The sequence below is a fragment of the Streptomyces sp. R302 genome (assembly GCF_012927245.1).
Taxonomy (GTDB): Bacteria; Actinomycetota; Actinomycetes; order Streptomycetales; family Streptomycetaceae; genus Streptomyces.
Map to the genome: position 1 here is coordinate 564742 of NZ_JABBGE010000005.1, position 57671 is coordinate 622412.

Consider the following 57671-nt stretch of genomic DNA (forward strand, 5'->3'; position numbering starts at 1 on the left):
GCGGCGAAGCGCTGGCGCGCCAGCTCGATTCCCAGGCCGGCCGCTGGCTTCCCTCGGTGAACACCCCGCGCGGACTGGCGATCAGGCTTCGCTATCTCACCTGGGACAACCGAGGCGACCAGTGATTACACCAAGCCGGGATCACCGCCACAGAGCGGACCATCGCTCGATGGAACACCGGGCAGCAACGCCCCCGGCCGGCCAACCTGAAGAAGATCGACCGGGCGTTCTGGACCTGCCGCCGCGCCCATCTGGCCGAGTACTACAAGCGGCGCCTGTGGGATGACGGCCGCGGCACGCGCATTGAGATCCACCCGGTCAACCAGAAGCAGGTCGAGTCCAACCGGCGCAGGGAACTCCGCATTCGCCGCATCACCGTACGGAGGCCATGGGTGGCCATCGTGGACGCCTGGAACAGCAACGACTACGCCGCACTCGACGACCTGTGGCAGCGGATCGTCAGCGACCTCGGATCAGACCACAGCGCGTACAGCTACGTATCCCACCTTGGATTCGCCGCCTGATCCCGCCCTGACGACCTGCTGACGAACAACGGGGGAAGCTCCGGCCGCCGACAGACAAGGCGCCTTCCCTCAGTCGGCCCGGAGCACAAGCATCCGTGTGCACGGCAGCGCCTGCCCACCTGTGGTCCGCGACTGCTGCCGGCTACAAGGTCAACTGCAGTCGCGAGCTCGGATCGGCTCTCCCTGCGTAGTTCAGAGCCCGGATACGGTGAGCGCCTCCTTGGTTCCGCACGAATCCGTACGGAACCAAGGAGGCGCTCACGCTCCTGCTAGCCGGCGATGATCATGTTGAAGAACAGCACGGCGGCGGCGAACGCACCGCCGCCGGCGAGGAAGCCGCTCGCCAGGGCGCCGCCGGCGAGGACGGTGAGTACCGCCGCGGCGACGGCGCACAGGATGCCGAGCATGAGGATGACCGCGGCGCGCTGGGTGAGCAGCGGGGGCTGCGGGTTGGCCTGAGGCACTGTCAACTCCTTGTGAGGATCGGTGGTGCGCCTGTGGCTGACGGGCGCGTCTGGTGATGGAGGTATAGGCGAGGACCCGTCACCTCACCCCCTGTGACATGGATCACTGGCCGTGACGAGAAAAACTTCAGCGGAGGCCGGGGGGAGAACCGTCGGCGGCGTCTATGACGTAGATCAGGGCCGCCCAACAGGGCCGCCGGAACTGCTGCGGATGCTAGGGAGCGGATGTGCCGGAAGCGCTCGAGGGCGGCGAGAACAGCGCCTGCACCCCTTCGTGCCCCCTCGAAGCTGAGGATGCCGAGCTCACCCCGGAAGGCCTTGCCCTTCTCGACCAGGACCCCGAAGACCAAGAGGGTTCCGCGGAGCGCCGCCGCCGTCGGCAGCTTGACGGCCTGATCGTCGAAAGGCTGCGCACCGAAGGCTTCGTCGGCAAGAACTACGAGAAGATCGTGGACCGCCTGACGGGGTACGGCTACCACACCATGATCAAGTGGGCTGCGAGCGGGGAGATCTTCCGCAAGGCCCGCCAGGTCGGACGCCCCGTACCGGCTGACAAGATCACCCTCATGTGGACGGCGGAGGACCGGCACGGTGTCTCCGTCGACAGCGTCCTCGGCGGCCTGAAGGTCTTCCGCACCTACGGCCTGATCGAGGGCCGTTGGACCCCCCAGGGTGGAGCGAACCTGGACACCTATTTCCTCGGCGCCGTCATCCGCGCATTCCCCCGCGTCTATATTCGCTGGTTCGACAGCCACCAGCGGGGGCAGGCTGAGCTCGACCACCCGACGGGCGAAGGGGTCAGCGACCCCTTCGCCGTTCCCGACCAGCGTGCCACCGATCCCGTCCACGCCGCGGTGACCCACGACTACGTCGACCGCCTCCTGCCCCTGGTGAAAAACCCCCAGGTACGCGAAGCGCTCGGATGGCGAGCCCTGGGATACACCCAGAGGCAGGCCGCGGATCGCGTCGGTCTGACGGAAAAGGCGCTTGAACGGCGCATCAGCCGAGTACGAGACCAGCTCACCAAGCAGGTCCGCCCGTACGAACTGGGAGAGGGCGGAGCGCGATGAGTGCCTGGAGTGAAGGAGCCATGGACAACGTCACCGAGACGGCCTACGACGACTTCGATGCCCTTCTGGAGGCCTCCAGCCTGGGATCCCCACGGGTGACCGCTGCGATCGGCACCACACCTTCCGACGCGCGCCGACGGTTCGACCACGCCGCCCGCCACCCGCAGCCCCCCACCAGCAAGGCCGAGACCACACCTGGTACCGCAGACCCCTCGCCCGGGCACCTCGTGCCGGCGCTGCGTACGATCAAGCCGGATCCGGTGCCGACTGGACCTGCCGTGCTGTCGGAGATGCACGATCTCGGGAAGGCGGCCTCGTGTTTTCAATTCATTCATTCCGCGTGGCTGCCGGTGAGCACGCTACGCGATGAAGCAGTGTCATCCCCCCGACGACCTCGTGTGACTTCCAGCCTTCGGGACCTGCTGCACGCCGCTGTTCGTGCTGACCTGTGCGCCGAGACAGAGTCGGACCCATGGTCCACTCGGGAGCAGGACGACCTGCTCGACCTCCTCGCGCAGCGATCCGCCACACCCGCCGCACCCGGCTGCAGGATGAACGAGCTGCACGTTCGAACCACGCTCAGGCCTAAAACGGAAGGGTTCCTCATGGCGCCCGGACTTCCCGTTTTCATGGAAACCTGCCATGCCGCGATGTATCAACTGGCGGCGATGCGTGGCTCTGGCGAAGCAATCGGGGAATTCGGAAGAGGAATTCACAGCACTGCGAAGACGCAGAAGTTCACCATCGTGGTACGCGAATCCAATGCCGCGATCCTTCCTCTTCTTGTGACGGACGATGCCGCTGCCGCAAGACGATGGGCCGACGATGCGTGCACACTGCAGGATGAGCGATGGCTGCAGAGCAGGCGCCCTCCTGCCCTTGCCATGTTCCGGTGGCTGAACGAGGATCCGTATGCGCAGCTCGACGGGCACGTGCAGCCTTCCCGGCTGACCAGCCGCATGGAGCGGGTGAGGTGCGCGTTGGCGACATGGGCGGCAACGCTCAGCGGAAACTCACAGCCCAATAACCCCTTCCCCGGCGGGTTGCTCTCCACCCATCACCGCATCGCGCAGCACCACCGACAGGATCCAGAGCACCTGCTGCACGTGTGCCGTCTACGAGCGCCGCTCACCCACGACTTGCGGCGCAGACTGGACGACAACAAGCATGCGCACACACTGGAGTTTCTGTGGGCAGCGACTACCGAGCTTCCGTTCACCGCCGTGGAATTGTCCTGCACCGGAGCATCTGAGGAGCAGTCGGAGACGCTGTGGACACCGCCCCTTGGTCGGCCTACCCCACAGGATGTGAAAGAGAAGCACACAGGCCTTCTGGCCAGCCGGCGAAAGCCGCCCCGTCCCACAAGTGCGTCCACCGGTTCACGAACTGTCGAGACGGAGACGATCGACGGCCTGCTCCACCTCGGTACGTCCCTAGAGACACTGCCTGTACCCACGCGCTTCAGGTACAAGGAGGCGGATCCCTATGCAGTAGAGACGGTGTTCAGGCAGGGGGATACCAACATCACCTGGACGTTCGCCAGAGACCTGCTGAGCGAAGGTTCGCAAGCAGCCGCAGGCGAGGGGGACGTGAAGGTCTGGCCCAACGACAGTGCCCGAGGCGGAGCCCGCATCTTCATCGAGTTGAGCCCCCCTTCAGGAACAGCTCTCGTATCCTTGCCCAGGGCTTTCGTCGAGGATTTCCTGGACCAGATCACCAGCATCGTGCCTCCTGGTACTGAGCACACCTACGTCAGCTCTACCTTGAACGAGCTCGAGCGGAGAATGAATCAGCTCGCCGGGCACCCCGGCAGCGGTGAGTGATCAATCCAGCAGCTGTGAGGGCTCTTGGAGGCTGCCGGCGCAAGATGTCTGTGTTGATCGGACGCGTGCCAGAGACACGAGAACCGCAGAAGGACTGGCGCGGTGTCCGAGACAGGGGCGCATCAAGCGACGGCAGCCCTGCCGGCACGGTCTACACACTCATGCCAGATGGCCGCAGCACGAGTCCGATGACTACCCCATGCTCAGAGACATCCTGCGACGCGGCGCCAGGTCCGGTCTCCAAGCCGTCATTCGCGGCCTGGAGACCGGACCTGGCCGTTCAAGAAAGAAGCGCTGACGCTTCGCCGAAGGTCATGGCGTACCCCATGCGCGCAATGCGCTGAGAACAGCGTCGCTTTCCAGTTCGTGGCCCCGGTCCAGGCGCTTGAGGAGAGCGGTGGAGTTGTTGAGACGGTCGGGTCAGTACAGCTCGGGCGCCAGGCAGGTGGGGCAGTCGCTCACGAAACAGAAAGGAGCGAGAGAGACAGGCTGCTCCTGTGGCGTGACGATGTAAAGACGGTCGTCGGCCAGCGGGTGCGCCGTGTCGAAGGTGACGGGAGCGATGTCGGGGCGGCCTTCCAGGGGGAGGGGCCTGAGGGCGGATCGCCGGGCGCTGTCTTGCCGTTTGGCCCATGGCCGCTTGCAGCCACAGGCCGATGCGTCAACGTTGCTCCGATATCCCCCTGTTCAGGGGAACCGTCACGCTGGGTGTTGCTAGGAGCACACCGGCGTCCTCAAGATGATCTACGAAGCGGGGCCGGGCAGCCCCGGACCTGACCTGTGGTGCTGTGTCGTGCTCGAGTCCCGCATGCGGCGGGTACGCCACGCGTACTGATCTTGGCTTTCCGCGCAGTCCTACATGGGGGAGTACAGCGATGCCCTGGCCGCAGCTTCGTACCTGTCAGCAGGAAGCCTTCGACCAGTACATGGCCGACCGTAAGTACAAGCGTGAATGGCTGGCCATGCTCACGCCCGGGGCCGGGAAGACCATCTTTGCCCTGTACGTGGCTGCGACCCTCAAGCAGATGGGCGTCATCTACCGGGTCGCCGTCTATGTTCCCAGTGACTCCCTGCGCCAGCAGTGGGCCGACGTCGCCTCCGTGTTCGGCCTCGAACTCCTGCCGGTCAGGTTCCCCTCCGACTACAACGACCACGACTCCGACGGCTTCGTCGCCACCTACGCCCAGATGAACCCCGCGGGTGCCGATCGTGCCGCCCGCGCGATCACCTCCGCGCCGACCCTGGCCATCCTCGACGAGGTCCACCACCTCGGCGACGACAAGACCTGGGGCGCCGGAACCCAACGCGCCCTCGCCCACGCCGAGAACATCCTCATGCTCACCGGCACGCCGTGGCGCTCCGATGACGCCCGCATCCCCTGGTGCTCCTACGACGAGGAGACCGGCCGGGTCCAGGTCGACTTCGCCTACGAGTACGGCAACGCCGTCGCCGACAGCGTCTGCCGGGCCGTGGAGATCCACGCCTACGACGGCCAGGCCCGCTACCTCGACAACGCCACCGAGGTCACCAAGTCCCTCAAGGACACCAGCAAGGGCCGCGAGCTCGGCAAGATGTTCAACGCCGTGTTCGACCCCGCCCAGCAGTGGACGCCCATGCTCCTGGAGAAGGCCCACCGGCTGCTCGTCGACCGCCGCCGGGATGTGCCCGATGCCGGCGGCCTGGTGGTCACCGACAACAAGGAGACCGCCAAAGCGATCGCCACGCTTCTGACACGGATCAGCGGCGAGGAACCCACCGTGGTCATCAGCGAGGACGAGGATGCCGTCGCCAAGCTCGACGCGTTCCGCCACGACGGATCGAAACTCTGGCTCGTAGCCATCCGCATGGTCTCCGAAGGCGTCGATGTTCCCCGCCTGATGGTCGGCTGCTACCTCAGCCGCTGGAAGACACCCTTGTTCTTCCGCCAGTACGTCGGACGCTTCGTCCGTACCCGGGCCGAGTGCCCGCCCCACTACGACGCGCACATCATCATCCCGGCCGTGTCCGTTCTGATGGAACTGAGCACCGAGATCGAGCAGGAACTGCGCGACCAGCTCGACCGGTTCGACGACGACGAACTGGACGCCGACGACGACACCGGACCCGCCGGCCGTGAGACCGCCGCATCCATCCCTGAACAGCGCCAGGAAGCCGCCGCACAAGCCGCCGCACAAGCCGTCGCCGAGCAGGCCGAACTCTTCGACATCGACGGCAACCCCACCTGCGAGACTGACCGGGCCTCAAGGGACACCGTCATCCTGGAAGCAGGCGGCGCAGCGTTCTACCGGTCCGACCGCCGGGGCATCGGACAATCAGCCGAGATCTACCTCCCCGGCCACCAAGCCTGCATCGACCACAACATCCCCACCACCTACGCCCGCAACATGGCCGAGCTCCTCGTCAAGCAGCGGCCAGCACCGCCAGACACGAGTGCGCCGGCCACGACTGCGACACCGGTCCTGCCGGCCTACAAGAAGAAGGACATGATCCGGGCGGAAGTCGACCGGCACGTCGACCGCCTGGCCCGCATGCAGAGCCGACGCGTAGGAAACGACAGCAAGCAAGAACGAGGAAGGCGACAGGTAACGATCAATACCGATCTGATGCGACGCTTCGGCGCCAGGCCGGACTGCACAACCTCTACGCTCAAACGCATCCTCGACCACCTGGCCACGGAGATCCGAAAGGAAGCAGCTCGTGACCTCACACGACACGGAAAACCCCGGGTCAGGTGAGCTGAGAGAACGCGGGCAGCTCGTTGCGTCCCTTGGCTCCTCGCTCCGGTCCGGCGCCAGCTCACTCGGCACCGTCCCCAAGCTCCTGGAACAGCTGCTCACCACAGGCGGATGGAAAGACTTCGTCACCAGGCTCGGCGATCACATCACCTACGACGACGACGAGTTCGCCGAGTTCGTCGAGACCCTCCCTCTCCAGGGCCTCGGCGCCGACCTCGGCGTGGTGGAGCGCCTGATCGGCCCCCGCCCCGACCTCCTGGCGATCCTCTACGAGCTGACACCCCCGAACAGCCCGGGCCGCCCCAAAAAAGCGAACAATGTACAGAGTTTCTGTGACGCCGCCGAGCACGCCGACCAGACGCTCCCGCTGCCGCCCGCCCGCAGGAAGGTTCCGACAGGCAACAGCGCCGAGAACATCATGCGCAAGCTCGCCAGGGAACGCCCCGACCTGCTCCAGGAAGTCACAGAAGGCCGCATGAAGCCCTACACGGCAGCCGTCGAGGCCGGATGGCGCAAGCCTCAGACGACCATCGCGCTCAACGACCCGGCCGCCGTCGCACGCACGCTCCTGGACAAGCTCGGCGCCGATCAGGCCCAGCAGGTGTGCAGTGCGCTGACCCAGCTGGTAGCCGAGCAGAGCACCAGCACCTAGCGACACCGCTCCCCAAACGCAGGCGGCCAGGACGCAGCCGGGCTGATGTCAGAGCGCCGGCATCCGCAGCGCCGAGGGGGCGGGGCGGCCGATGGGCAGGACGCCGACCACGATGAGGCGGGGCACCTCGGTAGTGCTGCGGGCATAGCGGGTGATCCACGCCCCGTCGTCGAAGTCAGAGTATCCGGCCGCGTGACTGCTGTGATCACCGACCAAGAGAATGCCGAACGGCGGCCCTGTGACCGTGTAGTTGGCGGCCTGAGCGAGACAGTCCCGCTCCACGGCATTGCGCTCGGCTTTGGTCTTGCGCCGTTTCACCTCGATCACCAGACGCCGCCCGGGCTCCGGGGTGTAGGTGACATCGGTGCGTCCCGAGGCCACATCGATGACCTCCCGCTGGACGGTGCCCGGAGTGAGCAGGCCGCTGAGGTGCTGATGGATGTCGTCCTGCACCGCCTTCTCCGGCCACAGCCCCGCGGAGCCGTCAGGCTTGTTCGGCGCCGGCCCCAGGTAGGCGGTCCGGTCGCCGTACAAGTCGGCCTGCCCGTCGAACCGGTCGTGCAGGAAACGCAGGAAGTACTCCAGCAGCACGATGAAGTAGGTACTGTTCGGCGCCTTCCACGCCGGGCTGGTACGAAGAACGTCGAGGAGAGAGCCCATCTTCTCGTCGACCCGGGCATGAGGTGGGGGTGAACCCGCGGGCCGCCCGCTGCACCAGGCCTTCCAGACGGTCGAGGAGAGCGGGATCAATCCCGTCTGATACCGGTACGGAGCCAAAAGAGTGCTCAGCCCAGGACGTCCTTGCCATGCTTTTCCCGGCACCACACCTTCAGAACCGGCCGCGAGCGCGCGCCCCCGCTGTACTGCTGAGAGAAGCGCCTGGGCGTCGGGATGACCGCAGAACACCGGATCGATCGAGAGAGCCTGCTGGAAGTGGTGGAACAGCCCTTCCCAGCGGATGAAGCCCGCCTCCACCGCAGGCGGGATGAGCAGTGCGAGGCCGCCCCCCCGCCGGGAGCCGGGCAGGCCATGCAGCTGTGAACGGAACGACTGGCCTCACAGACCCCCAAAAGGTCACCCAGCGCGGTGGCGGGGGAGTACCAGCTGGGCTGTCCAGATACCCGGCCGCGGTCCGCAGACCATGCACCAGCCGGGCCCAGGCGCCCCGGGCCAGACCCCATCCCCATGGTGTCGATCTGGGCCGCGCCCGACCCCAAGCAGAACCCCGTGTGAGAGCCGGTTCCACGCGTCCTCCGCGCCCCGGTTTTCCGCACCCGCATGATCAGGCTCGGCCCGCGACGGACCAGACCATCGTCTCGTCCGCTTCCGGGGGCTCGTCGCCGAACCGCCACGGCAGACACGTGATCCGTTCCAGGTGAGTGTCTGATGCGGCGTCCTCGTGAGGCTGCGGCGGGGGCAGCCAGCGCCACTTGCCCTGCACCGGCCGGCTGACGCTCCGGTGCAGCGGGGGCATGCTGTGATGCTGCATCCAGATCTCCACAGGCGCCAGCGCGAGATCTGCGGGCATCTGCCACTCCTCCAGCATGGCGCCCACGGCAGCAAGCCACACCCTGTCGTGTTCGGCGCTCCACGTGCCCCGCATGCGGCGGCGTTCCCGGGCCGCGAGCATCCATGCCAGTCGCATGGTCTCGGGGTAGGACACGAGCGGCGCCAGACGAAGGTCACCACCTGCCTCCTCGCCCAGGAGCTGCCCCCGCGCTTCCCACACCGGCGGGCTCAGCTCGGGGACGTTCCACCACAACGCCGTGATGTGCAGGGCATCGGCGAACAGGGCACGCCCGCCGACACCGAGCCTGCGCTCCAGACCCGCCCGCTCACGGTGCGCCCTCACCACCTCGGGCACGTGTTGCAGCGGCAGCCAGGTCGCACCGTCCTCACGGAGATTGTCCAGCCACCGGTGATGCCGGGCGCACACTCTCCACCGGGTCACCGACACCAGGTACACATCCGACGGATGCCGCCTGGCCGCGGCACACAGATCGCACGCCCGCACGAGAAAGACGTCCTTCGCCTCCCACTGCGGCCATCTCCACACCGGTCCCGGCCCCGCCTCGAGCAGGCGATGGGGCGCGAGGCTGGGCAGCGCCCGCTGCAGGACCTGCGGACGGTGCGCGGTCAGTGCCGCCAGCCGCTCGAGCGCGCCCGGGTTGAGGTACACCTCGGTGTATCGCGGATGCATCGCCTTGCCGCCCTCGCCGACGAGGCCCATCAGGTCGTCCAGCGGCACGTGGTTGAGCTGTGCGAGCCGGCCGAGGAACGACCCCGTCGACTCACCCGCGATCAACCGCGCCTGCCGCGGCAGACGCTCCGGCGTCCTCCACACCTTGCGCCGCGCCGTGCCCTTCCTTGCCGCCACCCGTCTCAGCCTCCTCACCCCGCTCCAGCTCGGCCGGAGACAACCCCAGAATGTCTCAGACTCCATGCGCCACCAGCGATATCCGGCCGGATTCCCAAGATCCCCGACTTGCCGCTGGACCCGCCTCATACGGTGCATCGCCAGCACCACACCGGGTCCCAGCGAGGGTGCCCGGCAGCGATCCCGAGGAACCCACGTGACACCCGCTTTGCCGCGCCTGCGTCCGCACCAGACCGAAGCCGCCGACGCAGCCCTGGCCGCGTTCGCATCCGGCGAGCGCCGCGCCACCGTGGTGTCGGCCTGCGGAACGGGGAAAACGCTCACCGCCGCCCACATCGCCGACCAGACAGCGGGGGACGGCCACGTCCTGGTGGTCGTCCCCACCCTGGAACTCCTCGCCCAGACCATCCAAAGATGGCGCGAGGCGGGCCGGGGCGGCACGGCGATCGGTGTCTCGTCGATGAAGCAGACGACGAGCGGCCTGAGCGGCGAGCAGGCGATCATGACCACCGCCCCGGACGCTGCCGCCCAGTTGATGAAGCGGGCCCGCGCAGCGGTGACCGTCTTCGTCACCTACGGCTCCCTGCACCGCATCCGGCACCTCCACGAGCAGCACCAGATACCGGCATGGGACCTGGTCGTGATCGATGAGGCCCACCGCGCCACGCGACGCTCGGACGAAGGATGGGGCATCATCCACGACGACGCCCAGATCCCGGCGAAGCTCCGCCTCTACATGACCGCCACCCCACGCATCTTCCGCACCCCCGCACCCGCGAGCGGTCTCTCCTCGCTGTTCGAATCCATGCCCGACGCCACCATGGACCGCGTCGACATCTTCGGCCCCACCGTCTACCGCCTCGGCCTGGCCGACGCCATCGAACGCAAAATCCTCGCCGACTACCGCGTCGTCATGCCGGTCATCGAAGACACCGACCTGCGCACCATCCTCACCGCACCGCCCGCCGGCACCAGCCACCACAACGGACTGCGCACCGCGGCCCTCCACGTCGCGGTGCTGCGCGCCATCGCCGACCACGACCTGCGGCGCGTCCTGGTCTTCCACAACCGCATCGCCGCCGCCCACGCCTTCGCCAGAGCCCTTCCCGGCACCGCCTCCCAGGTGACCGGCGACCTGACGATTCCCGACCTGTGGTCCCACGCCGTCGACAGCACACAGCGAACCTGGCAACGCCGAAGCCTCCTCAAGGACTTCGACGCAACCAGCCGACGTGCGGTCCTCAGTAACGTCCGTGTCCTCAACGAAGGCGTCGACATCCCCGCCATCGACGCCGTCGTCTTCGCCGCCGCCCGCAAAAGCGTCATCGACGCTATTCAGTCCATCGGCCGCGCCTTGCGCCAGCAGCCTGGAGAGGGCAAGAAAGCCACCCTCGTCATACCCGTCTACCTGCCCGACGGGGCCAGCGCCCATGACGTCCTGGCCGGCACCAGCTTCGGCGGCCTGTGGAACATCCTGCAGGCCCTGCGCGCCCACGACGACACCTTCCTCGACCGCGTCGCCATGCCGCACTCCAGCGGCTCCACAAGCCGTCCCACCCGTAAAGTCCACTACCACCTGCCCGAACGCGCCCTCGAGATCGCCCACGCTCTCGGCCTGGAGATCACCCTTCCCCCCACAGGCGACTGGGACCAGGCCCACACCAGCGCCACCGCCTACCACGACACCTACGGCCACCTGGACGTGCCCGCCCACTACACAGGCCCGGACGGCTTCGCGCTGGGGGAGTGGATCGGCAACCAGCGCACCCGGCACACCATCGGCCGGCTCAGCCCCGAGCACCGAACCGCCCTCGACGCCCTCGGCATGCTGTGGCTCCCGCCCGAAGGCGACTTTCCCCGCATGCTCGACCACGCCCGGGCCTGGGCCGCCCAGCACGGACACCTCGCACCACCCCACGACGCCACACACGGCGGCCACCGCGTGGGCCGCTGGATCACCGAATGCCGGCGCAAAGCCAAAGCTGGCATTCTCACCCCCGCCCAAGTACAGACCCTCACCGACATCGACCCCTGGTGGAACCCGCCCTTCACCGTCACCTGGCGCCGCTTCTACGCCTACGCCAAAGCACACGTCGAACAGCACGGCAACGGGCACGTCCCCAACGCCTACAAAACCCCCGACGGCGTTCCCCTGGGGCAGTGGATCAGCCGCCAGCGCAACCACTTCCACACCCTGCACCCCGCCCAGGCAGAGCTCCTGCTCGCCATCCATCTCGGCCCCTACGCCGCGAGCATCTACCACGGCCCCCGCGGCACGGAACGAGACCAGGGGTTCCGCGAGCACCTCCAGGCGGCAGTCGCCTACTTCACCCGCGAAGGGCACCTCAGAGTCCCGGCCAGGCACGTCGAGACCCTGTGGAGCGACCACCCCGTCCGCCTCGGCGCCTGGATCCACAAGATCCGCAAGGACCCCGGGAGCCTGACGGAGGAAGAACGCCAGGCCCTGGAGCGTGTGCACATGGTGTGGGACCCGAAGCTGGGCACCCGCCGCACACCCCCAGCGGACCAAACCAGCACAACAACCGGCCGGGCCTAACCTCTCATCCGCGGGCGGCCTGCCCGCCCGCGTGCCGTGCCGGCGGACACCGTCCGGTCCCGCCGACGCTGACAGCGCCGGCGGGACCGGAGCGGGCGGTCAGATGTGGATGACTCGTCCGACCGTGAGGGTGTCGAGCAGCTCTTCGTTGATGCGTTCCTCGCCGGTCAGCATGGCGTGCTGGGCCGCCTGGCAGATGATCTGGGACAGGGCCCGCAGGTAGCCCTTGCTGCGCAGGTGCAGGACGGGGGAGAGGCTGGTCAGGTCGCCGGCTTGGTGATGGTAGAGCCGCAGGTCCTTGTCGAATTCGTTGACGATGCGGCGGAAGCGGTCCTTGCCTTCCTGGTCGTAGCCCAGGCGGCTGGTCATCAGGACGGGGTGGTCGCCCCAGGGTTCTTCGTTCTTGTCCCGGGGTGTTTCGCTGTCGCGCAGGTAGGGGTCGACGATGGCGCGGCTGTTGCGGCCGCAGTAGACGAACGTGGCTCCGGTCTCGTCGCTGATGTGCTCGAGGTAGGCGAAGGTCTGCTTCACATCGGCGCCGTGCTGCAGGCGGTGGATGCCGTCGATGAGGACGAGCTGGGTGTGGCAGTGGCGCATCACGTAGCAGATCGAATCGGTCGGATCGCTGCCCAGCGACCCTTCCAGCCCGAGGAAGCGGGCGAAGGCGCCGCTCCAGTTCCGTGTTCCTCCGCGGCCCTTGTCCGGCACGCTGAGCGCGACGACCGGGATCCGGTCGTCGTTGCGGCCGTAGCGCTCGTTCAGCCGCACCTCCAGATCTCGGCCCACGTACCGCACCAGCGAGGTCTTCCCGGTACCGGACGGACCTTGGACGATGACACCGAGCCGACCCGATGTCCTCTTGGCATTGGCATAGAGCTGACGCGTCACCACCAGCCTGGCGGTCTTGATGGCCGGTGTCTCCACCGGACGCATGCTGCCGTGGAACACCAGCCGGGGGTCGTCCGGGCCGACCTCGGTACCCAGCGGAGCGCAGTCGGCCAGATTCGGCGGATCAAGGACGCGGTCGACCGAGGCGCGCCAGTTCGTCAGGGTGTCGCACCATTCCGGCGCGGGCGGGCGCAGCTGATCCGGCCCGTCCACCAGGTCACGCAGCTCCTCGTCACCGATACTCGGCCGCTTCACCATTAGTTCTCCAGGTCAGGGTCGGAAAGATCGAACAGATCACCCTCAAGACCCGGCAGCCCAGGCTCACCGGACGGCTTGGCGAGAGCGGCACCGTCGGGGTCCAGCGGCGGCAGACCGTCGAAGTAGCTGTCCTTGAACGCGGCCATCGCCTCGGCGCTCCAGGCGCTGCCTTGCGAGGCAGGGCTCAAGAACAGCGGGTCACCGCCGTCCAGGGCGCGCCGTGACAGATCGGCCGGCCCGGGCAGCCCGTACATCCCGTCGTCGGGAAGATCCAGCTCCCCCGAATCCTCACTCACAGCGGAGGTGTCCGCCGCGGCGTAGGGGTCGAACACGGGCGCCGGGGCCGGCGGAGGGAACTGCGGCCCCCAGCCGTCCGGGACTACAGCCGCGGTCATCTCCTCCGGGCCTTGCCCGGCACGTTCCAGAAGTTCGGCCAGGGCCTGGGCGATGGCGTCGTCATCGTCCTTGCGGCCACCGCGCGCCAGATGCTCGGTCGTCGCGATGTCCCACAGGTACTGCGTCCACGGCGCGCCGATCAGATGCTGGTGCCGGAACGATGCCTCGACCCACTGCGTCTTCTCGTGGTCGTACAGCCACACATGCTCGGGGGCGTAGGGGTTGTAGCGCAGCTGCCAGCCGCCGCGGCGTTTTCCGCCGAGTCCCGACCGGCGGTTGCGGTACGGGTCGAGTTTGCCCTCGGGGTTCTCATAGACGCGGTTCATGAACCGGATGCCCTCGTCGCTGACCCCGACCCAGGCGGTGGGCAGCAGCCTCAAATAGTCGTCTCGGTCCAGCGGGACCGGGATATATCCGGCCGCCCGCACGGTCGCGGCGTACATCTGGTTCGGGGTGAGCGCGGGAAGGTTCGGGTCGTAGGGGCTGCGCAGCTCGTCGTGGACACGATTCTGCCAGCCCAGGACGATCCACTGCTGCAGCAGGTCGTCGAGCTGGGCGAGCGTGAACAGCGTCTCGCCGTCCACGGTCCGCGCCCGGTAGCCGGGCCTGTTGCCGGTGTAGGTGTTCACGTACTGGCTGAACAGCGACTTGATCGAACCGTTGGTCCGCTCGATGATCGCCTTGTCGGTCGGTGTGCGGACGCGGGCGGGACGCACCGAGATACCCAGGTAGGCGCAGGCGTCGAAGAACGCCGTTCCCGTGAAGACCGATCCGTGGTCGATCACGATCAGATCCGGGAAGATCACCGGCCGGCTCGCCGCCCGCAGCATGCGTTCGTCCGCGGCCACCAACTCCTCATAGGGAAGATCCGAAGCCGACGCGTGCGCGGCCGCGGAGAAGCCCGGCCGCATCGGCAGAGGGACCAGGGCCTGCGCCAGCAACAGCGTGGCGTCCACCGCCTTCGTGGCACGCCCCGGACTCTTGCGCGAGGCAACCAGCCCCAGCCGCTGCGAGCCCTTGCGTGCCCGCCGGTGGCGGGAGGTCTTGGGCCGCAGGACCGCCGCGAGGATGCTGCGGGTGGCGACATCCACCATCACCGTCAGCTCGACCGATGTCGGCAGCCCGTCATCGCCCAGGACCTTCACATCCAGTTCCGTGGAATCGATCTGCACCAGCTCACCCGGCGCCACCGCGGTCGTCGTCCCGAACGGCGGCCCGGGTGTGTTGCCTACCCCCGGCTTCCGGTGCGAGGCGGACCGCAGGTCCCTCACCTTGATCCCGAGCCGGTCCAGCAGCTTGTACAGCGTGGTGTCCGGCGGCACCTTCATCGTGGGCCCGTACTCGCGCCGTACCGTGCGGCGCACCAGCGTGAACAGCGCCGACCCGGTGATCGCAACCTTGCCCTCCCGCTCCCGGACCAGCTGCAGCAGCACATCGACCATGCGCGGATCGCACCGCCCGTACAGCGACGGCATCCGGGTGCGCCGCTTGTCGACCAGCCCCCACACACCGCTCTTCTCGTACTGCAGCCGCTTGCGCTGAACGGTGTGCCACGACACGTCGAAGTCCAGCACCGCGTTGAGCTCGGCCGCTTTCGTCTTGTACCGCTCGATCAGCGTGAACTCACCTGGCGCGTACCCCGGCCGGGGCGTGGCGTCCTCGGCCTGCCCGGGCAGCAGTCCGGTCGCCACCTCGATGACGTGCCGCTCCCAGATACGGGCCTCACGGTCAGCCTCGGGACTGATTCCCTCCATGAGACCGAAGTCGGCGATCGGAGCGCTCTCCACCGGCCGACCCTCGGCGTCCAGGACAGCGAAGTCACGGGCCGAAGCCAGAAGCCCGACCGGAAGAGCCACCAGAGGCAGGCCGCTTCCCGGCTGCGGCGCCAGATTCACCATCACCCCGTCCAGCAACACCACCGAGTACCGCTCGCCACGCCAGCGCACCATGTCGCCGCACGACAGCAGGCCATGATGCGCACGCGACCCCCGCTCGGCCGAAGCCGCCCTCGCCATCACGACGGCTCTTCGATCCGGAACGGCCGCATCGACGGCATGGCGCCCCCGCCACGGCGGACCACCGTGGCCGGCCCCAGAGGGATACTCCAGTCCATCCTCAACTCACGGCGCCACATCAGGTGATACAGACGGGGCAGCGCCGGGAGAGCAGGCAGTCCCGCATTCTCGATCCCTTCCACAAGCCCGGCCGGTGTCTTGAACGCATTGAGCAGCGCCCGCTCCATCGCCGCGTCGGCGTACCGGGGATGCCGGTAGCGGGAGACCCAGCGCAGGTTGGCCATGGCCACAGGCTGAGGCAGCCGAGGAGACCCCAGTTGCCACCCCGCCTCGGAGCATGCCTCCTGGAGCACCTTCTGCTGTCGCTGCCACCTGGTGCTGGGGCCCTTTGTCGGCGGACAGGCCACCACCACCGTCTCACCCGCTGCCGTGCGTACGAAAAAGTCCGGTACAAAACGTCGGACGCGGCCCCGCTCGCGCCATTCCAGACGGGCCGTCCAGGCAGAGAATTCGGTCACGTTCGGATGGAAGTCCAGCAGCATGGCCACCGACAGACGCTCAAGCGACCGGCAGCCCACATGCCTGCCCGTCGTCGCCGACCACCAGTACGTCACAATGCTCCGCTCGGACGGATGCCGCAGAGGAACCCAGACCGGCTCTGCGCTCACCACCTCGATCCCTGCCGCCTGCGCGGCAGGCACCGTGACCTCCCGCCCCCGCTCGTCACGACGGACGACCTGCAGACCCCGCGACACTTATCCCCGCCCTTCCCGCGCCGTTGTGCACCCACAGCCCGGCGAACCTCCACGCGATACCCGAACACTGAGGCAGAACCTCACGGGTATCGAATAAATCCCGTCAAAATGAGCGTAGTTGGGGCTGTGCAGCCTCACGGAGACAGCGCAGGTCTGTGCGTTTCCATGCTCACCCCGCCACACCGCTCAGGCCTTTCCACGATGGCGCAAACTCGCACACCAAGTGGACACGCCTGCAAGATTCCGATGCTGTGCGAAACGACTCCGAAGACGCCTTGTTTCCCCGCGTCGACGCTCTTCTCGAATCACTCAGGACCCCGCTGCCCGACCACCCCGAACGCGCCCGTCTCAGAAACAGCGCCCACCTCTCCCTACAGGCTTTGGCCGATGCCTTACAGTGCGATCCCCACGACGTCGAGGAATGGGAATCAGGCAGCCGTGAACCTCACGGCATGCAGCGGGCCGCCTACGCCCGCCTCCTCAGCGGCCTCCAGACCATCACTGAACAACCCCACCACCAGCCCACCGCGACCAGCAGCGCACCGCCGCCTCCACCCTCCCGACCCCCGAGCCGCCCCCGCTCCCGCACCGCGGTCATCTCACGCGACACAGCAACGCACCCCTCGTTCCCGCGCGGACCGCTTGCCGTCATCGACCAGGAGGGCGAAGGCCTCATCGCACACTTCGCCGACCAGAAACGGACCGACACCGGCGCAGACCACCTCCTCGACCTGGTCCACTGGGCGCTCAACGCAGGAATCGGACGCGCCCGCCTGCACAAGAACGCCAGGAACGACGCCGACCCCCTCCTCGTCCTGACACTGCCAGCCATGCAGTACCTCGGCCTCCCCCCTGCCCTGGACAACCGCAACCAACTGAGACTGCCCGACAGCCACCCTGAGATCAGCCGCCTGCGAGACGCCGGCTTCCGCCTCACCCGCAGCGGATTCGGTCCCTGGGCACGCGTCTATCTGCCCGTCGAGAACGGCAAACGATCCTGCGTCCAACTCGCCCTGACCGGGTGGGGAGCCCTGTCCGACCGCGACGGCTGGAACCTGCCCGACCTCCAGCCCGGCCCGCTCGCCGCACTCCTCGGCACCTACGCAGACCGCGTCATCACCCCCGCCGGCTCCACCGCCGTATGCGGCCAGGAACTCATGACAGCGCTGCGACCCGCCACACGCGCAGACTACTCACCAGCCGCCGGCCGCTGGGTCTCCGCACAGAACGCCAACGCCCTCGTCGAACCCCTCGAACCGGCACCACCCGAGGCGCACGACGCCCACCCCCTCGCCAAGGGGCGACGGCCCGAAGACGCGATGAACGAGGAGGCCTGGGACTGGAGCCGACCTCCCGCCGACGACGAAGCCACGACCTACGCCCACGTCGTGGGCATCGACATCAACCTCGCCTTCGTAGCCGCCGCCTCCAGCCTCGACGTCGGCCTCAACGCACCACCCCGCCACGCGGCCAGCCCCCCGTTCGACCCGAAGGTCCCGGGCACATGGCTGTGCGACTTCTCCCAAGCCCCCCACGACCCGCGCCTGCCGTCCATCTTCACCCCCCACGGCCTGCCGCCCACCGGACCCGCCTGGTATGCCACCCCCACACTCACCTACGCCGCAGAGGAACTCGACCTCAAGGTAAAACCCCTGCAGGCATACCTGCGAGACGACAAAGGCCGCTACCTCGCCCCCTGGTACAAGCACCTGCGCAACGCCTATCTGGAGACCATGGCCGATGCCGGCGTCCACGAAAACATGACACCAGAAGCCTTCCTCCGCGCCATGCAGAACCTCCCCGATGCCGGCCCGGAACTCCTTGCACTGCTCAAGGCCATCAAAGCCACCGGAAAAGGCGGCATCGGCAAACTACGAGAAGGCCCCCGCGGGACCACCGTCCCCTACCAGCGCTGGGCCGCCCTGGACACCCCGACCTGGCGCCCCGACATCCGAGCCGCCGTCATCTCCAAAGCGCGCACTCTCATGCACGGCAAGATGCGCAAGCTCGCCGACCTCACCGGCCGCTACCCCCTCGCAGCCCTCTCCGACTGCGCCGTCTACCCCGCCCACCAGCCCACAGCAACCGACGTCGTCCCCTCAGGAGACGACGGAAGCAAACTCCCCGGCCACTTCCACCTCGGAGTCAACCCCGGCTACGCCAAGCAAGAAGGAACCCGGCCCATGAGCTGGTACCTCCAACAGCATCACCAGAACCTCAACCCCGCCCGCCACATCAAAGGCAGCTGACCCACACACAGACCACGACCCCAGGAACCTCAGCTCAGACCCCGGAACCCCGCACTCGTCATCGGAGAACCAAGCCTCCACGGCAGACACGACACCTGCTCCAACGGCCCACCCGAAGGAACCACACGATGCGGCTCCAACAACTCCATCGGCACACTGCGCGCCGCCGGCCGCGCATCATCGGCAAGCCGCCGCACCACCGGCACCGTGTTGCGGTGCGCCACCAGCCATGCCTCCAGAGCACGATGACCACCCTCAGCCATCTCCCCGCCCATCCCCAGCCGCTCGCCCACCCACTCCGTCCACCGACGCGTCGTCCAACCAGCAGGACCTCCCGCGAAACTCCGCCCCACCGCCCGCTGCCGCTCCCTGACCGCCATGCACTCCGCCACCACCACGGCCTCCGGGTACACCACCAGACCGACCGCCCACAACGCCGACCGGTCCACCCCCAAGATGTCCTGCCGACGCCGCCACACCCCCCTCGACCCCATCTGCCGACACTGCCACCAATACACCGCCACCTGCTGTGCATCCGCCAACAGAGCCCGCCCGTAGGGCCCCACCCTGCGCTCCAGCCGAACCCTGCGCTCATGCGCCTCCACAACCTCAGAAAGCCCCTCAAGGCCGCTCTGAGACCGCCCGCCATCCCCCATCCATCGCCCGTGCCGCACACAGACGTTCCACCGCTCACCATGAACCCGCCACACCGGACGCCTGCTCAGCCCCGCCACACACAAGGTGCACGCCCGCACCGGCCGCTCACCCTCGGACCACGCCTCCACCCGCACCTGCTGACGCGCCCGCGCTCCGACACGACCCTGCGACCACGACGGCAACGCGCGCTCCAGATCTGCCACCGAACGCCCACAAGCCACGGCCACGAGCCGCTGGGCTGCCGGCCCCAAGCGCACCTCCTGGAGCTCCGCATCCGCCGGCGCCAGCGACCGAGGCCCGCCGATCCGCCCGATCAGCGCCTCCCACGTCATCCCGTTGCGCTCCGCCAGCCGCCACAGGAACGACGCGACGCTCTCCCCGCGGATCAGCTCCACCCTCCGGGGCAACGGCCCCGCACCCGCATCTCTCAGCACCTGTGCACCCAACCTAGACAAGACACGATGAAAGGGCACCATGCCACTTCCCAGGCTCCATGCGGACACGATTCAAGAAGCCCTGGACAGAGCCGACTCCCGTCACTGGACACGCAACCCGCCCCGCTCCTCGCGAGCCAGGCTGAACTACCTCCAGCGCCACCACGGCGGCGACCGAACCGCACTCGCAGCGCACCTCGGCACCACCCCAGCCCGCCTCGACACCTTCAGCCTTGGACCCCCTCAAGCAGACGGACAACCCCTGCACGACGCGATAGAGAGAGAAGTCGTACGCCTCTGGCAGCCGCGCATCCGCCGCAAGGCCCACCGCGCCATCCTGGAGAACAACGGACACGTCATGGTCAGCTTCCGCGCCTGGCTCGGCTTCACCGCAGCCGGCGGATCAAGCGACGACCCACGCCTGCGGATGCTCACCCTCGGCCTCGACGCCCCCTACCCGGAGCACCTCTTCGAAGCCCGCCACCGTAACGAGTCGGAAACCAGGCTCCTGCAGATCCTCAGCACCGCGGTCGGCACTTGCTACTTCCACCGCAACAAGCCACCAGGCATGACCGAAAGCGTCACCATCGAAAGAGTTGACTACCTTGAGTTCTACTACTGAGGATCTTCAGAGTGGCCACCGATCAGGTAACGGCCACGGTGAACAGCAGGCGAGGCCTTCGGACGGTGGTTCGAGATGCCTGGCCTCTCAACCGCTGCGACCGGAGGCCAGGTGCCACTCCTCCAGCATTTTGGCCCAGCCTGTACGGTCTATGGGCAGTCCGGTGAGACCACGGAAGCGGGGGAGCGGTGGATCTTCAGCACAAGGCGGGCAACTACATCAACGCCTCATGGTCCCTGGTGCGGCTACGCGACCTGATCTACGACATGGTCGGCCTGCTGTTCACCGAACTGAGCGCCCACGGAGGGATGGCAGGGGACGACGCCGCGGGCCGCGCCTTCGCCGCGGTGTACAAGCCGGCCGTGAAGACCGTCTTCGAGGCGTCCGGACTCGCTCACCAGGTGATGGCGAACGGAGCGGGCGCCATGCTGAAGGCGACCGAGGAATTCCTCAAGCAGGAGAGCGTGGTCGCCGCGTCACTGCTCGGCCACAGCGTGGCACCGGACATCGGGGCCCAGCCGGCGAAACCGGACTGCAACCCCCGCGCCAGCCACAACGCCGAGGACCTGCCCGAAGTCGTCGGCGAGACCAGCTGGAGCGACCAGTACCTGCTCAGCTCCCGCTTCCACGGCCAGCGGGACAAGCTCCGAAAGACCGCCAACGCCTGGCGGACGGCGGCTGGCATCCTGGGCGACGCCTACTGGGACTGCGAGAGCGCATGGCGCACCGCATCCGCCCAACAGCTCGGCGACACGGCCGCGGCCGTCCAGACCTTCTTCACCGCCTTCGTCGGCAAAACCCCGCCACCCTCGGAGGTCGGCGAGGACGAGACGCTGATGGCAAACCTCCCCTCCGCCTGCCGGATGATCGCCAACGCCTGCGACGCATACGCGGACCACATCGACACAGCCCTCAAACGCATCCCGGAAGAGACGAACCCCCTCTTCGGCGAACCGCTCGCCATCTGGGAACGACCGATGTTCGGCGGCGAAGGCCACGACGGCGGACTACACGAACTCGTCACCGGCGACATGCGCATCGCCCGCCTGGGCCACATCCCGCCCGCACTCGACAGCGCGCAGGCCAAAGTCCCGATGCCCCAGCCCGATACAGGCGGATTCCTGCCCCTGCCGTCCGTACCGCCTCTCCTCGCACCTCTGATCCGCGTGCCGCTCCTGGTGCCCGTCGTCTACAACCCCGCGAACGGACCACGCGTCCAGCCGATCGCTCCGCCAAGCCCCCACAATCCTCGATTCCCACCCCTCACCCCGTCCGAGCAGCAGCACTTCCAGACCTGGCTGAACGGCTTGCGCCCCGGCGATATCTCCGGCGGCATGCCGGCCGACGTCGCCTACCAGAGAAGGGTCGCCGGATACCCCGAGTACGAGGTACCGATCCCGCAGGGCATCAGCGCCAACAGCACACTCATGGTCGACGGCTTCCGGGACCGCGATGGCATGGCGATCGAAGCCAAGTACGTCAGAAACCCGAACAAGCCCTGCTACCGCACCCTCGATGAACTCCGCACCGCCCACCAGACAGGCAAGAAAGACTTCCTCTACGAGAAGGACCGCAAAGAGCTCATCAAGTACAACGCCGCGCTCAACGATCCCCGCAACAAAGAGATGCGCGGCGTGGAGACAGTCACCAACCACGCCGACTCCGTGGCCTACTGGCGCGTGATGATGGCCGCTTACGGCGTCCGCGGCTACGCCCGCTATGTACCCTGACCCACCCCAGCACCGCACTGCACGACGAAGGAGCCATCGCGTGGACGAGTCCGAACTGGCCGCACTGCGCACCATGTACGTCTTTGGCCCCGCCGAGGGATCCACATGGAACCTCACCTACGACCTGGTGACCAGCAAGCTGCGTGAGCGCAACCCGAACGAGTTCATCCGCGTCGACGAAGGAGACCAAGGGCCCGTTCACGGGTCGGTCATGCACTTCGGCATCACTCTCGGAGACGAGACGCTGGAAGGAATGGCCAAGCTGGCCCCCGAAGGAATCACTCTCGAGGACGCCACCGCACAAGCAGCAGCAGCCTTCGTACAGTGGCTGCGAAACAGCATCGTTCCGACCGGTACCAGCGTCTCGTTCAATACCGAATGGGGACTGGAGACCGATCTCCCTGACGCGCTCGTCCCCGACGCTCCCCGCCCCCGCGTCACGGCCACCTTTCTCGCCCACCTCGAAGCCATCGACGCGATGAACTAGAAATCCTCCGCATGCCGCGCGGACCACTTCAGCGCGTCACCGTCACTGGAGAACGTGAACGGAACACCTCCGTTCGGGCGGGGAGTCAACCAGACTGGCCTCACCTTCCACACCCCTCCCGGCTGACAGGCCTGACGTCCTGAGCCCGGCACGCCTCCATCCGAGCACCTCACGGAGACAAGACTGCCGTCCGCCGCCATTGCTCGCATCGTCCCGGACGACACCGGCGTGAGCACCGTGGGCCGGGCTTGCCGCGTACGGCTGGCAGAACACAGCGCCCCACGGCTGCCCAAGACCAGTTGCCGCTGAGGAAGATCGGATCTGGGGCTCTGGGATACGCCTGTTCGCGCGGTGACTGCCGGGGCGTTGTCAGAGCCGGCTGGCATGGTGCTTGCATGAGTGCGGCAGGTGCAGGCGCGGTGTCAGGCCCATGCGGGCGAGGCGCGGTCCGTCTCTGTGGCCGGCTGTTCCACTGCGGATTGCTGCAGCGGATGGCCGGAGGGGAACGAGGGCCGAAGCGAGAGGTCGGCCAGCCATGTGGTTCAGGCTGGAAGGTGGGCCCAGACGGCTTTGCCGGTGCCGTTGGGGTGGATGTCGCAGCCCCAGTCGTCGCTGAGCGCGGTGATGATACGCATGCCCCGGCCTGCTTCGGCGAGGGGGTCGTGTGTGGTTGTCCGGGGGCGTTGGGCGCTCGGGTCGCTGACCGTGCACGTGACTGTCCTGTCGGTGCAGCTCAGTCCCAGCCAGGCAGTCGCGGTTTCCTCGTCGCTCTCCGTAGTCAGGGCGTGGGTGGCTGCGTTGGTCATCAGTTCCACGGCTACGAGCGTGGCGTTGTCGGCGCATCGCTCCAGGCCCCAGGAGGTCAGAGTCTCGTGGGTGAACCGTCGGGCGCTGGACAGGCTCAGGCTGCTTGCAGTGAAGCGGTGTGCGGCGAAGCGCGGCACACCGAGCCCTTGCCTGAGTCCCCAGTCGACGGGTCTGAGGCCAGTGGCATGGATGTCCATGAAGAGATCCCTCCTGGTGCGCGACGAAGCGCCTACATCTTGAACCATCAACGTCCTAACTGCCGCTTCTCAGGCACTCGTTCGGGGGACACTCACAGCCGCGCGCGGCCGATAAGATCCTCACCAACCCACTCCTCATGCAAATGCATATGGGATTGCACGTCCAGAGGCATCTGACTGTGGGGCCCGAGCGCGACGGTCTCGAAGACCGCCTCGTGCGGTGGGGAAGTCGTCATTGAACTGAGAACGGAGACAGCCATGCAGTTCGACAACGGTGTCCCCTCGAGCCGGATCCAGGGCGCGGTCTGGATCAAGAGTCAGGCCAGCGGGGCGCAGGGCAACTGTGTCGAGGCGACTGCCCTGCCCGGCGGGGTCGTGGCTCTGCGTAACTCGCGCCACCCCGAGGGGCCGGCGCTGATCTACACCACCGCCGAGGTCCGCGCTTTCCTCCAGGGCGCCAAGGACGGTGAGTTCGACCACCTCGTCGGCTGAGGTGTAAAGGTGTGACCATCCGTCGGACATGCGGTGTCGTTTCTGGAAAACTGGCGGGCAAGAGCCGGTCGTCCACAGGAGCACGCATGTCCGACGGGCACGCCCGGAGTGAGACTCCGTTCGCCCAAGCCGTCCCAGGGGAAGAACCGCACACGAAGCCCGAGGCCGCGGCGCGGCTTCTGGGCGACTACCTCCGCAGTCTGCGGAGGCAACGCGGCCTGACCCTCGCCCAGGTAGCGCCGGCCATCCGCGGGTCTCAGTCAAAAATCAGCCGCCTCGAACGAGGAGAGAGCCCGGCCAAGGAGCGTGACGTTCGCGACCTGGCCGCGTTCTACGGTCTGCAGGACCGCAGGGAACTCGACAACCTGCTGCGCTACAGCCAGGACAGCGCCTGGTACGAGAAGTACGCCGACGTCACTCCCAACTGGTTCAGGCGATTGATTGGCTTGGAAGGATCCGCGGATTCCATCCGGACCTATGAGAACAACGTCGTCCCCGGCCTTTTGCAGACCCGCTCCTATGCCCGTGCCGTCGTCGAAGCCGGCCTGCCCCACGCCACAGCGGAAGAGATCAACCTGCGGGTGCAGATGAGAGTGGAGCGCCAGAGCATGCTCAGGCGCCGCGGGCACCGGCCACGGGTCACCGCTGTACTCAACGAGGGAGTTCTCTGCCAGCCCACAGGTGGTCCCCACGTCATGGTCGAACAGCTCGAGCACCTCAAGAGGGTTCAGGAACTCGACCGGACCAACGTCGTGATCCTTCCGTTCGACCGCTCGTCAGGCGCCGTGCCCAGCACACCGATGACACAGCTCACGTTCGGAGACGGAGGCCCTCAGGAACTCATCTATGTCGAGCTGATCGACAGCGCTCTCTACATCAGCAGGCCTGCCCAGGTGGCGCAGTACCGGTCGGTTCTCAACAAGGCGTGCCTGGCTGTGGCGGACAAACAAGAGAGCATCGATCTCATCGACGCCTACATCAGCTACTACCGTGCCCGTGCTGCCAACCGCGCTGTCACCAGCCGGCCCGGCATCGAGGTACACGAGCGACACCACCCCACTCGACGCACCCCCCAGGCGGCTGTGTAGCGACCGTCGGACCGCTACGCCATGCGGCGACATCGCCCAGACCGGGGGAGACGACGTCCAAGTCCTTGAAGAACTCTTTCACCTGCTCCGCCTGCCGCACCCGCCCCCAGCGGCCCTGGGTCTCTTCCTGCATCACCGCTGTGACCTTGGCGCCTACGTCCAGGGCCGGACACACCAGTTGGCTGATCGCGAGGAAACTTCCCGGCGCCAGCAGCGCCGCCCACTGCCTGACCAGGTCTGCCGGGCCCTCCTCATCCGGCAGGCAGTGCAGCACCGAAACCAGCAGAACCGCTGTCGGTTCACGCAGGTCGATCAGCCGCCGTAACTTGACGTGCTCCAGGATGAAAGCGGTGTCGCGCACATCAGCGTGGAGGAACAGGGTGTTGCTGTTCTCCTGCAGGACCGTGCGCCCGTACGCGAGAGCCGTCGGATCCGCATCGATGTACACCACGCGTGACCGGGGATCTGCTCTCTGAGCCACCTGATGCACATTGTCCTGCACGGGCAGCCCCGAGCCCAGTTCGATGAACTGACGTACTCCGTACTCTGCGGCCAGCGTGTGCACCGCGCGCTTGAGGAACCGTCTGCTGGCGCGCACGGTCCTTCTGATCTCGGGAGCGACCGACAGGACCCTCCTGCACGCCCGTTGGTCGGCCTCGTAGTTCTCCACGCCCCCCAGTAGCCAGTCGGACATCCGGGCCACGCTGGCCACGGAAACATCGATGGTGTGAGAAACCCGATTCTCTCCGTCGCCCATTTGACCCCCACAAGCCTTGAGTAGCGCAAGAAAGCAATGCTAGACGCAGCTGTCGCCAGGCAGGGAGACCACGTTCGGGGGAACGGTGGAGAGATCCCGAAGATTTTCGCACCCGGGGAGAAAATCATTCTCATGTAATGCGCAATATTTCCCTGGAGTCTCCGGGCATATCTGTGACGCCTTTTTTGCGGGGCATACTTGAATGGCATGTGCCGAAAGAAGCTTCGTCGAACCTCGCGTCGGGGTCGAGGTCCGCCGGGGATGTGCCGGGCGCCAGACTCTCCGGCTGGCCCACGCGTCAGAGCCGGCGCCGGGGGAGGCTTGAAGTGCGGTTCGGCCTAGGCTGGCTTCGGCCGGGAGGTCCTGGCGGCGAAGCGCTTTCAGGGTGGTCGCGCCGCCGGGGCGGGGCGAGTGGGCAGCCGTGACGCCTGGGTCTGCTCGACCCTGGCGTCACAGCACCTTCTTCGAGCCGGTGCCGTGACGCCATCCGGCTGCTACGAGTCCGTGCCGCCGGCGGCGATACCGCCCTGAGGGAAGATGTCGTGCGAGGCCAAAAACGCGTAGTGCAACTCTTCCCACAACGGGCGCACCGCTGCCGGGCGGGCACCGAGCTGAATGACGAGCCGGGAGAGCAGCGGCCAGTCAGGGATGTGATCTCCCTTCAGGACCTCACGAATCACCCGCGGCGACAGCAGGGTCCCTTCGGCGAGCCGAGCCGGATCCGGGCTGCCGGCCGCCAGGTGCAGTCCCCTCAGCGCAGCGTGCAACCGCGCGGCAGCCTCGCACACGGGGCGCCGAGGAGGCAGCGTGACACCCCGCGCGGCCTCCCATAAGAACCGGAGCTCCGGGGGAGCGCCTGACAGGATCGTGGCAAGCATGTGTACGACCGGCCAGGACGGAACCCGCTCTCCGGCCAGGACCCGGGACAGATACGGCGCCGACAGGTCCGCCTCGCGCGCCACATCCCCGATGGTCATCCCGGATCGGCGGTGCAGATGCGACAGGGCCGCGCTCAAGGCCTGACTGGGCAGTCCCATCGACCCGTCGGGCAGCTGTCCCTCCCCGCCATCTGGCCCTGGCCGCCACGAGACCACTGACTGCCCGCGCAGCTGCCGCTGTACCCGAGCCGTGCTCCACCTCAGCCGCGCCGTTTCGGCCTGCACCCCGGCGGCCTGCGCCACCTCGCCCCACGACGTCCCGCCCCCGCGCGCGTCCTGCACGGCAGCCGTGATGTAGCGGTTGACCTCCCGCTCGATGCGATGGGCATACCGCAGGAGATCGGCCAGCGAGGCCTGGCCATGTTCGAGCCGCACCAACTGCACGGACAAAGCCTGGACGCTTTCCGCCAACACTGCACCCCAGGGGACCGCAGCGGTAGGAGGCGGTGTCCTGTGGCCGTCCCGCTCGCGCTGAGCCCGCCGTCGGCACCGCTTGTCGCAGTAGCTCTTGCGCCGGCCGGGGCCCGGCCGATGCGGAAAACTCTGTCCGCAGAACCCGCAGCGCCCAACCCCTGGCGATTCGCTCACTGATGAAAGTCCCTCCCCGAAAACAGCCCACCTCCCGCCAGGGAGGCGACGAGGACGCCCGGCGGGTCTCCGCCAGGTCCGCATGTGCAGGGGTGCCCGGCATCCTCAAGGCGCCGGACACCCCTCCCGCTTGCGCCTCAGCGGCGAATGAACCGCAGGTGGTGGACGGTGGACCGATCAGCGACGGCGATCAGACACATCAGGAACCCCCAGCCCAGCGCGGCCGGGTCACCCCCCGCCCAGATCACCCAGATCACGATGATCAGCACGACGAGGATGCTCAGCCGCAGCTTTACATCCCAGGCACGAATCGTGCCCAGGCGTGGAACAGGCCAGCCCCCAATGGTAGTTTCACGGGAAGCCGGGGGCAGCTGATTCCCGCCCCGGTTTCGATCGAACATGGCACTTTCCTTTCAGTTTGATCGGCACAGGCCCCGAGAGTGGACGCAACCCACCTCGGGGCCTTCTGCGTGTCAGACAATGGACTGAACACGAGAGAACCTACAGCCACTCGGAGCCCAGCCCGCACGGCCCACTACCTCATGGGAATCACCCGCCCAGCCATGCAAGAAATTTGCCCACGAGTAACTCGAAAAGCAAGCTGAAAAAACTGATCGATCTCGCGCAAGGTTCAGTCATAGAAAGGCCGGTGACGGATCGATGAGGGTGGAGATCGGTACATCCCCGCACTCGCGAGGCCAACAGTGGTAATGGCACACAAGTCGTGAGGGATTCACCCGTTCGGCCTACAGCGAAGGGGGGCGGATGCAAGAAGTGGGGGCGCGGGGGAACCGAACTGCGCCGTAGTGCGTCCGCCTTCCGTCGCGGTGGCGGCCCGCACGCAGAGGAGGCGTTCACCCCGGCCGAGGGAACCGGCAGGGAGCGGCGAAACGGCATCCGCCTTCGCCCGTGTCTCCTGTCCGAAGCGCTGCGCCGAACCGCCCCCGCGAAGATGCCGTAGCTACTGCCCATGACGCCGATCCGTACGACCCGAGAGCGGACTGGCGCATCCTCGAAACCCGCGTGGCCTCAAGAAGAAACACGGACGGTGCCCGTCGCCGGGAGGGCGGGGACCGCTGCCTCGGCAGGGCCGCGGTCGCCTCCACCGGCCCCTCAAGGATGTCCGCGGTCCGGCCGGCGGCGTCCTCTTCCCCGACGGCGGCAGTATCGTCTTCGGCAGCCTCTCGTGCCTGGAGGAGGGAGTCGAAAACGAGCCGGCGGACGGGCGGATGCCGTACGCACCCGCTGCGGCCCTGTCGCCGCGGTGAGGCTCTGTGCGGTTCGACGCGGCCGACGCGGCAGACGTCCGCGTCGCCGCCGCATCCGGACGCCCGCACTACCAGACAACCTTGAGCACGGGATCCCTCGTTGTCCGCCACGCTCGGCAGCCCCCGTTCGCCTGGCGGCAAAACAGCACACCCCCGGGCCCCTCGCGGGGGCCTGCTTCTCCCCGGGGCTGGCCTGTACCGGAACCCCTGCCGCCTCCAGGCGCCGCACCCGGCGCACAGACTCAGGCGGCGCGGTGCCCCCTGGTCCGCCGCCGGCAGGCAGGCCGGAGGCGGTGGACGGGCTGCAGCGGGTGTTCGTCCTGTCCTTCGGGGAAGCGGAAGCCGCTCCTGCCCACCACGACTGGATCCGCGATCCGCAGCCCGCTACTGTATGAGCGTCATCGAATATCTGATCTGGCATGGCCGAGGGTGGATGTGCTTCTGACGACGAGCCAAGCCGCTGCGGAACTCGGCTGCGCGGTCACGACCTTCCGGCGTCTGGTGCATGCGGGCCTGATCCCGGGAGTGGTCAGCAGGGGAGTGCGGGTGATGGTCCCGCTGGAAACCGTCCAGGCTCTCCGCACGAGGCGTACGGCCGCCCTGCACCGCTTGCCCGCAGACGAGATCGCCGTGCTCCGTGTACGGGGAGCCGAATCCCCTCACGCCGGTGCTAGCGCCGGCCGGCAGGGGTTCTCCGCCGCTGCACCGACCTCGGACCTGCTGGCGAACCTGCGCGGTTGGTGGCGCTGTGACGCCCCAAGCGTTGCCGCGGGAGGCGTTCTGCCGGTCACCGTCGCCGGGTACGTCGTCGCAGTCCTGACGAATCTGCACCAGTGGGAGACCAACAGCGAAGGGCGGACACTCTTTTCCGACGCCGTACTCGCCGGCCACGTCACCGATCTCGCCCGGCCCACCGTCCACCTCACCGCCCAGGACGCCACCGACAGGGCAACCGCCCAGCTCCTGCTGGGAGCCCGGCTCGCCTCCGACTCCGGCGGCCCGATCGCATATGTCTCCACCCGCAACCCCGACGTGACCCAGGGATGACGATGGACGCCAAGGCCTATAACGCGACACTCGCCGAACTGCGCAAGGATCGCGACCAGATCAAGAAGGCGGAAGCCGCTCTCGCCTCCCTCGAAGAGGCCCGGGACAAAAAGATCCGCACGCTCGCCGGATACGAGAAGGCCAACGCCGAACGTATCGCTCCCGCAGCCGGCCTGGGGCTGGCCGACATCGCGCGCATCGCCCCGGCCCTCGCACCCCCCGCCCTCCACAGCAGCGAGCCGGCCGCACCCGACGGCCCGACGGACGACAGCCCATCCCCACACGTCCCCTCCGACATCACCCCCACCGGTGCGGCCCCCCGTGCGGCGGCCTCCACCCGTACGCAGCCGCAGAGCCCTGCCCGCGAGGACCGCCAGGACCCCACCCCGCCGCCCGCTTCCGCCCCCGGACAAGACCGTGAACTGCCCGCGATCCCCGACGGACCGCAGGGCGACCGCTGGTTCGCCCACACCCCGAACCTCACCTCCACCCACCCCAACTTCACCCAGCAGGCCCGCTCCACCGTCTTCCTCGACACCACTACCGGCGTCCTGGTCCACCGCGACCAGACTCTGCGCCTGAACCTTCCCGACACCACGGCCGCGACCATCCTCAAGGCCGTCTTCCACGCCATCCCGGAGGGCACCGAGCGGATTTTCATCACCGCCGGAGACCCCTGGCACCACCAGGCCGACCAGCATCCCTTCCTCAAGGACGCCGTCGCCGCCTGGCTCAACGCCCCCATCCCCGGCTGGCGCACCGACACCGGCCGCGGCAAGGACAAGATGGCCGGCCACTTCGTCCACCCCCGCAACCCCGTCGCCCGCTACCAGAGCGACAACGGCCAGTTCCACGTCGAGATCCGCTCGGTGGGGGAATGGTTCGACCCCGAAGGCGCCGACCCCACCACCGTCCGCGACGCGTTCGTCCTGCTGTGGAAAACCCTGCGCGCCCACTGGAACGACGCCGTCCTGATGGGCTCCCCGTCCCAGACCGGCCGCGACCTGTGGACCCGCACCATCCCCACCCGCGGTCAGCACGCCGACGGCTACCCCGTCCTGTCTGAAGAGCTCCGCGTTCTCCTGCACGCGACCGCCGGCCAGGGTCGCACCGAACTCCTCGCCCCACCCGTTGTCCCCGAGCAGCTGCCCGCCCTGGTCGAATACGACCGCACGTTCGCCTACGCCAAGCACACCTGGAAATCACCCGTCGGCACCCCCCGCCGCATTACCAGCCGCACCTTTGCCTCCTGGAGCGAGAAAGAGCAGGCCAAGGCCCTTTACGGCTGCGGCCACTGGCACGTGCGTGTCACCGTCCCCGACACCTGGAACCACGTCGGCCTCCTGCCCGCCCCCGCCCCCGGCGACCGTGCCTGGCACTACCCCGCGACCCCCGGCACTACCTTCACCACCTGGGCCGGCGGCCCCGAAATCCACACCGCGCTGACCAACCCGCTCACCCCCTGGCACATCGAGATCCTCGACGGCCTCCTCTTCGACGACGGCAAACCCCTCGACGACTGGGCCAAGAAACTCAAAGAAGCCTGGGCCACCCTCGCCGCCCAGGCCGACCTCCACGGCGACCCCGCTCAGCGACAGGCCGCCCACCTCGCCTCACGCGCCGTCCGCTCCCTGCTCCTCTACGGCATCGGCTCCTTCGCCCAGCGCCCCCGCACGGTCACCGGCACCACTCCCCGCACCCACGAACGCGATGTCCCCGCCGACGCCGAGATCATCGGCTTCACCGACGAGACCATCACCTGGCAGCGCCCCACCGGCTTCACCCGAGACCCCAACGCCCACCCCGAATGGGCCGCCGCCATCTGGTCCGGCGCCCGCGCCGCCCTGCTCTCCCAGCGCCACCGCGACGACAACACCTACGCCGGCGCCCTGCACACCCCGCCCGGCACCGTCGTCGCCTTCCGCACCGACGCCCTCTACCTCACCACGCCTCAGCCCTGGCCCTACCACGGCCAGCCCGGCGACTACCTCAACAAAGGCCACCTCACCGGCCCCCTCGCCGCCCCCACCACCGAAGAGCAGCTTCTCGCACTGCGCGACGCCGGCCGCACAGCCCTCAAGGAGTCCTGATGCCCTCCAGTGATTCCCAGGCTCCGCAGCTCAACGAAGCCGCCCGCCTTGCCGACGAACTCCAGGCCGCGGGCTTCACCAAGAGCAGCATCGCCCGCATCATCGACCGCGACGCCTCCCTCGTCTCGCAGTTCTACACACGAGGCAAAGGCGCCGCCTTCGTCCCCGCCCTCACTCGCGTGCTCGCTGCCGTCCACACCGCGGGCATCACCGACCCCGACGCCCTCGCCGACATCGCCGCCCCCCACATCACCCGACGCACCACCACCTCTGGCTCCCGGGCCCGCGTCCGCACCAAAGCCGTTCTCATCACCCCCGCCGGAACCGGCACCGGCCGCGCCGGCGCCCAGGCCATCGCCTCCGGCGCCGCACGCCTGCGCCCACTGATCGCCGAAGCCGCCCGCCAGGGCCTCCGTCTCGCCTTCACCATCCGCATGCCCAAGAGCGGCTACACCCTCGCCTCGGGCAGCCGAGCCGACTCACCGGGCATCCGCCGCGACGTCGTCCAACGCGCCGATCACACCGAGGAACGCTCCTACGGATCTGCCGCAACGGGAGGCTTCGACGCCGCCGACTTCGCTCACCGCATCGATGCGGCAGGCGGCGACGTCACAGCCGCCGTTCACAGGTGGCTCCTTGAAACGGGCCGCATCCACCAGGACGCCCACATCACCCACCTCGAAGTACGGACCTGGCGCCGCCGCTGACCCCTCACACCGCAAGAGCGAGCCGGACACCTGAGAGGCCTACACGCTTAGGCGACGCCCGACGCACGCCAGACCACCAGAATCCGGCCGCAGGGGCGCCGCGGCCTTTCCACAACAAGCCAGGTGACCTGCGCATCGCGCCGAAAGCAAACAGTCCGCGCAGCTTTCAGCCACACGGCCGTCGGCGTCAGCAGCCACCTCCCCGAACTACGCCGTCACACCCCCACCGGCTTCACGTCCGCAAGAACCCCACCGGCTCCACCCTCGCCCACCTGACCGAAGCCACCGAATAACCTGGCACCCACCAAGCAGAGAGGGGCCCCAACTAGTCCCCCTGCACCAGCCGGCCGACCCCGTTGGAGCGGTACACACATGCCCGAGATCGAGCTGCGCCCGCACCAGCAGGAAGCCGTCACCGCAGCCGTCAAAGCACTGCGCACCCATTCCCGGGCCACCGTGGTCGCCGCTTGCGGCACGGGAAAGACCTTCATCGCCGCCCGCACCACAGCCCGCCTCACCCCACGCGGCAGGACCCTGGTCCTGCTGCCCACCCTGGACCTGCTGTCCCAGACCGCCCGCTCCTGGCACACCGCAGGCCGCAAAGGCACCACGGTCGCCGTCTGCTCGGCCAGGCAGGCCTCCGACCACACGCCGGTCGGCGACCTGCCCATGACCACCAGCCCTGCCGAACTCGCCGCCCTCACCACCACCGGCGGGGCGGTGACCGTCTACGCCACCTACGCCTCCCTGCCCGCCGTCGTCACCGCCCACCACGCTCACGGCCTTCCTCCCTGGGACCTGCTGGTCGTCGACGAGGCCCACCGCACCGCAGGCCGCCTCGGCAAAGCCTGGGCCGCCGTTCACCACGACGACCAGGTCCCCGCCCACCACCGCCTTTACCTCACTGCCACCCCCCGGGTCTGGGACGCCGACGCAGACGCCGACCGAGACGGGGACGCCGACACCGTCGCCTCCATGGACGACGAAACTCTCTTCGGTCCCGTCGCATACCGCCTCACCCTCTCCGACGCCATCGACCTCGGCCTGCTAGCCGACTACCAGATCCTCGTCCCTGTCATCGACGACACCACCCTGCGCGATTGGCTCGCCACCGGACCCGGCGCCGGCGCCGACGGCCTGCGCCTGGCCGGCCGCCAGGTCGCCGTCCTTAAAGCCATCCACGACCACAAACTCCGCCGCGTCCTCACCTTCCACCACCGCGTCCAAGACGCCCGCGCCTTCGCCACCACCCTCCCCGACACCGCCGCCGCCCTCCCCGGAGAACTACAGCCCCAAGGCCTGTGGTCACAGTGGATCAGCGGCACCCACCCACCGCGCGTGCGCCGCCGCATCCTCCTTGACTACGCCACCCACACCCACCCCGAACAACCCGCCGTCCTGGCCAATGCCCGCGTTCTCGGCGAAGGCATCGACGTCCCCGCCATCGACGCCGTCGTGTTCGCCGACCCCAAGAACAGCCCCGTCGACACCGTCCAAGCCGTCGGCCGCGCCCTGCGCCAACAACCCGGCGCAAGCAAAAGAGCCACCCTGATCGTCCCCGTCTACCTCACCCCTGACGAAAGCCCCGACGACCTCCTCGGCGCTGACGCCTACACCCCCCTATGGCGCACCATCCAAGCCCTGCGCGCCCACGACAGCCGCCTCGAAGCACGCCTCGCCGACCCCCGCACCCACCGCCCCACCCTCACCGGCGAACCCGGCCACTGGCTCCACTTCGACCGTCCCACAGGCGCCGACGAAATCGCCCTCGCCCTCACCCTGCGCGTCCTCAAACCCAAAAGCGCCGAATGGCGCCGCGGCCTCGCCACAGCCCGCCGCTTCCACCGCACCCACCACCACCTCGACGTCCCCCAGACATACGAGGACCTGGCTGGCTACCCCCTGGGCCGCTGGATCACCTGGCAGCGCCACCTCCACAACCAAAACGCCCTCGACCCCGCCCGCACCCACGCCCTCGAACAACTCGACATCGTCTGGAACCCCCGCCAGCAGGCCTGGGACCGAGGCCTCGCCCACGCAGCCGCCTACGCCACCACTCACGGCCACCTCGCCGCCCCTGTCGACCACCACGACCCCGAAACCGGCTTCGCCCTCGGCCGCTGGCTCGCCACCCAACGCAAACGCGCCGCCCAGCTCACCCCGGCCCGCACCCAGGCGCTCGATGACCTCGACCCGCATTGGAACCCTCCCTGGCCCCTGACCTGGCAGCGCATGTACCACACGGCGCGACGCCACGAGCAGAGCGGCCACCCCCTCATCACCGTTCCACGGCACTTCCAGACGGCAAACGGCGAACGCCTGGGGGAGTGGCTCCACGCCCAGCGCACCAATCCGCCCCAGGCTTCGGAGCAACTATGCCTGCTCGCCTGCCTGAACCTGGCAGGGCAGGACCCGGACTCGAACGCTGCTGCGCCCTTGAGACGGTCCTCCGGTGGGCGGGACCGCGCCTTCCAGCAAGGTCTCACCGCACTCAGACAGTTCTATGCCCGGGAAGGACACAGTCGTGTGCCGCAACGACACACAGAGGAACTCCCCTCCGGATCCGTACGCCTCGGCCAGTGGCTCAGCAACATCCGCCGGCGATGGGACCGGCTACCCCTTGAACGCCAGCAAGCACTGATGGCCATGGGCCTTACGCCCCCAGCACCACAGATCATTCCTTAAATCAGTCGAAATCATGGCCCTCCTACCTCCCTCTCGCCACCCACGGGACAGCGCCGTTCGATTGCTGAGCCCTCAGCTGCTTCGCCGCCTCGTCGTCGCGGTGAATGCCTGGTAGTCGGTGATGCGGACGAGTCGCTTGTAGCAGCGGTTGGTTGCGGGGAGGTCGAGGAAGGCCAGGTAATTGCGGGGAGGCGTTCGTAGCGGTGGTTGAGCTGGCGGGAGCCAGTCAGCCGGGACATGGTCGGCTCGATTACCCAACGTCGACGCCCGAGGCGTTCCGATGTCTCGATGCCCTTGCGCGCGATGCGGACGCGGCTCGTTGTGGGGCTGCGCGGCGGTGTACGACGCTCAGCGGGGCGGCCACCCGCCGCAGCGTACGCAGGATGTCAGTACTGGCAGCCCGCGTTGCCGGGCCTCTTCCATACGCGGAATGACAGTGCTGCGTGAAACCTCGTTTACGTGCCAGACACCGCTGCTTTCCACTGTCCTGCCGTCCTCGGGGGCGACGGGACAGGCTGATGCATGGACGGCGAGGCGAACGTGCTGGCCGGAGAAGCGTGTGAGCGTCGCGAGCCGGAACAGGTCGGACGGCAGGGCGGACGCACACGAAGTGCTGGCATCGGCAGACACCACGGCACCCTATGCGGTTGTCCCGCAGCCTGTCGCCGTTGGCGTGCGAGCTGGACAACGGAGTCGAGCGGGCCGGTGTTTCGCATCCTGCCGCACCTGAAGTGTCCTCTTGCCGGGAGAGATCCCAGATTGGACCGCAGTGTCTGCACGCGCGGCACGGTGCCTCCCTCACTGCGGCACGTCCGACCGCGGTCAGCACCTCATGCTCAGAGTCCTGTCCGTACGGGGACAGCCAACTCGGCAGAGGGGGGATCCGGTTTTCCGGGTTCCGGCAGGGTTCTCCGGCGTCCGGTACGTGTGCCTTCCCGCAGGAGGGATGTGTCGGGCCAGTTCCACGCCAGGTCTTCTCCGCCGGCGAACGAGCAGCTCTGCAGCATGCCGGAATCCAGCAGGTCCTGAGCGATGACGAGGAGCCGGTGCAGGGCCATGCCGCACATCCGGGCCAGCGTGTGGCTGTCAGCGGCACCCTTTTGGAGCGAGGGCTGTGTATGGGCCTGGAGCGTCACCATGGCGAGCCGGGCCACGGAATTGGTGTGCCGAAGAGCTGAGCCGGACGACTCCAGCAGAGCCCAGTGCGCCGCCCGGGAGCGAGGGCCGCGTCCGGGAAGGCCGGTGAGGGGATCGTTGAGCTGGGCCTGCATTCCCGGCGGTGTGGGAGCGACGTTGAGGAACCAGCGGGCATCGAGCAGTTCCTGCCACAGTGGTCCGGTATCGCCCAAACTCATGCCACGGATCAGTCCGTGGGGGAGGATGAGGGAGCCGTCGGCGTCGCAGCGCAGCACGCTTTGCAGGGCCAGCAGGCGGGCTTCGGGGGAGGTGTGGAACGGCAGGGAGGCGGCGAGGAGGCTGAGCATGTCCCGGACCAGGGCACGCTCCCTGCCCGGCCTGCTGGTTCTACGGCGGCGCGGCCTCGTCCGGTCGGTGGCAGGCAGGTCGCTGAGGGCGGTGTCCGGCACCACCGAGGTGTGGTGCATCGCGCCGGCGCATGCCGCGCAGGTGTCGGCGAGCCGCCAGACCCGACCTGCTCTCTCGCAGGTCAGTACGAGCAAAAGGGGACCGTCGCAGCCACGGTGACGGGGATGCCAGCGGCATCCGCGTTCATGGCACTGGCAGGTCCGCAGGTACGGGGGAAGGAGCGAGCGCCGGGCGTGCCGGGCGAGGTGCGCGAGCGCTGCTGACCGTGCGGTGAAGCCCTGCGCGAGGTGGGGGCGTGTGGGGCACTGCGCGCAGACGAGGACGGGCCCTTGGGGCTCGGGGTGCAGCTCGACGATCCAGGTTCGCGTCATCCGCAGGTGCGCGGCACGCACTGTCACAGCGGTGAACTCCTTCCAACGGCTCGTACCTGCTGCCGGGCAAGGTGGTGAGCCCGGACGGCGGCACACGGTAGTGCACCCAGGGCGGCTCGCCGAAGATCACGCAAAATAGGGCAGAGGTCTGCACTGACATGGCGGACGGGCGCCACGTCGGATGAGCAAGTGACGATCTTGCCGCCCGATGCCAACCTCGACGAGCTGCCCCGCGAGCTCGCCCGGCTCAGGCGCGAACACCGCTGGAGCTACGACGACCTAGCCGCGCGAACCGGCCTGTCCAGGCGCACTCTCATCGAGATCGAACAAGGCCGCACCATCGGAACCATCGCCACCTGGCACGCCCTCAGCCACGCCTTCGGCATCCCCCTCGACGGCCTCTTCTCTGTACTCTGCGAAGGCCACACACCCCCGGGCGCCACCCCCGGAAACTCCGGCACCACCCCCTGAACTGACCACCCGAACGAGTCACCAACCCCGCCCACACGTTCGCCAGCCGCGACGTGAGTGCGAACGGGTTGAGCCAACAGAGGGGCATCCGAGCCCGGGACACCACCCTGCGGCGTGTCGCATGGAACCTTTCCGCTCATGCGCCCCCGCCCCGACACCCCCCACCACCGGGACGGCACCTTCCACACCCGCCGCCCGCGACGCACACTGACCGTCGCCCACGACAGCCCCAGCCGCCTCCTGCGCTGCGCCCAATCCGCACGCTGCCCTCGCTGCGGCAACCGCATTGACCGGCACACCACCACCGGCCCGCGGCCGGTGAGTCTGCACCCCGGTGAACTGCCCACCGAGCTCGTTCCCGCCGACTACCGCTGGCACCTCGCCTCCGGCGTCGCCTACCCCGCGGGCGACGGCAGCCCCTGGTGCCGCATCGCCCATCCCGCCGTCTGCCCGGCCGGCACTCACCCGGCCGACCTCCCCGACTCCCTCAACGCCATCAGCCGGAAGCTCGCACTTCACACAAGGCACCTCATCGACACCGCAGCCTTCACCACACCACCCAGCCCCCCACCGATTACCCCTGAAGAACCCGCCTGCCGGCCCCAGCGCCCGGTCGTCCAGCTCCTCTACACCCGCTACCTCGCCCCCGTCCCCGTCGAGGACATCCAGTGCGTCGCCCAGACCGTCCGACGCACCCGCTGCGCCACCCCCGTCCTCGCCCCTGGAACCGTCGCGGGCTGCTGGACCCTCATGCCGACCACACCCCACACCCAGAGCTCCCGGAAACTCACCCTGGCCGCCAGGGACATCGCCGTGTACGACCTCACCCACCTCAGCTACCGAGAACAGATCCGCTGGCGCACCCAGCACTGCCCCACCCACGCCGCATCCACCGCGGCGCCCGACCTCGCGCTCGCAGACTGGGAGCCTTTCGACCCCCTTCTCCACCACCCCTTCACCGCCACCCGTCTGCCGACAAACCCCCGCCCCCACCGCTGATCCCGGCACACCACGGCCAGGCCGTACATTGCCGACACCCAGGAGCACATTCGCGTTGTTCACGCCCACCGACGAGCAAGCAGAAGCAGCCGACCACTTCACCGCCGGTCAGCACATGGCCCTCCAAGCCGGAGCCGGCACCGGGAAGACCTCCACCCTCGACCTCCTGGCACGCAGCACCACCCGCCGCGGCCGCTACTTCGCCTACAACCGCGCCATCGCCCGGGAAGCCGCCACCCGCTTCCCGCCCAACGTCACCTGCAGGACCGCCCACTCCCTCGCCTACACAGCTATCGGCCACCGCTACAAACGCCGCCTCGACGCCCCCCGCCGCCCTGCCTGGCAGACCGGCCAGGACCTCGGCATCACCAAACCCGTCCGCGCCGCCGGCCACACCCTCATGCCCACCACCCTCTCCAACACCGTCTTGAAGACTGTGACCCGCTTCTGCCACACCGCAGACACAGAGCTCACCGACCACCACGTCCCGCAACTGCGAGGCCTGGACAGCCCCAAAGCGCACGGCGAGCTCGCCGGCATCGTCATCCCCTACGCCCGCAAAGCGTGGGCAGACCTGCAGAACTTTGACACCGGAGCCGTCCGCTTCGACCCCGATCACTTCCTCAAGATCTGGTCACTCACCAACCCGACGATTCATGCGGACTTCCTCCTCCTCGACGAAGCGCAGGACACCAACCCCGTCGTCGAGCACATCTTCAACAGCCAGCGCCACCACGCCCAGCTCGTCATGGTCGGCGACTCCGCCCAGGCCATTTACCACTGGCGCGGCGCCAAAGACGTCATGACCACCTTCGTCGGAACGCACCTCACCCTCTCCCGCTCCTTCCGCTTCGGCCCCGCCCTCGCCGAAGAGGCCAACCGGTGGCTCACTCTCGCCGACGCCCCCCTGCGGCTCACCGGAAGCACTACCAACCCCACGAGCCTCGGCCCTCTCACCCACCCCGACGCCATCCTGTGCCGCACCAACGTCGGAGCCATGAAGCAGGTCATGATTCATCTGGCAGCAGGCACCCGCGTCGCCCTTGTCGGAGGAGGCGACAGCCTGCGCGCCCTGGCCCTGGCCGCGCGGCAGCTTCAGGACGGGCGTCCCACCAGTCACCCCGAACTCGTCCTCTTCCCCACCTGGGGAGCCGTCCAGGATTACGCCGCCCACGACCCCTCCGGACGCGACCTGCAGCCCCTGGTCGACCTCGTCGACAACCACGGAACCGACGCCATCCTCAACGCAGTGAACCGCCTCAGCGACGAGCCGGATGCCGAGATCACCATCTCGACCACCCACAAGGCCAAGGGACGGGAGTGGCTCCGAGTGAAGATCGCAGACGACTTCCCGCCACCTGCAGACACCGACGAGCAAGACCCGCACGGCCAGCCGATTCCCGAACCTGTTGACTCAGGCGAAGCCCGTCTTGCCTACGTCGCCGTCACTCGCGCCCGCAGGCACCTCGACATTGGGGGGCTCTCCTGGATCGACAGCCACCCCGATGCGCGCCGCGAACCCTGAGCAGAGTGGCATCGCCACTCTGTACGACAGGGTCGTAGAGATCTACCAGGTGGCTGTCGCTCTCGGATCACTCCTGATACGGGCGTGAGAGCTCCACATCGCACACACAGGCGTTAGCTCGTTCGCGTGGCCGGCGACCGGAATGGTCAGGTCGGTCGTCGGTGGGCCGCTACGGTTCAGGTGTAGGGGAAGGGCCGACTGGCCGTTGACCCGCCTCCTGCTTGCGCCCAGCGCTCCTCGAGCTCGGGGCACATTGCTTTCCCCGGCCCCTCGGCACGGTGCCGGTCATGCTGGCGTGGACCCTTTCGCGCACCCCCTCACGCCTGGACCGCGCCGTCGCTTGTTTGGCGGGCCATGAGCGGCTTCGATCGAGCCCTGGAGGTTTCCGAGGGGTTGGGCAGAGGGAACTTGCTGTCCCTTCTGCCAGGGGTGTGCGGCGGGGGACAAGTTGGCTTCGGCTATGGCGCGTATACGGTGTCGTCGCAGCAGGGGTCGATGCGTTACGGGTTCTGATGGGTGATGGCGTCCGTCCAGCATTTCCGTGCGGCTGCGAGCTGTGTGCCGTCGGCGCTGGTGGCGAAGAACGCCCAGCGGCCCGCGGCCAGTGAGCCGCCCTTGCTGTGTGCGTTGGGAATGCCGAGGATGTACCGGTTGCCGGGGGGACGAGCGGCTGCTGCTCGACGTGCGGGCGGTGCGGTGTCGTCGACGGCCTGGTCGATGGGCAGGGAGCCGTTGAGGACTTCCCTCGACCTTGACCTGCACGGTGACCCGCTGTTCGCCGTCGCCGCCCTATGCAGGCCGGGACTGTTTCCCGGCAGTCACGATGGCGATGTGGTCGGCGATGCCGGCCTTGTCCCGATCAGTGTCCATGATCGACATGCAGACGGCCGAGACGGTGACGTCGTCGTCCTGGAAGACGACGGCGGCGGTGGTCGCCGACGCGGCGATTACGAGGGTCCCGGCGAGAGCCCGGAGTACGGTGCGCTTCATTAGCACCGCAATTTCGCGTAGTTGGTCTTGTCCGACGGCCTTGCCGTTCGTCTCCACGTGCAGGGCCGTGCTTGAGCGTGCCGTACGGCGGAAGCAGACCAGGCTGACGAGCACCCGCTGGTGAGGCGGAAGCTGTAAACGGTGGCCACCCTCCACTGGCCACTCGGGCACTCATTCATGGTACCCCGTAAAATACTCCCAACCCCTTCACCTAGGAGAACCATGCCCACCCCCAACGATGGCATCAGCTGGCTTCCCAGACATTTCCCTCACGGCTTTTCAGTAACATTCGCCCGCGAGGTGGAACCTTCAGATCTTCTGATTCGAATGGGCTGTACCGAGGACAGTCTCGAGCCACTTTCACGTGAGGACGCTGAGGAAATTGACATGGACGAGGATGTCCGTGTCATCCGTGCAGGCTTCTGTGATGGCTGGGGGTACGCCCTGCAGAGTTGGGACGCACACATCCTCACAGAGGAGGGGGAACTGATGCAGCGTGTTTCCGAGGGAACCGAAGTCGTTGCGCTCATCAGCACTTCGACTATCCCGTGGTTCGCCTACTGCACAAATGGTGATTTGATTTGCAGTTTCGATCCAGGGACGCCCCGGGGCCGCTACGGTGATGACCCCGACCGATTCCTGCAGGCCATGAGGCAATCCGGCATAGCTGTCGACGAATCATCGGATCGAGACCCCGTAGCGGCCATGCTTGAGATGGCCGAGTCCCTCTTCCATCTCCGTATTCCGATTGACGAGGCCGTCCGAGGCGATCTGCTCTCCGGACGCATCGACTGAAACTGGGCCATTTGGTTTGACTGGTGGGGGCGCTTGCGCCCCCACCAGTCAAATACATCTACGGAAGCTGGCAGATGGTCTGATTGCAGTTTTCGAATCCGGGCGTGCTGACGAAGTATTCATCCTCGTCATGCAGTCGCATTGCCGTGGTGAAGCGCCCCAATTGTCCACCTGCGCCAGTGTTCTGAGTCAGGGGGATGGCGGCACGCCCGCAGACTTCCTTCCAGGAAGGAAGAGGACTGTTCTCGTCATACTTGAGCTTCCAGCGTCCGTTTTCCTTCACGGAATAGAACTGTGCGCACTCGTCACCTGTGACGCTCTGTCCGCCACTCTGCCGAGACTTCGCGAACGGGTACTCGTCGCAAGAAGGCTTGTCTGCAGTACCGTTGGGCTCACCGACCCACGAGTCCGGACACATCTTGGCGCGGTTGGCCTTTGCAGTCGCCTCGTCAGCCTGCCGTGACAGCGGGTGACCAGGGGACTTTCCGGGATGAGTCTCAAGCTTTTCCATCATGAGCCAGTAGAAAGCGGCAGCTGCAGGATATTTTTTGGTATCGATGGGCAGCGTGGGCTTGTAGCTTGAGAACACGCACCCTGGCTTCGTTTCCGGCACCTCTTCTTTACCCATGATTACATCGCAGCGGATATCAAGGCTGCTGTCCGACCATGTGGTGGTCGCTCCCCCCTCAGGGGATATTCCAGTGAGGATGGAGGTGAGCGATACAGTGCCGACGCCGCTTGTACCAGTCCACCAGTGGCCTCGACCTGCTGTCACCGAGTGAGTGTCTCCCGGAGCCCAAGTAGGGGTTCCCAGCCAGGTTACGGCACCACTGTTACACGGGCCAGCGCAGTCCGTTCGCCATTCCAGGCGAATGGTCTTGAGAGCCGGATCGACCTTTACGGGGGTAATGGTGATCCGCTCGTCGATACTCGATTCGTTCTTATAGAGCTGGATCTGCTGATCGACGTTGAACTTAGCCTCCATCCGCATGCCATCCTTGAGGATGACGAACGTAAGAGGCGTGGAGCTCTTCAGGCAGGCCGTGTAACGATCGTAGGTCGTGGCGCCCACCGGGCATGAGTCCCATGCAGCGTCACGGGTTACCTGCAGCGGGGAGGCCATCCGAGTTGCCGGCTGGCTCGACAACACACCGGTCGGCCACGCAAAGTTCATGGGCGGGGTCGGAACGCTCACCATCGGCTGATCTTCAAGGTCCACGTCAGGTGCCGTGAGATCGGGGTCTGGGAAAGAGATGTCGGGCGTTCCCGAGTAATCGCCAGGGACGAAGGCCACTGCATCGAATGCAACATCGGCGTCGCCTGTGCCACTAGCAGAGAGAGTGTCCAGCCGGACTTCAGGGGCCGCACCCTTGAACTGGTATGCACCAATCGAGACCCACCGGTTCTTTCCCTTCTCTCCTTGATGGAGTTGGTTGACCGGAGGCGTCTTCACCCATCCATGAGCCGTCTTGACCTCGTAATAGGCGTCTTGGGTCTGCGCCCCATGATCAGGCAGGTGCACGAATACTTCTGCCGCGCTACTCAGCGTCTGATTCAGCTTCCAGTTGGCCGTGATCTTCAGACGCTGCCCCTTGGCATCATCCTTGCGGGTGTGCCCGAAGTAGAAGTGCCCTCCGAACCCAGCGCCGAGCTGGTGCAGATCGACCTTGGCCGGCCATCTCAGGTAGCAAACCTCGCACCCCGTTTCGCCGTCTCCGAAATCGAGGGTGAAGGTTCCCTTGTTGATCCACGAACTGTTGTCACAACCCGCCCGCACAACCGGGGTGCCCTGAGGAACATCGTCGACAATCAGCGCGCCGGCGGGAAGCCCTGCTGTGCTGCAGTTGGGCGGATAGGCGGTTCCATCCGGCTCCTCGGCCCAGGTGACGGGGAACCGAGTGAAGTCATTGCCACAGGAGTAGTCGCAGTCCGCCTTCCACTGCACAGGCTGGCTCCACCAGCACTTGAAGTCCGTGCGCGTGCAGGGCCCGGTCATACCCGAGTTGCTGGCGCTGTTACTGATCTTGGAAGGATCGCAACTGTTTGCCGTCGTGCAGAACAGAGCCTCGGGCGGCTTGACCTTGGCCCGGTTCTGCTTGGCCGAGCCCGATACGGTGGCGTCACCAGCAGTTCCGTTCCACCAGGCAGCTCGAAATGCCGGAACCATCGTGCCGGGGGACTCCAGGAAAGCCGGCGGGTGGGCTGCGAACCCGAGAACCTTCTCCTGGTACGGCCAGTCTTGGGGATGGGCTGCGTCAGCCGCGTCTTCGTTGCCGAAGCCGTCCTCCATGAACGGTGCACGACCGGCATACCACTCAGGATTGGCCGGGTTGTTGGCCCATCCAACGCCCCAAGGCTCTCCAGACCCCGTGTTCTCGTAGAAGCCAGAGTTGTAGGCCCAGAGCGCGAACGTCCAATTCTCCAGCTTGGCGGGGTTGCCGTTGTTCACCTTCAACCCGGCGCGGCGGGTGGTGTTCCACTTGTCAGCGAGGATCTGAAGACCCGCCGCCACGTTAGCGGTGTAGTCCAAGGCGACTGCGCGCTGGATCTGGTAATCCCAGGCGTTACCGCCCTTGCCGCCCTCGCGGCCAGCCATACGCATGTGATCGGTGACCTGGGTGATTCCGTAACCGCAGTCCGCCTCGGCCCAGTTGATGTCCCAGTCGTTGGCGGAGTCGCCGTCGTAGAGGTCGATCCCGTAGTAGTTACCGATCAGAGGGTTCGCGGTGACACCAGGAACAGCCACACGAGATGCCTGCCACATGTTCGACTCCTGCGCCGTGATGCCGAGCATCACCTGGGCTGGAATCGTGCCACCTCCCTCCAGCTCGGGGACCGGAAAGAGGGTTTGCGGCTGGTAGGCCGGCATCCCAAGGTTCTTCCAGTTGGCAGGTCGGCTGATGTGGTTGTTGAGCACGCCGCGGATCGCTTGGTTCACTGCCCACTCGACCTGGCGAGGCTTGGGCTGCATTGCCTGATTGCGCGGATCATTACGCGGCACAGAACAGGTGCGCTCCGACTCCACAATCTCGTTGCGGTCGCCGATGGAGGACGCCTCGGATCCCACCGCAGCGAGGCTGCTGCGGGCAGAGGTCTCTCCCTCTGTAGCCTTGCTGCCCTTAAGCGCCGGCGTCCGCTCGGCACCCTCTGCGATGTGCGGGCTGGTACGCGCATCGGGATCGATGGTGAAGGCCGCCTTCTGGCCACTACCAAGCACACTCATCGTGACGTCAACGGGGCGGTCCTGGTCGCCGCCGTCGTATCGGATCAGGGCACCCTGCCCATCAGACCAGGCGGTTTCAGTCAGGACAGCACGGGCACCCGTGGTGACCCTTGCATTCTGAGGGGCCTGAGCAAGCCGGCGCACGGTCCGGGGCAACTTCCCGGCGGCAACGGGGCGAGAGTCACCAGTCAGATAGACCGTCCCCGCATTGCTCGTGAGCCCGCTTTCAGTCAGTGGTCCTTCGGCGAGGATCGCGGGACGGGCCGCGGTTCCCTTCGGGTGCGCTATCTGACCAGCCGCGATGCGCTTCGCCCGAGTCTTGCGGGGCTGAGCCGACAGGCCTGACCGGGACGAAGCGACCGGCTGATCAAGAAATACCACCCCGCCATCGGCGTCAGGTGTCAGGCTGTAAGGCGACGAGTCCGTGTTGGTCAGAACTGTCTTGACACCCTGATCGTTGATCTTGACGATCTGGGCACCGGAGGCTCCAACGACGGAACCATCCGTGGTGGGTATCGAAGAGGTTACCTGGCCCTGGACCTGGATGGCTGTCGAAAGCTGACCCGTCGGGGCATCGAGCTTGAACAGCCTGGTGGCAGCTTTGTCCTCACCGCCGGACTGGGTGAGAACAGCTTTTTCTCCTACGCCACAGCCCGGATTGTAGTAGGAAAGAGAGACCTGGATAGGAAGTTTGTTTACCTTTCCGCTCTCAAGCTCCACGACCGCCGCAAACGCGCCACGAGCCATTAGCTTCGGCTCATTGGTAAACGTTCGAGGGGCATACACGACCACAGCATGCTTCCCGGATCCGGTCACGCATGCATTGCCGATCCAAGCATCAGTGTCGAACCCTGGTTCGGACAAGGAGGCGGTTGTGGTCCATGCGTAGCCGCCACTCTCGCGTGCAGTGAGAAGGTGGAAGCCCTGCGCATCGCCGCTGGTGGTCCAGGCTACGTCCTTCGAGCCCTTCCAGTTCTTTCCCAGCACACGGGATCGATCACCAGCAGGAATGTCATGAGGCTTGGGTTTGCCGACCTTCTGCAAGGTGGGCAGTGGAGCTGGGACTTCCCCAGCCCAGGCTGTTGCCTGAAGCATTCCAGCGAACAGCGAGCCGACAGCTGCAGCTGCGACCCCTATTCGACTTCGTCTATTGAACTTCAACATTTTCCCTTCGGGAAGTTCAGCCGTGACGGATTAGTCACGAATCCCCGCTCATTTTTCAAGCACGCTTGATGCGCGGGAAGCCTTGAAGATGGCTGCTCGTCTCGAGGAAAGCAAGCCGAATTAGGTACCTCGCGGGCAGATGCCGTTAAAGAGAGTGCAGCTCTACGGGTTGCACTCAGCGCCGAAGTGCCTCGACAGGAGGAATACGGGAAGCTCGCCAGGCTGGGTAAAGGCCAGCGAGGACTCCAGTCAACAGACCCAGCACAGGAGCCGACATGAGAGTGGCGGGGGAAAGAACGGGCGTCCACTGTTTAGCCACAGCTACAGAGACGACTGCCACACTGCCGATGGAGGTACCAGCAAGTCCGCCCACGAGACCCAATGCCGCAGACTCAGCCAGAAATTGAAGCAAAATGTGAACCCCACGAGCCCCGAGTGCTCTTCGCAGTCCGATCTCAGCCGTGCGCTCCATAACAGCAACCAGTGTTGTATTTGCGATGCCGACTGCACCGATGACCAGACAGACTCCGGCAAGGACCAAGAACAACTGCCCGAGGTCATTTCCTACCGCTGTACGCAGCGACCTGGGGTCCGGCGGAGGTACAGCATTGAAGTACTCAGGATGCTCAGGGCGAAGGGCTATGGCCGCCTGTTCGGCAACCTGCGATGCCGCACCGAGATGAGTTGATATCAGCATCTGGGCGCGAGTGTCTGAAGGAGGCCCCCAAATGGCTTCTGCTGTACTGCGGGGAATTACTACAGACATCAAGATATCCGGTTTGCGATCCACATCCTTAACGATCCCGATCACAGTAAACGGTGTGTCGCCGATAAAAATGGCAGGCATCGTACGCAAGGTGGTAATTCCCAACCGCGCTGCCGTTGCCTGCCCAAGGACAGCTACTTGCTGCCGGTATCGATCGTGGAACTCACCGTAAGGAAGACCTTCCGCGAAGCGTGAGTGTGCCGCATCAAGAACCCCAGACGACGCGGCGATTACCTGAGTTTGAGAATCTGCACCATTAGCCACTCCAATCGGAGCGCCCCGGACCGGCTCGTTGGGCCCCAGCCGAACTCTCCAGTAGACGCCGGCAGCTTCTACACCATTGAGACGACTGACTCGCTTCTCGGCGTCTTCAGGGAATGCCAGCGGAACCCGTGCGGAATCTTGCCCACCCGTATCCTCTACGCTGACTTCCGTTGCTGTCAGCTTATTGAAACGGGTATCAATCTGTGACGCTGCGGTACCCGTCAGCCCGAGCACAGCGATGAATGCACCAACGCCGAGAACTGTCCCCAGAGCAGTCAAGACCGACCGTGCCGGCCGCTGAAGTATCCCCGCCACCGCCTCAGAGAGAAGGTCTCTTAGCGAGAGCCGCGAACGGCCTGCCGATGCTCTACTGGAACGCCGTCCAGAACTCGAGCTCTTCACTTGATCCCCCGATGCCCTACCTGCTCGGTCAAAAAACCGTCCCGAATGGTGATAGTCCGCTGTCCTTGCGCAGCAACGTAAGAATCGTGTGTGATGACCACAACGGTCATACCCTCCTTGTTCAGCCCCTTCAGGAGTTCCAACACGGATTCTGTCGTTTTGGAATCCAAGTTTCCTGTCGGCTCATCACACAACAGCAGGGACGGATTTCCCACTAGCGCCCGAGCGATCGCAACACGCTGGCACTCACCACCGGATAGCTGTGTCGGCAGGGAACGAAGTCGATGTTCCAGGCCAACTCTGCGCAGTACAGCCTCTGCGCGTTTCCTTCGCTCACGGCGGGGAACGCGCTGATAGAGCATGGCCAGCTCCACATTCTCTGTCGCACTTCGGTGCGGCAGCAGGTGGAAGGACTGGAATACGAAGCCGATCCGTTCACTACGTAGGGCCGCACGTCGAGCCTCACTTATGACACCCGTATCGATTTTCTCCAGTAGATAGGTTCCGCAGCTGGGCGAATCCAGGAGGCCGATAATATTTAGTAGCGTCGACTTTCCGGAACCTGAGGGCCCAACTATCGTGACAAAGTCGCCCTCATCGATTCTGAAATCGCACGGATGGAGAGCCTCGACAGCAGGCGGCCCCGGGTAGGTCCGGCTTACTGCCGAGAATTCGATCACGGGACGGCCATGCTTAGGTCCCGCTATCACAATTTTCCAGAAGAATCGGAGGGTTGAACGCCAATGACCACCTGGTCGCCTTGAGAAATGACATCAAGGTCGCTCACCGGGGAAATCTGAACGAACCCATCACCAGTCATTCCAACCCGAACGGCGACACGGTGCTCGAGCTGGGCCCGTCGCACGGTCACGAACATCTGCCCGTCAGCGCCAGCCGATATTGCCGAAGAGGGAACTGCCAGTACCTCATCCCGCGATGAGGCCGCGACGATCGTCAGGCGAACATCAGCACCATTGAATTCTGAGGGAAGCGCTGCGGACGGTTTCACATGCACGGCGTAGGTCTCCCCAGCCTGGCCAGATTCGCCGGATTGAGGCTTCGTAGGCGCCTGAGCGACAGAGGAAACCTTCCCCTTAGCTTGCTTTCCTGAAGCTTCAGAAAGAATTTCAACATCCTGTCCCGGACGAATGAGGCCCTTCTCGTAGGCAGCGACGCTAGCGTCAATCGTGAGTGAACCTGTTGTGACCGAGAGTAGGACACCATTCGGTTCGCTACCTACTGTCGCCTTTACGTCCCCCACCCGAACCGACGGAGCATCGACAAACGAAATTTCCGCCAATGGGAAAACCGAAACAGTTTCACTTCCCAGTACCTCTGCCTTACCGTCGGTCTTTGGGACTGACGCACTAGGAGTAGGTGGCTGCACAGCGACCTCAGCAGTAGCCGGCGCGTAGCCCATCGACCGATAAAATCGCTTGGTGGCTCCTTCGGTCCCCTTGCCAAATGTCCCGGAGACGTCTCTGCCCAATGAGTAACCCAGGCCGGCGAGCGCATCCTGGAGCTGCTTTACGTCTCGCCCTTTCGCCCCGGGCATAAGGTCACGATAGGCAGGGATGGGCCCCTTCATCAGGAAGATGGGCCGCCCCGATACCTCAACCATCGCATGGCCGTAGCTGATTTTCTGTCCAGCTTTTACCATCACATCGGTTACTACGGAGCGACCAGCCTCCTTAGGCGCACCGCTGCTAGTGATATCGAAGCTCTGCGAAGGCGTCACCTTCCCCCGCGTGACGACGGATTGCGCAAGAACCTTACGGACTACTGGCGCCGTCAAAATATTGGGACGAGGTGGTGCTGTTTCTATAGCGACCTGGGCTGGCGACTTGAGCACCATCGCAGCGCCAGCGCCTGCGCCCGTACAAATGAGGCAGCTCGCAACAACAAAGAACAGTCCACGACGCCTGCGCGCGAGTCCCTGGGGCACAATCGCAGGTTCGGCTGAAGAAACAGCAGGGAATCCAGGCCGGCGACGGTTAGCGGCGTGGCGTGTCACCGTGTTCCCGCCAGAACGTCAGCGGCCTTCTTCACCGCCGCATCCAGAGCGTCTGATTCCTGGTTCAGCTGTTCGGCCTGCTCCTCAATGAGGCGCTTCTGCAGCTCAGTCTCAGCATCAAACCAAACCTTGGCGACGCTCGTAGAGTTCCTGCATTCAATGTCCGAGACCGCCGTGGAGATTTCCTCCGAGGTCACTTCCCGCGAGGAGAATCGAGGGTCATCACTGGCATCAAGCGGCTCCTTGTAGTTGTAGCCCTTCTTCTTCATGCAAGAGGACCAAGCAGCAAATGCCTTAACAACTCGAGCGTCTGCCTTGGATCTGGTGAAGGTTTCCGCGCTGATCTGCTGTGCAGTACTGGTCTGAGCGGCCTCAGCATCAATCATGCGATTTGCCTGACCAATGCATCCACCGTTTGGGACCTTTTTTCCGTTCACTTCCTTGGCGCCCCCGCCCTCCAGCGTCTGGGAGTCAGCTCCACCAGTCAGGCCGTCAAGTGCTCCCGCTTTCATTGCGGCATCGTAGGCATCCTGCTGAGCGGCATCCGGCTTGTACCCCCGTTCCTTGGACAAGGCCATGTCGTGGATCCCGTACCGCCAGTCGACAAAGGTCTTTCCTCCGATTTTTGGAAGGTCAGGTGCAGGCGTCCAGGAGAACCCGAAGGACTTCATGCAGTCCCCAATTATCTGCTTCTTCGCCTGGGAAATCTGGGCGCGAGCAGTATCAGAAGGGAGATAGCCCTGGATGGGGAGCGTCCAGGTTGCAGGGTCCTCTTCATCGAACGGGACCGATTGCCCCGTCGGACGGCTGATGGGGCTGGCGGTGATTGAACTATCTGGGCTTGTACAGCCCACCAATCCGACAAGAGGAACCGCTGAGAGTGCTACCGCAATGATCCGTCCGCTCGAGGTGTTCAACGCTCGCTCCTATTTTCTTTCTTGTACGAGAGTTCCACTCTTACTCGAGACTGGTAACTCTTAATTTCAAACCATTCGCGGCGAGTGAGAAATAGTTAGAGGGGTTGGCGAAGTGGCATCCCGCAACATCTCTGTAGCGTGAATGGGATCCCTTGTATCGCCAACCCCTCCAGACCTTTAATGCTCCCGGGGCTGGAATATTCACCCGACGATCCACCGATGCGATCAGATGAATCTATGGATCGTCAGAGGTGGCGCTCGGGCGGAGGGCTGCTAAGCAGACCGCCAGGCAAACGAAGCATTCTCGTTGTAGGTATTGATCAGCTTGCTCCAGCTATTCTGCCAGCCGATCCAGTCCGCGTTTCCCTTGTATCCGCTGTTGTAGTACACAACTGCGTAATAGGTGGAGTGCTTGTTCTTCGCGGAAGCTGCGTTGTTCTTGATTTCCTGGTTCGCGCCGGCGCCCCAAGGGCAGTATTCCAGCGGCTGGCGGAGATCTCCCTGACTTTGTCCACCAATGGGCTCGTGTGCAAAGTCGTAGACGCTGTACGCGATATTACGCCATGCGCCCGCGTATCCCGAGTTGTAGTAGAGTGCGAACTTGTAGGGAGACTCCGCCTGAGTCTTGCAGGCCTCGTAGCTGTACTGGTTTTCTTGCCCAGTAGACGCCTGGGCGGGTGCCACGCTCGTCATGCTAAGGCCGACGAGCGCAAGAGCGGTAACTACCACTTTTTTGATGTTCACAATTCCCCTCCTTTTGGTTGCGCGGGAGGGTTAATTCAGAAAGCCGTCAGATACGACATGCTGCGGCGCATATAGCGCTCGGCTGCACCCCCGTCTCCCCTGCAAGTGAAATATCCAGAGACCTTGGGGCCCCTTGGTCGTGAATAGTCCACACTCGGGTCAGCAGATTGACGCGAAATCGCAGCATTCCCCTCCCAGGTACGCGCCAATCGGGTGCCGAGGACGGGTGTATTGAATTGCTCACATACGTGCACCGCCCAACGACCTGATCATTAGATCATCACGACTTCTCCACAATATGGACATACCACCCCCTAATCGACTGTCACGGATTGATATCTTTCTTGCCTGTCGTCGCGGAGGAGTCTTTCTTTTTCCGTGGGGATGTGAGCTGGTGCGGTGAGGGTGGAACGCTGTAGATCCGTAGGGTGCCGAGTGGTTAAGGGAGTTGTGTTGCCTCAATCGCGTGAGGCTGGGCAACGGGCCTCGAAATCCGAGGTGTTGGGTCGCTTCCTGAGTTCCAATGGTGCTGTTTCGCATCATTATCCAGTTGCTTGAAGAGGATCCTCCTCTTCTGAACTCGGAAGGTTAGGAGGCTTGTTGGCAGCGGTTGTCATGCAACTGTTGCTTGTTGCAGGCGCTGAGCCTTTCCCCGTGCTGGGGTCCAACGAGGGCGGGACGGCGTCAGCGGGGGGGGGGGGGGGGGGGGGGGGGGGGGGGGGGGGGGGGGGGGGCGACCTGCACCGTACCGGTGGTTCGGTTGGTGCTGCAGCGGATTTCCGCAGGAGGTGCCAGCCTTTGAGAGCGGCCATGGCCTGCTCGCCGAGGTAGAGGATCTTGGCGTGGGTAGTGTTGTGGCGGCGCTTCCACCGCCCGAGGAGTCGGCCGCGCAATGGTCGCGTACGGTCTGCTCGCGCCTTGATGAGCCTTGTCCGTTCAGCATGCGAGGGCTTCGGTGATGCCGTGGTGTCATGCGGCGGTCAGGTCGTGAGCCGAGCCGGGCAGGGCCGGGAGGCCAGCGCGGCCGTCCGACCGGATTGGTGAGGTCCTTCACGTTCATGCCGGGGCGCTTGTGCTTCCCGAAGCAATAGGGGTGTCGGCGGCGACGCAGTCGATCGGCGGCAGGACGCCGTCGAGGGTGACGAACGCCCCTGCCCGGATCGTTTGCATCGCCTCGGCGAGGGGCCGGGCGGGGGAGGCCAGCGCCTGGGCGGTGGACAGCCGCGACCCTGATGCCGAACCCGGCGGCCGGGGGTCGAGGAGAACGCAAGATACGAATCGAACGACGCAGCCGTATTGAACGTGGGGAACGCGTGGACTCTCGTCCATACCGCATCAGCTCTATGGAACGTAGATAAGGCAGCGATGCCGGCACCGTGGTGGCGGCGCTCTTGAACGCCTGACAAGACAACGACTCCACCGCCTGCAATGTTCTCGCCTGCCTCGACCACACGGGCCAGGCCGCACGTCCTTCCCTCCCCCGAATCCACACGGCACTTGCCCAGCCTCTCACCGTGGCGACGACCGTTGGAGTAATGCAGTCGCTAACGACCTGCAGATCGAGCGCCCCTGCCTGACCATCCTGGCGCGCCTGCAAGATCTTCCAGGGCCTGCCCCTACCGGGCAGGAGCAGGTACCACCTGGTCGGTGCGCAGTGCCGCCGGGACAGACCCTGCACACCGATGCAAGCTACGGGGCGGGGGTGTAGTGGACGACGGTGGTCTCGCATGCCTCGGCGTACACCTTCAGTGCGTCGGTCTCGGTCTGGTCCGCGGTGAGGCCCCAGCGGAGCTTGGTGGCGGTCCACTCGCCGATGTAGCGGCACTGGGCGTCCGGGTGCGGCGGCATCCAGGTCGCCGGGTCCTGGTCGGCCTTCTGGCGGTTGGTGCGGGCGGTGACGGCGACCAGCGAGACGGCGGCGTCCTGGTCGTTCGCGTATGCCTCGCGGCGCTTGGCGTCCCAGGTGCTGGCGCCGGAGTCCCAGGCCTCGGCGAGGGGGACCATGTGGTCGATGTCGAGCTTGGCGGGGTCGTTGACCTCCTGGCCGTCGTAGTACGACAGCCACCGGCCGCCGGACAGCTTGCAGCCGGCGGCCACGGCCGGTGACTCGACGGCCTCGGCCTGCAGGACCTCCGCGCGGGTGTTGCACCCGTCGGCCGGGTCGAGGCCGGTGTTCCAGTGCTTGAACTTGTCCCGGGTGTAGCCGGTGCGGGACTCGTCCGCGACCGGGACCAGGTCGACGGCGTCGGCGAGGTTCAGCACCTGCGCCGCGGCCGTCGCCGTGGGGGCAGCGGTGGCCGCGGCGGGGAGGGCGAGAGGGGACAGGACGAGACAGAGCGCGGTCGCACCGCGCACCAGGTTCTTGATCACGACCGCAGGTGTATCGGCGACCAAGTCCCTGACATGCCGCAACCGCGCTTCCTGTCAGCCGTGTGGGGGACGGTAGTTCACCGGAGAAACGCTTTACCGCCCCGCCATGTGGATCATTCAGAACGAACCGCCGAACAATGCCAAGCCGTGACGGCCTGAGCAAGAACCGCATCACCCCACGCCCGGTCTGCCGTCCTAGCCGCGGGAAGGCACCGCCCGCGAATGGAAGCAGGCAGGGAGAGGGCATGAGGACAGACGGACTGGCGTACCGGGGCAGGCACCGACCGCCACAAGGCGACCACGCGTACAAGAAGCACGCCCCGGGCCCGACTCCACGTGCCAGCCCGCCCACCTGCGAGCTCCTGCACGACACTCTGCCCAGGTTCTGGGGGGCACCGGCGTGTCCTGCCCGTATCCGCCTCCATAGGGGCGCACCACAAGGTCAAAGCCGCAGGCCGCACCCCTCGTCCTGGTGATCAGACCGCCCTCCCAGAACCCCCTACCTTCACAGAACGTTCAGGCATGCATGGAAGCCATCGATCCCATCCACCTGACCGAGCCCGGCCTCCTCGTCGTGGACATCACCGCCGCCGATGAGGACACACTGCAGGCTGCCGCCGAACAACTCAACCGGCACTGGACAACCTCAGGCACCCCGAAGGCACGCCGCATTCCCGGCGAGCCAGGCGTGACCGCCAGGCTCTACGCGGACTTGCGCCGCTGACATTCACCCGGCGCGGGCTTCTGCCGGCAGCCGGAATGCAGGATCGGCCGAATCATTCCGCTCTACCCTGACGGTGGGCGCCGTTCATGTCAGGAGAGGGCAGCCCGCGGGGAGGGCGGAGCGAGGTTGTCGGGGGCATGCTGGCATAGGCGATGACTTTGTTGTGGCCAGCTTCCGTGACAGCTTGATCAGGATGGAGCGATGCGATGCTGAGCCCGCGGTTCCTAAGCTCTGATTGTCATGCCGAGCCTTGACCTCCTCGAGTGGATGACCCCCGCACGGCAGCGCGAAGCCCGCCAGCCCGCCAGGAGTTCCGACCCGGCTGACGGCCTCGACCGAGCCGTGATCACCCTCTCCGCGGACACGCGCCCTCAAGATCGAAGGCGTCGATGCGCTGTCGCGCCTTGCGATCGATGGCCAAACCAGAGATCTTCCAAAGAACTGTGAGAGCGGACTGTTCCTACAGCGGCGCTGCGTTCGATTCGCCGCAGCGATAAGGGTCCAGCTCCGGCGTCAAGGCAGGCCTCCATTCCCGGAAGCTGACAAGGCCGCCAACGACAGAGCGGCAATGCCGGATGATGCGCCCTCTGTCAGTCTGCCCAGGGGCAGACTTGGCGGGGGCCGTCGATGACACCTGCGCCGGTAGCGCACAGCGCACGGAAGCAACGGCCGGTGGTGTAGGGGCTGTTGTCAGAGTGCTGCGCTACGGTCATGTCTCCCTGTAGCAGGGGGTGTTTCGTCCCGCCCGGCCTCTACCTCAGGCCGGGCGGGAGCGAGTGGCGCGTGCTCCCTGGTAGTTCTCGGCACGGGAGCCGGCCCCTTCCGGATGGAAGGACGACACCAAGGTGTCCTGACTCCAATTTGGGGGTCTCGCAGGTGGGATTGCAAGGAAAACCGGGAACTTCACCCGCGAAGCGGCGTCGGCGTGCGCGACGTGCACGGGAACGGTCATCCCCGACCGCATGACGCACCTTCCGCGCATCGCAATGTTCCGTAATTCCATGATCACGTGGCGTTAGTGACGCCCGCCGGTACATGCTGATGCTCCTTCAGCAGCGGCTCGGCACCCGCTAGTTGAAGGAGCCACCTCGACGTGGCCTTCCGGATGCAAGCACGACGACACGCAAGGAATCACGATGAACAGCAAGCTGATAGCGGCGGCCATGGTGCTGTCGCTGGGCGTCCTCGGCTGGAGCGTGGCGATGGCGGCGATGGGGCACGCCGCCATCATCGCCACGCTGGCCCCGGCCCTCGGCCTCACCGTCACCCACGTCCTGGCCGGCTTCCGCAACAAGTCCGCGGCCGTCCCCAGCACGGTCACGGCGGTGGCCGACGAGGAGGACAGCGCCCCGTGACCCCCTCGTACAACGCGACGGGGCCGGCTTCCGAGCCGGCCCCGCTCCGCCCCGGCCGCAAGCTCGGCCCCATCGCCTCCACCGTCGGCAGCTCGCACCGCGCCTGGCTCACCCCGACCCGCGAGCACTACCTCCTCAGCGGCCGCACCCTCGCCGACCTCAGCGCACGGGTGCTCGCCAAGTCCAAGCTCTCCGAGCTGCTGCGCGGAATCGGCCACTACCCCCGATGGGAAGTCATCCACCGCCTCGCCGAGGAGCTGAACATCCCCACCTGGCCCCTGTACCGGCTCTGGAAACAGGCAGCCATGGACGCCGGCAAAAGCCGCGACTGGGTCGACCGCTCCACCGCAGGCGGCCTCGCCGTCACCACCCAGCCCGGACCGCCCATCGAACACGGCGCCCTGCGCTCCATGGTCGAAGACGGCTACCGCCGCTACGCCGGCGTCTTCCTGACCGACACCGCCCTCGACGCCGCCGTCGAGGAAACCTTCGCCATCCTGTGGCTCTCCTTCGACGACGCCCTGGCCAGCCCCGACATCCGCCGCTACGCCTGGAACATCCTCAGCGCCACCGTCAAGGCCAAAGCCGACCACCGCGACCAGCGGCCCATCCTCGCCGACGCAGCCTTCGACACCGCAGCCCTCCACTCCCAGGACTCCCTCGACCACCAGGCAGCTCAACTGACCGAGAGCCTGGAGATGTTCGCCGCCATCAGCAAGCTGCCCCTCACCCAGCTCGACGTCATGGTGCTTAGGCGCCTGTGCGGCTTCACCACCGAGAAGGTCTCCGACCTCCTCGGCATCCCGCTGGCCCTCGTACGGTCCAGCGAACGCCACGCCGACCGGTTCCTCGCCGACACCGTCGAGCCGCCGGCCCACACCGGGGGAACCACCTCATGAACAAGACCGACCTCGACAACCTCCTCGCCCGAACGCTCCTCGTCTTCGAACGAGCCGTGCCACGCGACACCGTCCCCGCCCGCGGCCCGGACCCGAAAACCCCCAGGCCCGTCACCCCCCGCCACCCCACCGACCCGAACACCGCATCGGCCGCCGAGGACCTGCGCGCCTTGTGCGAGGCCCTCGTCACCCACACCCCCGCCGAAGCCGTCGCCGACTTCCTCACCGACCAGATCCCCGAGCCCCGCAGCGCCATGGTCCTCGCCTGCGTCCTCCAGCTCACCGACACCGACGACGGCGCCCGGTTCTGGTGGCAGTACGCCGCCGGCGCCGGGCACGCCGCGGCCGCCTACTGCCTCTACCTCCACCACCTCGCCCTCGGAGAGACCCACGCCGCCCGCTGGTGGCACAAGCAGACCGACGACGACATTCCCGCAGCGAAGACCGTCCGCACCACAGTCCACCGCGACAACAAAACCGTCGCGCTCCTCCACGAGGAAGAGACCTCCGCCGCCACCCTCCTGCGACTCCTGCGGCGCCTGGGCAGGCCCACCCCCCGGCCCCGATCCGCCGTCCTCGCCGAACTCATGGCCTACATGCCCACCGCCGTCGCCATCGGCTACCTCCGCGAACCCGACAGCGAACTCCCGCTGCCAGGAGACAAATTCGCCCACACAATCCACAACCTGCTCACAGCGAGCGCCACCCAGCCAGACCGCCCCAGCAACCTCCCCGCACGCACCCGCACCCGCGGTCGTGGCCGCCCTGGACTCCGC

Annotated in this window: 44 protein-coding genes and 1 pseudogene (2 of these 45 only partly in view); 25 read left to right on the plus strand and 20 right to left on the minus strand. The window is 66.4% G+C overall.

What is annotated here, in order from left to right; genetic code table 11:
- On the plus strand, positions 1 to 125 hold the 3' portion of the coding sequence (locus HHL19_RS38160; protein WP_277349250.1) for a hypothetical protein. Its footprint begins 7 nt before the window's first position; the window shows 125 of its 132 coding nt (coding positions 8-132); the start codon falls outside the window, past its left edge; it ends in the stop codon at positions 123 to 125.
- Between the two features lie 267 nt (positions 126 to 392).
- Entirely contained in the window at positions 393 to 524 is a 132-nt protein-coding gene (locus tag HHL19_RS38165; RefSeq protein WP_277349249.1) for a hypothetical protein, read from the plus strand.
- A gap of 269 nt (positions 525 to 793) precedes the next feature.
- Here HHL19_RS38165 and HHL19_RS18805 read toward each other — a convergent pair whose 3' ends face one another.
- Positions 794 to 988 carry a hypothetical protein gene (locus HHL19_RS18805; RefSeq protein WP_240981728.1) on the minus strand — a complete coding sequence of 65 codons (195 nt, stop codon included), beginning with the start codon at positions 986 to 988 and terminating at the stop codon, positions 794 to 796.
- A gap of 227 nt (positions 989 to 1215) precedes the next feature.
- Between HHL19_RS18805 and HHL19_RS18810 the strand changes: the two genes are divergently transcribed.
- From HHL19_RS18810 to HHL19_RS18825, 4 genes are all read left to right on the plus strand, one after another.
- Positions 1216 to 2058 (plus strand): hypothetical protein, encoded by an 843-nt coding sequence (locus tag HHL19_RS18810; RefSeq protein WP_169091016.1) that lies wholly within the window; start codon positions 1216 to 1218, stop codon positions 2056 to 2058.
- A gap of 20 nt (positions 2059 to 2078) precedes the next feature.
- On the plus strand, positions 2079 to 3881 hold the full coding sequence (locus HHL19_RS18815; protein ID WP_169091018.1) for an SsgA family sporulation/cell division regulator: 1803 nt from the start codon (positions 2079 to 2081) through the stop codon (positions 3879 to 3881).
- 875 nt (positions 3882 to 4756) lie between these two features.
- The gene (locus HHL19_RS18820) at positions 4757 to 6616 is read left to right on the plus strand and encodes a DEAD/DEAH box helicase family protein (protein WP_277349248.1); all 1860 of its coding nucleotides are present in this window, start codon (positions 4757 to 4759) and stop codon (positions 6614 to 6616) included.
- Entirely contained in the window at positions 6579 to 7268 is a 690-nt protein-coding gene (locus HHL19_RS18825; protein WP_169091022.1) for a hypothetical protein, read from the plus strand. The genes HHL19_RS18820 and HHL19_RS18825 overlap by 38 nt, the downstream gene beginning before the upstream one ends.
- Positions 7269 to 7316: 48 nt before the next feature.
- Here the strand turns inward: HHL19_RS18825 and HHL19_RS18830 are convergent, their stop codons facing one another.
- Positions 7317 to 8243: a hypothetical protein gene (locus HHL19_RS18830; protein WP_169091024.1), complete on the minus strand. Its 927-nt coding sequence runs from the start codon at positions 8241 to 8243 to the stop codon at positions 7317 to 7319.
- A gap of 307 nt (positions 8244 to 8550) precedes the next feature.
- Entirely contained in the window at positions 8551 to 9645 is a 1095-nt protein-coding gene (locus HHL19_RS18835; protein WP_169091027.1) for a TniQ family protein, read from the minus strand.
- Between the two features lie 196 nt (positions 9646 to 9841).
- Here HHL19_RS18835 and HHL19_RS18840 point away from each other — a divergent pair, with 196 nt between their 5' ends.
- A complete protein-coding gene (locus HHL19_RS18840) occupies positions 9842 to 12202 on the plus strand; it encodes a DEAD/DEAH box helicase (RefSeq protein ID WP_169091029.1) in 2361 nt (786 codons plus the stop codon).
- A gap of 99 nt (positions 12203 to 12301) precedes the next feature.
- Here HHL19_RS18840 and HHL19_RS18845 read toward each other — a convergent pair whose 3' ends face one another.
- Genes HHL19_RS18845 through HHL19_RS18855 form a run of 3 tightly spaced genes read right to left on the minus strand, consistent with a single transcriptional unit; the run spans position 12302 to position 16460 of the window.
- Positions 12302 to 13348, minus strand: a complete 1047-nt coding sequence (locus HHL19_RS18845) for an ATP-binding protein (protein ID WP_169091031.1) — start codon at positions 13346 to 13348, stop codon at positions 12302 to 12304.
- Positions 13348 to 15762, minus strand: a complete 2415-nt coding sequence (locus tag HHL19_RS18850) for a DDE-type integrase/transposase/recombinase (protein ID WP_169091033.1) — start codon at positions 15760 to 15762, stop codon at positions 13348 to 13350. Before HHL19_RS18850 ends, HHL19_RS18845 begins: the two co-directional genes overlap by 1 nt.
- On the minus strand, positions 15759 to 16460 hold the full coding sequence (locus tag HHL19_RS18855; protein ID WP_169091034.1) for a TnsA-like heteromeric transposase endonuclease subunit: 702 nt from the start codon (positions 16458 to 16460) through the stop codon (positions 15759 to 15761). The genes HHL19_RS18850 and HHL19_RS18855 overlap by 4 nt, the downstream gene beginning before the upstream one ends.
- A 506-nt stretch (positions 16461 to 16966) precedes the next feature.
- On the opposite strand from HHL19_RS18855, the gene HHL19_RS18860 reads away from it, so the two are divergent.
- The 4 genes from HHL19_RS18860 (at position 16967) to HHL19_RS18880 (ending at position 22693) form a co-directional block, all read left to right on the plus strand.
- Positions 16967 to 18763 (plus strand): transcriptional regulator, encoded by a 1797-nt coding sequence (locus HHL19_RS18860; protein WP_240981670.1) that lies wholly within the window; start codon positions 16967 to 16969, stop codon positions 18761 to 18763.
- 1131 nt (positions 18764 to 19894) lie between these two features.
- Positions 19895 to 20476 carry a hypothetical protein gene (locus HHL19_RS18870; RefSeq protein WP_169091040.1) on the plus strand — a complete coding sequence of 194 codons (582 nt, stop codon included), beginning with the start codon at positions 19895 to 19897 and terminating at the stop codon, positions 20474 to 20476.
- A 188-nt stretch (positions 20477 to 20664) separates the two neighbouring features.
- Complete coding sequence (locus HHL19_RS37415) at positions 20665 to 22206, plus strand: restriction endonuclease fold toxin-2 domain-containing protein (protein ID WP_346768554.1); 1542 nt, start codon at positions 20665 to 20667, stop codon at positions 22204 to 22206.
- A 40-nt stretch (positions 22207 to 22246) separates the two neighbouring features.
- Complete coding sequence (locus tag HHL19_RS18880; protein WP_169091042.1) at positions 22247 to 22693, plus strand: hypothetical protein; 447 nt, start codon at positions 22247 to 22249, stop codon at positions 22691 to 22693.
- 542 nt (positions 22694 to 23235) lie between these two features.
- Here the strand turns inward: HHL19_RS18880 and HHL19_RS18885 are convergent.
- Complete coding sequence (locus HHL19_RS18885; RefSeq protein WP_169091044.1) at positions 23236 to 23697, minus strand: ATP-binding protein; 462 nt, start codon at positions 23695 to 23697, stop codon at positions 23236 to 23238.
- 258 nt (positions 23698 to 23955) lie between these two features.
- Between HHL19_RS18885 and HHL19_RS18890 the strand changes: the two genes are divergently transcribed.
- Together HHL19_RS18890 and HHL19_RS18895 are read left to right on the plus strand one after the other, a co-directional pair.
- Positions 23956 to 24189, plus strand: coding sequence for a DUF397 domain-containing protein (locus tag HHL19_RS18890; protein WP_169091046.1), 234 nt, complete (start codon positions 23956 to 23958; stop codon positions 24187 to 24189).
- Positions 24190 to 24275: 86 nt separating this feature from the next.
- Positions 24276 to 25277 (plus strand): helix-turn-helix transcriptional regulator, encoded by a 1002-nt coding sequence (locus HHL19_RS18895; RefSeq protein ID WP_169091048.1) that lies wholly within the window; start codon positions 24276 to 24278, stop codon positions 25275 to 25277.
- Here the strand turns inward: HHL19_RS18895 and HHL19_RS18900 are convergent.
- From HHL19_RS18900 to HHL19_RS18910, 3 genes are all read right to left on the minus strand, one after another.
- Positions 25204 to 26034 (minus strand): SAM-dependent methyltransferase, encoded by an 831-nt coding sequence (locus HHL19_RS18900; protein ID WP_169091050.1) that lies wholly within the window; start codon positions 26032 to 26034, stop codon positions 25204 to 25206. The two genes, HHL19_RS18895 and HHL19_RS18900, sit on opposite strands and share 74 nt — an antisense overlap.
- 494 nt (positions 26035 to 26528) lie before the next feature.
- Complete coding sequence (locus tag HHL19_RS18905; protein WP_169091052.1) at positions 26529 to 27356, minus strand: helix-turn-helix transcriptional regulator; 828 nt, start codon at positions 27354 to 27356, stop codon at positions 26529 to 26531.
- A 341-nt stretch (positions 27357 to 27697) separates the two neighbouring features.
- On the minus strand, positions 27698 to 27961 hold the full coding sequence (locus HHL19_RS18910) for a hypothetical protein (RefSeq protein WP_169091054.1): 264 nt from the start codon (positions 27959 to 27961) through the stop codon (positions 27698 to 27700).
- Between the two features lie 1296 nt (positions 27962 to 29257).
- Here HHL19_RS18910 and HHL19_RS18915 point away from each other — a divergent pair.
- The 4 genes from HHL19_RS18915 to HHL19_RS18930 all read left to right on the plus strand — a co-directional run bounded on the left by HHL19_RS18915 (position 29258) and on the right by HHL19_RS18930 (position 35357).
- Complete coding sequence (locus HHL19_RS18915) at positions 29258 to 29875, plus strand: helix-turn-helix domain-containing protein (protein ID WP_346768553.1); 618 nt, start codon at positions 29258 to 29260, stop codon at positions 29873 to 29875.
- 2 nt (positions 29876 to 29877) lie between these two features.
- A complete protein-coding gene (locus HHL19_RS18920) occupies positions 29878 to 31965 on the plus strand; it encodes a hypothetical protein (protein WP_169091206.1) in 2088 nt (695 codons plus the stop codon).
- Positions 31965 to 32672, plus strand: a complete 708-nt coding sequence (locus HHL19_RS18925; protein WP_169091055.1) for a helix-turn-helix domain containing protein — start codon at positions 31965 to 31967, stop codon at positions 32670 to 32672. The genes HHL19_RS18920 and HHL19_RS18925 overlap by 1 nt, the downstream gene beginning before the upstream one ends.
- 372 nt (positions 32673 to 33044) lie before the next feature.
- The gene (locus tag HHL19_RS18930) at positions 33045 to 35357 is read left to right on the plus strand and encodes a DEAD/DEAH box helicase (RefSeq protein WP_169091057.1); all 2313 of its coding nucleotides are present in this window, start codon (positions 33045 to 33047) and stop codon (positions 35355 to 35357) included.
- A gap of 72 nt (positions 35358 to 35429) precedes the next feature.
- Here HHL19_RS18930 and HHL19_RS36815 read toward each other — a convergent pair.
- Together HHL19_RS36815 and HHL19_RS18935 are read right to left on the minus strand one after the other, a co-directional pair.
- A pseudogene (locus tag HHL19_RS36815) lies at positions 35430 to 35665 on the minus strand (hypothetical protein); the annotation flags it as partial.
- Positions 35666 to 36193: 528 nt separating this feature from the next.
- Positions 36194 to 37036 carry a hypothetical protein gene (locus HHL19_RS18935; protein WP_169091059.1) on the minus strand — a complete coding sequence of 281 codons (843 nt, stop codon included), beginning with the start codon at positions 37034 to 37036 and terminating at the stop codon, positions 36194 to 36196.
- A 426-nt stretch (positions 37037 to 37462) separates the two neighbouring features.
- Here HHL19_RS18935 and HHL19_RS18940 point away from each other — a divergent pair, with 426 nt between their 5' ends.
- The 3 genes from HHL19_RS18940 to HHL19_RS18950 all read left to right on the plus strand — a co-directional run bounded on the left by HHL19_RS18940 (position 37463) and on the right by HHL19_RS18950 (position 40268).
- The gene (locus HHL19_RS18940) at positions 37463 to 37744 is read left to right on the plus strand and encodes a helix-turn-helix transcriptional regulator (protein ID WP_169091061.1); all 282 of its coding nucleotides are present in this window, start codon (positions 37463 to 37465) and stop codon (positions 37742 to 37744) included.
- Between the two features lie 138 nt (positions 37745 to 37882).
- Complete coding sequence (locus HHL19_RS18945; protein ID WP_169091063.1) at positions 37883 to 38743, plus strand: DUF6083 domain-containing protein; 861 nt, start codon at positions 37883 to 37885, stop codon at positions 38741 to 38743.
- Positions 38744 to 38798: 55 nt separating this feature from the next.
- Entirely contained in the window at positions 38799 to 40268 is a 1470-nt protein-coding gene (locus HHL19_RS18950; protein ID WP_169091066.1) for a UvrD-helicase domain-containing protein, read from the plus strand.
- 789 nt (positions 40269 to 41057) lie between these two features.
- Here HHL19_RS18950 and HHL19_RS18955 read toward each other — a convergent pair.
- Positions 41058 to 41258 (minus strand): hypothetical protein, encoded by a 201-nt coding sequence (locus HHL19_RS18955; protein WP_169091068.1) that lies wholly within the window; start codon positions 41256 to 41258, stop codon positions 41058 to 41060.
- A gap of 222 nt (positions 41259 to 41480) precedes the next feature.
- On the opposite strand from HHL19_RS18955, the gene HHL19_RS18960 reads away from it, so the two are divergent.
- A complete protein-coding gene (locus HHL19_RS18960) occupies positions 41481 to 42053 on the plus strand; it encodes a DUF6461 domain-containing protein (protein ID WP_169091070.1) in 573 nt (190 codons plus the stop codon).
- A 58-nt stretch (positions 42054 to 42111) separates the two neighbouring features.
- On the opposite strand, the gene HHL19_RS18965 is transcribed toward HHL19_RS18960, so the two are convergent.
- From HHL19_RS18965 to HHL19_RS18995, 7 genes are all read right to left on the minus strand, one after another.
- Positions 42112 to 46320 (minus strand): hypothetical protein, encoded by a 4209-nt coding sequence (locus tag HHL19_RS18965; RefSeq protein WP_169091072.1) that lies wholly within the window; start codon positions 46318 to 46320, stop codon positions 42112 to 42114.
- Positions 46321 to 46615: 295 nt separating this feature from the next.
- Positions 46616 to 47785: an ABC transporter permease gene (locus HHL19_RS18970; RefSeq protein WP_346768552.1), complete on the minus strand. Its 1170-nt coding sequence runs from the start codon at positions 47783 to 47785 to the stop codon at positions 46616 to 46618.
- An 83-nt stretch (positions 47786 to 47868) separates the two neighbouring features.
- On the minus strand, positions 47869 to 48579 hold the full coding sequence (locus HHL19_RS18975; RefSeq protein WP_169091208.1) for an ABC transporter ATP-binding protein: 711 nt from the start codon (positions 48577 to 48579) through the stop codon (positions 47869 to 47871).
- The gene (locus HHL19_RS18980; protein ID WP_240981671.1) at positions 48579 to 49727 is read right to left on the minus strand and encodes a peptidoglycan-binding protein; all 1149 of its coding nucleotides are present in this window, start codon (positions 49725 to 49727) and stop codon (positions 48579 to 48581) included. The genes HHL19_RS18975 and HHL19_RS18980 overlap by 1 nt, the downstream gene beginning before the upstream one ends.
- A 155-nt stretch (positions 49728 to 49882) precedes the next feature.
- Positions 49883 to 50803 carry a hypothetical protein gene (locus tag HHL19_RS18985; RefSeq protein WP_240981672.1) on the minus strand — a complete coding sequence of 307 codons (921 nt, stop codon included), beginning with the start codon at positions 50801 to 50803 and terminating at the stop codon, positions 49883 to 49885.
- 273 nt (positions 50804 to 51076) lie between these two features.
- Entirely contained in the window at positions 51077 to 51547 is a 471-nt protein-coding gene (locus HHL19_RS18990) for a hypothetical protein (RefSeq protein ID WP_169091077.1), read from the minus strand.
- 1689 nt (positions 51548 to 53236) lie between these two features.
- Complete coding sequence (locus tag HHL19_RS18995; protein WP_169091079.1) at positions 53237 to 53917, minus strand: HNH endonuclease family protein; 681 nt, start codon at positions 53915 to 53917, stop codon at positions 53237 to 53239.
- Between the two features lie 526 nt (positions 53918 to 54443).
- Between HHL19_RS18995 and HHL19_RS19000 the strand changes: the two genes are divergently transcribed.
- The 4 genes from HHL19_RS19000 to HHL19_RS19015 form a co-directional block, all read left to right on the plus strand.
- Complete coding sequence (locus tag HHL19_RS19000; protein WP_169091081.1) at positions 54444 to 54641, plus strand: DUF6207 family protein; 198 nt, start codon at positions 54444 to 54446, stop codon at positions 54639 to 54641.
- 1136 nt (positions 54642 to 55777) lie between these two features.
- Complete coding sequence (locus HHL19_RS19005) at positions 55778 to 55996, plus strand: hypothetical protein (protein ID WP_240981673.1); 219 nt, start codon at positions 55778 to 55780, stop codon at positions 55994 to 55996.
- Positions 55993 to 56895, plus strand: coding sequence for a sigma-70 family RNA polymerase sigma factor (locus HHL19_RS19010; protein WP_169091083.1), 903 nt, complete (start codon positions 55993 to 55995; stop codon positions 56893 to 56895). Before HHL19_RS19005 ends, HHL19_RS19010 begins: the two co-directional genes overlap by 4 nt.
- Positions 56892 to 57671, plus strand: partial view of a hypothetical protein gene (locus HHL19_RS19015; protein WP_169091085.1) — the 5' portion only. The gene runs 63 nt beyond the window's last position; only the first 780 of its 843 coding nucleotides appear in the window; its start codon is at positions 56892 to 56894; the stop codon falls past the right edge of the window. The genes HHL19_RS19010 and HHL19_RS19015 overlap by 4 nt, the downstream gene beginning before the upstream one ends.

Bases quoted from the DNA above. Each gene is read 5' to 3' on its own strand.
- HHL19_RS18815 (WP_169091018.1), top strand. From the start codon at position 2,079: ATGGACAACGTCACCGAGACGGCCTACGACGACTTCGATGCCCTTCTG.
- HHL19_RS18820 (WP_277349248.1), top strand. From the start codon at position 4,757: ATGCCCTGGCCGCAGCTTCGTACCTGTCAGCAGGAAGCCTTCGACCAG.
- HHL19_RS18845 (WP_169091031.1), bottom strand. From the start codon at position 13,348: ATGGTGAAGCGGCCGAGTATCGGTGACGAGGAGCTGCGTGACCTGGTG.
- HHL19_RS18860 (WP_240981670.1), top strand. From the start codon at position 16,967: ATGCAGCGGGCCGCCTACGCCCGCCTCCTCAGCGGCCTCCAGACCATC.
- HHL19_RS18870 (WP_169091040.1), top strand. From the start codon at position 19,895: ATGCCACTTCCCAGGCTCCATGCGGACACGATTCAAGAAGCCCTGGAC.
- HHL19_RS18885 (WP_169091044.1), bottom strand. From the start codon at position 23,697: ATGGACATCCATGCCACTGGCCTCAGACCCGTCGACTGGGGACTCAGG.
- HHL19_RS18890 (WP_169091046.1), top strand. From the start codon at position 23,956: ATGCAGTTCGACAACGGTGTCCCCTCGAGCCGGATCCAGGGCGCGGTC.
- HHL19_RS18895 (WP_169091048.1), top strand. From the start codon at position 24,276: ATGTCCGACGGGCACGCCCGGAGTGAGACTCCGTTCGCCCAAGCCGTC.
- HHL19_RS18900 (WP_169091050.1), bottom strand. From the start codon at position 26,034: ATGGGCGACGGAGAGAATCGGGTTTCTCACACCATCGATGTTTCCGTG.
- HHL19_RS18910 (WP_169091054.1), bottom strand. From the start codon at position 27,961: ATGTTCGATCGAAACCGGGGCGGGAATCAGCTGCCCCCGGCTTCCCGT.
- HHL19_RS18920 (WP_169091206.1), top strand. From the start codon at position 29,878: ATGGACGCCAAGGCCTATAACGCGACACTCGCCGAACTGCGCAAGGAT.
- HHL19_RS18925 (WP_169091055.1), top strand. From the start codon at position 31,965: ATGCCCTCCAGTGATTCCCAGGCTCCGCAGCTCAACGAAGCCGCCCGC.
- HHL19_RS18930 (WP_169091057.1), top strand. From the start codon at position 33,045: ATGCCCGAGATCGAGCTGCGCCCGCACCAGCAGGAAGCCGTCACCGCA.
- HHL19_RS18945 (WP_169091063.1), top strand. From the start codon at position 37,883: ATGCGCCCCCGCCCCGACACCCCCCACCACCGGGACGGCACCTTCCAC.
- HHL19_RS18955 (WP_169091068.1), bottom strand. From the start codon at position 41,258: ATGAAGCGCACCGTACTCCGGGCTCTCGCCGGGACCCTCGTAATCGCC.
- HHL19_RS18960 (WP_169091070.1), top strand. From the start codon at position 41,481: ATGCCCACCCCCAACGATGGCATCAGCTGGCTTCCCAGACATTTCCCT.
- HHL19_RS18980 (WP_240981671.1), bottom strand. From the start codon at position 49,727: ATGGTGCTCAAGTCGCCAGCCCAGGTCGCTATAGAAACAGCACCACCT.
- HHL19_RS19000 (WP_169091081.1), top strand. From the start codon at position 54,444: ATGGAAGCCATCGATCCCATCCACCTGACCGAGCCCGGCCTCCTCGTC.
- HHL19_RS19005 (WP_240981673.1), top strand. From the start codon at position 55,778: ATGAACAGCAAGCTGATAGCGGCGGCCATGGTGCTGTCGCTGGGCGTC.